At 67.2% G+C, this 55,913-nt stretch carries 54 protein-coding genes and 2 riboswitches (1 of these 56 running past the window's edge); of the genes, 34 read left to right on the top strand and 20 right to left on the bottom strand.

Features of this window, described 5'->3' with window-relative positions; genetic code table 11:
* Positions 1-674, bottom strand: the 5' portion of a protein-coding gene (locus tag G578_RS0100290; protein ID WP_245565530.1) for a CaiB/BaiF CoA transferase family protein. Its footprint begins 580 nt before the window's first position; 674 of the gene's 1,254 nt are visible here — the first part of the coding sequence; its start codon is at positions 672-674; the stop codon falls past the left edge of the window.
* A gap of 155 nt (positions 675-829) precedes the next feature.
* Between G578_RS0100290 and G578_RS0100285 the strand changes: the two genes are divergently transcribed.
* The gene (locus tag G578_RS0100285; RefSeq protein ID WP_038012973.1) at positions 830-1,228 is read left to right on the top strand and encodes an MAPEG family protein; all 399 of its coding nucleotides are present in this window, start codon (positions 830-832) and stop codon (positions 1,226-1,228) included.
* A 6-nt stretch (positions 1,229-1,234) separates the two neighbouring features.
* Here G578_RS0100285 and G578_RS0100280 read toward each other — a convergent pair whose 3' ends face one another.
* The gene (locus tag G578_RS0100280) at positions 1,235-2,134 is read right to left on the bottom strand and encodes an AEC family transporter (RefSeq protein ID WP_038012971.1); all 900 of its coding nucleotides are present in this window, start codon (positions 2,132-2,134) and stop codon (positions 1,235-1,237) included.
* Positions 2,131-2,586 (bottom strand): Holliday junction resolvase RuvX, encoded by a 456-nt coding sequence (gene ruvX, locus G578_RS0100275; RefSeq protein ID WP_028792550.1) that lies wholly within the window; start codon positions 2,584-2,586, stop codon positions 2,131-2,133. The genes G578_RS0100280 and ruvX overlap by 4 nt, the downstream gene beginning before the upstream one ends.
* An 84-nt stretch (positions 2,587-2,670) precedes the next feature.
* Here ruvX and gatC point away from each other — a divergent pair, with 84 nt between their 5' ends.
* The 6 genes from gatC (at position 2,671) to G578_RS0100245 (ending at position 9,347) form a co-directional block, all read left to right on the top strand.
* Positions 2,671-2,958 carry an Asp-tRNA(Asn)/Glu-tRNA(Gln) amidotransferase subunit GatC gene (gene gatC / locus G578_RS0100270; RefSeq protein WP_028792549.1) on the top strand — a complete coding sequence of 96 codons (288 nt, stop codon included), beginning with the start codon at positions 2,671-2,673 and terminating at the stop codon, positions 2,956-2,958.
* Positions 2,958-4,439 carry an Asp-tRNA(Asn)/Glu-tRNA(Gln) amidotransferase subunit GatA gene (gene gatA, locus G578_RS0100265; protein ID WP_028792548.1) on the top strand — a complete coding sequence of 494 codons (1,482 nt, stop codon included), beginning with the start codon at positions 2,958-2,960 and terminating at the stop codon, positions 4,437-4,439. Before gatC ends, gatA begins: the two co-directional genes overlap by 1 nt.
* 3 nt (positions 4,440-4,442) lie before the next feature.
* The gene (gatB, locus tag G578_RS0100260; RefSeq protein ID WP_028792547.1) at positions 4,443-5,903 is read left to right on the top strand and encodes an Asp-tRNA(Asn)/Glu-tRNA(Gln) amidotransferase subunit GatB; all 1,461 of its coding nucleotides are present in this window, start codon (positions 4,443-4,445) and stop codon (positions 5,901-5,903) included.
* A gap of 182 nt (positions 5,904-6,085) precedes the next feature.
* Complete coding sequence (locus G578_RS28870) at positions 6,086-6,430, top strand: cupredoxin domain-containing protein (RefSeq protein ID WP_169400799.1); 345 nt, start codon at positions 6,086-6,088, stop codon at positions 6,428-6,430.
* A 249-nt stretch (positions 6,431-6,679) separates the two neighbouring features.
* Positions 6,680-8,932 carry an ATP-binding protein gene (locus G578_RS27995; protein WP_051243398.1) on the top strand — a complete coding sequence of 751 codons (2,253 nt, stop codon included), beginning with the start codon at positions 6,680-6,682 and terminating at the stop codon, positions 8,930-8,932.
* A gap of 19 nt (positions 8,933-8,951) precedes the next feature.
* On the top strand, positions 8,952-9,347 hold the full coding sequence (locus tag G578_RS0100245; RefSeq protein ID WP_028792545.1) for a response regulator: 396 nt from the start codon (positions 8,952-8,954) through the stop codon (positions 9,345-9,347).
* Positions 9,348-9,659: 312 nt separating this feature from the next.
* On the opposite strand, the gene G578_RS23935 is transcribed toward G578_RS0100245, so the two are convergent.
* The 4 genes from G578_RS23935 to G578_RS0100220 all read right to left on the bottom strand — a co-directional run bounded on the left by G578_RS23935 (position 9,660) and on the right by G578_RS0100220 (position 12,121).
* A complete protein-coding gene (locus G578_RS23935; RefSeq protein ID WP_051243395.1) occupies positions 9,660-10,172 on the bottom strand; it encodes a helix-turn-helix transcriptional regulator in 513 nt (170 codons plus the stop codon).
* Positions 10,173-10,246: 74 nt separating this feature from the next.
* Positions 10,247-10,858: a cytochrome b/b6 domain-containing protein gene (locus G578_RS0100230; protein WP_038012968.1), complete on the bottom strand. Its 612-nt coding sequence runs from the start codon at positions 10,856-10,858 to the stop codon at positions 10,247-10,249.
* Positions 10,858-11,121, bottom strand: a complete 264-nt coding sequence (locus tag G578_RS0100225) for a PepSY domain-containing protein (RefSeq protein WP_038012966.1) — start codon at positions 11,119-11,121, stop codon at positions 10,858-10,860. Before G578_RS0100225 ends, G578_RS0100230 begins: the two co-directional genes overlap by 1 nt.
* Positions 11,122-11,266: 145 nt before the next feature.
* Positions 11,267-12,121, bottom strand: a complete 855-nt coding sequence (locus G578_RS0100220; RefSeq protein WP_028792541.1) for a TauD/TfdA dioxygenase family protein — start codon at positions 12,119-12,121, stop codon at positions 11,267-11,269.
* Between the two features lie 57 nt (positions 12,122-12,178).
* Between G578_RS0100220 and G578_RS0100215 the strand changes: the two genes are divergently transcribed.
* Complete coding sequence (locus tag G578_RS0100215) at positions 12,179-13,144, top strand: 2-hydroxyacid dehydrogenase (RefSeq protein ID WP_028792540.1); 966 nt, start codon at positions 12,179-12,181, stop codon at positions 13,142-13,144.
* A gap of 43 nt (positions 13,145-13,187) precedes the next feature.
* Here G578_RS0100215 and G578_RS0100210 read toward each other — a convergent pair whose 3' ends face one another.
* Both G578_RS0100210 and G578_RS0100205 read right to left on the bottom strand, forming a co-directional pair.
* On the bottom strand, positions 13,188-14,138 hold the full coding sequence (locus G578_RS0100210; RefSeq protein WP_028792539.1) for a CorA family divalent cation transporter: 951 nt from the start codon (positions 14,136-14,138) through the stop codon (positions 13,188-13,190).
* A gap of 10 nt (positions 14,139-14,148) precedes the next feature.
* Positions 14,149-14,643, bottom strand: coding sequence for a CinA family protein (locus G578_RS0100205; RefSeq protein WP_028792538.1), 495 nt, complete (start codon positions 14,641-14,643; stop codon positions 14,149-14,151).
* Between the two features lie 99 nt (positions 14,644-14,742).
* Here G578_RS0100205 and G578_RS23930 point away from each other — a divergent pair, with 99 nt between their 5' ends.
* Complete coding sequence (locus G578_RS23930) at positions 14,743-16,287, top strand: AMP nucleosidase (RefSeq protein ID WP_084618577.1); 1,545 nt, start codon at positions 14,743-14,745, stop codon at positions 16,285-16,287.
* 172 nt (positions 16,288-16,459) lie between these two features.
* On the opposite strand, the gene G578_RS0100195 is transcribed toward G578_RS23930, so the two are convergent.
* Positions 16,460-17,245 carry an SDR family NAD(P)-dependent oxidoreductase gene (locus G578_RS0100195; RefSeq protein WP_028792537.1) on the bottom strand — a complete coding sequence of 262 codons (786 nt, stop codon included), beginning with the start codon at positions 17,243-17,245 and terminating at the stop codon, positions 16,460-16,462.
* A gap of 638 nt (positions 17,246-17,883) precedes the next feature.
* On the opposite strand from G578_RS0100195, the gene G578_RS29290 reads away from it, so the two are divergent.
* Together G578_RS29290 and G578_RS28865 are read left to right on the top strand one after the other, a co-directional pair.
* Positions 17,884-18,345, top strand: a complete 462-nt coding sequence (locus G578_RS29290) for a hypothetical protein (protein ID WP_156907151.1) — start codon at positions 17,884-17,886, stop codon at positions 18,343-18,345.
* The gene (locus tag G578_RS28865; RefSeq protein ID WP_084618576.1) at positions 18,329-18,826 is read left to right on the top strand and encodes an ImmA/IrrE family metallo-endopeptidase; all 498 of its coding nucleotides are present in this window, start codon (positions 18,329-18,331) and stop codon (positions 18,824-18,826) included. Before G578_RS29290 ends, G578_RS28865 begins: the two co-directional genes overlap by 17 nt.
* A gap of 70 nt (positions 18,827-18,896) precedes the next feature.
* On the opposite strand, the gene G578_RS29810 is transcribed toward G578_RS28865, so the two are convergent.
* The 5 genes from G578_RS29810 to G578_RS0100165 all read right to left on the bottom strand — a co-directional run bounded on the left by G578_RS29810 (position 18,897) and on the right by G578_RS0100165 (position 25,908).
* Positions 18,897-19,043, bottom strand: coding sequence for a hypothetical protein (locus G578_RS29810; RefSeq protein ID WP_169400798.1), 147 nt, complete (start codon positions 19,041-19,043; stop codon positions 18,897-18,899).
* Between the two features lie 1,391 nt (positions 19,044-20,434).
* The gene (locus G578_RS0100180) at positions 20,435-21,313 is read right to left on the bottom strand and encodes an IS1595 family transposase (protein WP_028792536.1); all 879 of its coding nucleotides are present in this window, start codon (positions 21,311-21,313) and stop codon (positions 20,435-20,437) included.
* Positions 21,314-21,560: 247 nt separating this feature from the next.
* Positions 21,561-22,061: an acyl-CoA thioesterase gene (locus G578_RS23920; protein ID WP_051243392.1), complete on the bottom strand. Its 501-nt coding sequence runs from the start codon at positions 22,059-22,061 to the stop codon at positions 21,561-21,563.
* A 7-nt stretch (positions 22,062-22,068) separates the two neighbouring features.
* Positions 22,069-23,013, bottom strand: a complete 945-nt coding sequence (locus G578_RS0100170; RefSeq protein WP_028792535.1) for a 3-hydroxyacyl-CoA dehydrogenase — start codon at positions 23,011-23,013, stop codon at positions 22,069-22,071.
* Positions 23,014-23,160: 147 nt separating this feature from the next.
* Positions 23,161-25,908: a chemotaxis protein CheW gene (locus G578_RS0100165; protein ID WP_028792534.1), complete on the bottom strand. Its 2,748-nt coding sequence runs from the start codon at positions 25,906-25,908 to the stop codon at positions 23,161-23,163.
* 235 nt (positions 25,909-26,143) lie between these two features.
* On the opposite strand from G578_RS0100165, the gene G578_RS27990 reads away from it, so the two are divergent.
* Positions 26,144-26,644 carry a PAS domain-containing protein gene (locus G578_RS27990; protein ID WP_156907150.1) on the top strand — a complete coding sequence of 167 codons (501 nt, stop codon included), beginning with the start codon at positions 26,144-26,146 and terminating at the stop codon, positions 26,642-26,644.
* A 10-nt stretch (positions 26,645-26,654) separates the two neighbouring features.
* Here the strand turns inward: G578_RS27990 and G578_RS0100155 are convergent, their stop codons facing one another.
* On the bottom strand, positions 26,655-27,422 hold the full coding sequence (locus tag G578_RS0100155) for a phytanoyl-CoA dioxygenase family protein (protein ID WP_028792533.1): 768 nt from the start codon (positions 27,420-27,422) through the stop codon (positions 26,655-26,657).
* Positions 27,423-27,554: 132 nt separating this feature from the next.
* On the opposite strand from G578_RS0100155, the gene G578_RS0100150 reads away from it, so the two are divergent.
* On the top strand, positions 27,555-28,100 hold the full coding sequence (locus G578_RS0100150) for a PAS domain-containing protein (RefSeq protein WP_084618575.1): 546 nt from the start codon (positions 27,555-27,557) through the stop codon (positions 28,098-28,100).
* A gap of 40 nt (positions 28,101-28,140) precedes the next feature.
* Here G578_RS0100150 and G578_RS0100145 read toward each other — a convergent pair whose 3' ends face one another.
* The gene (locus tag G578_RS0100145) at positions 28,141-28,938 is read right to left on the bottom strand and encodes an SDR family NAD(P)-dependent oxidoreductase (protein ID WP_028792531.1); all 798 of its coding nucleotides are present in this window, start codon (positions 28,936-28,938) and stop codon (positions 28,141-28,143) included.
* Positions 28,939-29,234: 296 nt separating this feature from the next.
* Here G578_RS0100145 and G578_RS0100140 point away from each other — a divergent pair, with 296 nt between their 5' ends.
* The 11 genes from G578_RS0100140 (at position 29,235) to G578_RS0100090 (ending at position 41,260) form a co-directional block, all read left to right on the top strand.
* Positions 29,235-29,789 carry a PAS domain-containing protein gene (locus G578_RS0100140; protein WP_028792530.1) on the top strand — a complete coding sequence of 185 codons (555 nt, stop codon included), beginning with the start codon at positions 29,235-29,237 and terminating at the stop codon, positions 29,787-29,789.
* A 177-nt stretch (positions 29,790-29,966) separates the two neighbouring features.
* Complete coding sequence (locus tag G578_RS0100135) at positions 29,967-31,427, top strand: DegQ family serine endoprotease (protein WP_028792529.1); 1,461 nt, start codon at positions 29,967-29,969, stop codon at positions 31,425-31,427.
* 106 nt (positions 31,428-31,533) lie between these two features.
* Positions 31,534-32,430 (top strand): LysR family transcriptional regulator, encoded by an 897-nt coding sequence (locus tag G578_RS0100130; protein WP_028792528.1) that lies wholly within the window; start codon positions 31,534-31,536, stop codon positions 32,428-32,430.
* A 98-nt stretch (positions 32,431-32,528) separates the two neighbouring features.
* On the top strand, positions 32,529-33,047 hold the full coding sequence (locus tag G578_RS0100125; RefSeq protein ID WP_051243383.1) for a PAS domain-containing protein: 519 nt from the start codon (positions 32,529-32,531) through the stop codon (positions 33,045-33,047).
* A gap of 59 nt (positions 33,048-33,106) precedes the next feature.
* Positions 33,107-33,202, top strand: a riboswitch (TPP riboswitch).
* 42 nt (positions 33,203-33,244) lie between these two features.
* Complete coding sequence (thiM, locus tag G578_RS0100120) at positions 33,245-34,033, top strand: hydroxyethylthiazole kinase (RefSeq protein WP_028792526.1); 789 nt, start codon at positions 33,245-33,247, stop codon at positions 34,031-34,033.
* A gap of 94 nt (positions 34,034-34,127) precedes the next feature.
* Positions 34,128-34,559 (top strand): GNAT family N-acetyltransferase, encoded by a 432-nt coding sequence (locus G578_RS0100115; protein WP_028792525.1) that lies wholly within the window; start codon positions 34,128-34,130, stop codon positions 34,557-34,559.
* A 716-nt stretch (positions 34,560-35,275) separates the two neighbouring features.
* Positions 35,276-35,791 (top strand): NAD(P)H-dependent oxidoreductase subunit E, encoded by a 516-nt coding sequence (locus G578_RS0100110; RefSeq protein ID WP_084618574.1) that lies wholly within the window; start codon positions 35,276-35,278, stop codon positions 35,789-35,791.
* Entirely contained in the window at positions 35,788-37,344 is a 1,557-nt protein-coding gene (locus tag G578_RS0100105) for a formate dehydrogenase beta subunit (protein WP_028792523.1), read from the top strand. The genes G578_RS0100110 and G578_RS0100105 overlap by 4 nt, the downstream gene beginning before the upstream one ends.
* A 10-nt stretch (positions 37,345-37,354) precedes the next feature.
* Positions 37,355-40,201 (top strand): formate dehydrogenase subunit alpha, encoded by a 2,847-nt coding sequence (fdhF, locus tag G578_RS0100100; protein WP_028792522.1) that lies wholly within the window; start codon positions 37,355-37,357, stop codon positions 40,199-40,201.
* Positions 40,202-40,205: 4 nt separating this feature from the next.
* Positions 40,206-41,036 (top strand): formate dehydrogenase accessory sulfurtransferase FdhD, encoded by an 831-nt coding sequence (gene fdhD, locus G578_RS23910; protein ID WP_084618573.1) that lies wholly within the window; start codon positions 40,206-40,208, stop codon positions 41,034-41,036.
* Positions 41,033-41,260 (top strand): formate dehydrogenase subunit delta, encoded by a 228-nt coding sequence (locus G578_RS0100090; RefSeq protein WP_028792521.1) that lies wholly within the window; start codon positions 41,033-41,035, stop codon positions 41,258-41,260. Before fdhD ends, G578_RS0100090 begins: the two co-directional genes overlap by 4 nt.
* 4 nt (positions 41,261-41,264) lie before the next feature.
* Here G578_RS0100090 and G578_RS23905 read toward each other — a convergent pair whose 3' ends face one another.
* The gene (locus G578_RS23905; protein WP_084618572.1) at positions 41,265-41,987 is read right to left on the bottom strand and encodes a GAF domain-containing sensor histidine kinase; all 723 of its coding nucleotides are present in this window, start codon (positions 41,985-41,987) and stop codon (positions 41,265-41,267) included.
* Between the two features lie 195 nt (positions 41,988-42,182).
* Between G578_RS23905 and G578_RS0100080 the strand changes: the two genes are divergently transcribed.
* On the top strand, positions 42,183-42,578 hold the full coding sequence (locus G578_RS0100080; protein ID WP_156907148.1) for a hypothetical protein: 396 nt from the start codon (positions 42,183-42,185) through the stop codon (positions 42,576-42,578).
* A 22-nt stretch (positions 42,579-42,600) separates the two neighbouring features.
* Here the strand turns inward: G578_RS0100080 and mepK are convergent, their stop codons facing one another.
* Both mepK and G578_RS0100070 read right to left on the bottom strand, forming a co-directional pair.
* Positions 42,601-43,170 (bottom strand): peptidoglycan L,D-endopeptidase MepK, encoded by a 570-nt coding sequence (gene mepK / locus G578_RS23900; protein ID WP_038012959.1) that lies wholly within the window; start codon positions 43,168-43,170, stop codon positions 42,601-42,603.
* An 82-nt stretch (positions 43,171-43,252) separates the two neighbouring features.
* A complete protein-coding gene (locus G578_RS0100070) occupies positions 43,253-44,815 on the bottom strand; it encodes a L,D-transpeptidase family protein (protein ID WP_028792519.1) in 1,563 nt (520 codons plus the stop codon).
* Between the two features lie 107 nt (positions 44,816-44,922).
* Positions 44,923-45,132, top strand: a riboswitch (cobalamin riboswitch).
* 122 nt (positions 45,133-45,254) lie between these two features.
* Here G578_RS0100070 and G578_RS0100065 point away from each other — a divergent pair.
* From G578_RS0100065 to G578_RS0100025, 9 genes are all read left to right on the top strand, one after another.
* Positions 45,255-47,195, top strand: coding sequence for a TonB-dependent receptor domain-containing protein (locus G578_RS0100065; protein ID WP_169400797.1), 1,941 nt, complete (start codon positions 45,255-45,257; stop codon positions 47,193-47,195).
* Between the two features lie 15 nt (positions 47,196-47,210).
* Complete coding sequence (locus G578_RS23895; protein WP_211228826.1) at positions 47,211-48,026, top strand: ABC transporter substrate-binding protein; 816 nt, start codon at positions 47,211-47,213, stop codon at positions 48,024-48,026.
* Positions 48,023-49,030 (top strand): FecCD family ABC transporter permease, encoded by a 1,008-nt coding sequence (locus tag G578_RS0100055; protein ID WP_028792517.1) that lies wholly within the window; start codon positions 48,023-48,025, stop codon positions 49,028-49,030. Before G578_RS23895 ends, G578_RS0100055 begins: the two co-directional genes overlap by 4 nt.
* Before the next feature lie 10 nt (positions 49,031-49,040).
* Entirely contained in the window at positions 49,041-50,513 is a 1,473-nt protein-coding gene (locus G578_RS0100050; RefSeq protein WP_028792516.1) for a cobyric acid synthase, read from the top strand.
* On the top strand, positions 50,510-51,463 hold the full coding sequence (cbiB, locus tag G578_RS0100045; protein ID WP_028792515.1) for an adenosylcobinamide-phosphate synthase CbiB: 954 nt from the start codon (positions 50,510-50,512) through the stop codon (positions 51,461-51,463). The genes G578_RS0100050 and cbiB overlap by 4 nt, the downstream gene beginning before the upstream one ends.
* A 14-nt stretch (positions 51,464-51,477) precedes the next feature.
* Positions 51,478-52,113, top strand: coding sequence for a cob(I)yrinic acid a,c-diamide adenosyltransferase (gene cobO / locus G578_RS0100040; protein ID WP_051243371.1), 636 nt, complete (start codon positions 51,478-51,480; stop codon positions 52,111-52,113).
* A gap of 90 nt (positions 52,114-52,203) precedes the next feature.
* The gene (locus G578_RS0100035) at positions 52,204-52,737 is read left to right on the top strand and encodes a hypothetical protein (RefSeq protein WP_139189420.1); all 534 of its coding nucleotides are present in this window, start codon (positions 52,204-52,206) and stop codon (positions 52,735-52,737) included.
* 421 nt (positions 52,738-53,158) lie between these two features.
* On the top strand, positions 53,159-53,821 hold the full coding sequence (locus G578_RS0100030) for an OmpW/AlkL family protein (protein ID WP_028792512.1): 663 nt from the start codon (positions 53,159-53,161) through the stop codon (positions 53,819-53,821).
* A 237-nt stretch (positions 53,822-54,058) separates the two neighbouring features.
* A partial coding sequence (locus tag G578_RS0100025; RefSeq protein WP_028792511.1) for a putative sodium/potassium/calcium exchanger occupies positions 54,059-55,913 on the top strand: 1,855 nt, incomplete at its 3' end.

The following is a 55,913-nucleotide window of genomic DNA, read 5'->3' as shown; positions in this document are numbered from 1 at the left end:
GCGACCTGGGTGTCGAGCAATGCTGCGTCGATCTGCTGGCCCCGGCCGGTCGCATCCCGGTGGCGCAGCGCGGCCAGGATGGCGCTGGTGGTATACATGCCGGTCATCATGTCGGCGATGGCGACGCCCACCTTGGTCGGTTGGCCGGTCGGGTCCCCGGTGACGCTCATGATGCCGCCCATGGCCTGGGCCAGCAGGTCGTAGCCCGGGCGCGGAGCATAGGGGCCGGTCTGTCCGAAGCCGGTGACGCTGGCGTAGATCAGGCGGGGAAAGCGCTCCCGGATCTGGTCGTAGGCGAGGCCGTGGCGGGCGAGGTCGCCGACCTTGTAGTTCTCCACGAAGACGTCGGCGTTCTCCAGGAGCTTGAACAGGATCTCGCGGCCTTCGGGCTGGGTGAAATCCAGGGTGATCGAGCGCTTGTTCCGGTTGGTGCCGAGATAGTAGGCGCTCTCGGTGGTGTCGTTGCCGTCGCTGTCCTTCAGGAAGGGCGGACCCCAGCGCCGGATGTCGTCACCGGTGCCGGGCCGCTCGATCTTGATCACGTCGGCGCCGAGATCGCCCAGGGTCTGGGTCGCGATCGGGGCTGCCAGCACGCGGGAGGCGTCGACGATGCGGATGCCGTCGAGTGCCATGGGGGTGGCGGGCGGCGCCATTGCGGGAGCGGGAGCGGTCATGGTCGGCCTCGGCGGTCAGCGGAGAGCATTGGTTAGATCAGCCTTGCTTGCAGAGCAATGTCGGCTCATTTCATAGAATGAAGCGGTCCACCTCGGTTCGGTGTGGGGACCGGGGTGTCGGGGCCGCTCGTTCCGGGCGAAGACTGGAGGGGAACATGGAGACCATTCCTTTTGAAATCCGGGTTCTCGCTTGGTCGGGCCTCCTGGCGGCCGGGCAGCTCGTGCTGCTGGCCGTCTATGCCAACCTTCAGCTCGGTCCGCAGTATCTCGCGTCGGCGCGGGACGAGCCGCGTCAGATAACCGGAATGGCTGCCCGCCTGCAGCGGGCCTTCCAGAACCAGATCGAGGGATTGGTCCTGTTCTCAGCGGCGGCCGTGGCGGTGACCTTCTCCGGCACGTCCGCTGCGATGACGGAAGCCTGCGCGCTCGCCTATATCGTCGCGCGGGTCGTTTATGTTCCGCTCTACTGGTTCGGCGTTCCGTGGCTTCGCACGGTCGCCTGGGCCGTCGGTTTCTTCGCGACCGTCATCATGCTCGCCTCCGTGGTGCTTTAGGGCGGATCAAACCAGCGCCAGGAACGCCGGCAGCGTGACCGCCGCCATGATCACCTGGGTTGTCAGGATCGCCGCCATCAGCTCGTGGTCGCCGCCCAGCTGCCGGGCGAAGACGTAGGACGACGCGGAACTCGGCAGCGCGTTGAACAGCACCGCGACCGCCAACGGCACGCCGGTCAGTCCGAGCGGCACCGCGAGCGCCAGGGTCAGCGCCGGGATCGCCACCAGCTTCACCGCGTTCGACAGCAGCAGCGCCGGCCAGCCGGTCTTCAGCACCGCGAACCGCAGCCCCGCCCCGACCGCCAGCAGTCCGAGCGCCAGGGCTCCGCCGGCCAGCTTGTCCAGACCCTCGGCGATCATCGGATGAAGGCCGATGCCGCTGGCGTTCAGCGCGATGCCGAGGATGCAGGCGACGAAGATCGGGTTCTTCAGCATCGCCCAGAACACCCGCAGCCCGGTCACCGGCTCGCGCCCGGCCATGCGGGTCAGCACCCAGATGGAGATGGAGTTCACCAGCGGGATCACCGCGGCGATGCCGACGGCGGCCAGCGCCTCGCCGGCAGGTCCGTAGAGCGCGCCGACGCTGGCCACGCCGATATAGGTGTTCTGCCGGATCGCCCCCTGGATGACGCTGGTATAGGCCGGGCCGCCGATGCCGGTTAGCCGGTAGATCGCCAGCAGGAAAGCGGTGGCGATGATCACCGCGCCGGCCATGGCGATCACCATGGGGCCGACGGTGTAGTCGGAGAGATCGGTGCCGCCGAGCTTCAGCAGCAGCAGGGCCGGCAGCAGCAGCCAGTAGGTGAGCTGCTCCACCGCCCGCCAGCCGTCATCCGAAAGCGGCCCGATCCGCGCCAGAACCGCGCCGAGAACGATCAGGCCGAAGACCGGAAGCAGGGCACTCAAAGCGCATCCAGCGCCGATTGCAGGATGTAGGCGGCCGCCGCCGCGTCGATCGATTCGCTGCGCCGCTTGCGGCTCAGGTCCTCGGCGATCATCGCCCGCTCGACCGCCTGGCTGCTCATGCGCTCGTCCTGGAAGATGGTCGGCAGGTCGTGGCGTTTCAGCAGTTCCTCGGTCAGGTCGCGGGTCGACTGACAGCGCGGGCCCTCAGTGCCGTCCATGTTCAGCGGCAGGCCGACGACGAAGCCGCCGACACCTCGGCCTTCGGCGATCTTGATCAGTTCGTCGGCATCGGCCGAGAACTTCTTGCGCCGGATCGTGGTCACCGGGGCGGCCACCCGCAGGGCGGCGTCTGAGATGGCGATACCGATCGTCTTCGAGCCGAAATCGAGGCCGATGAGGCGGGCGCCGGGGGCGAGAAGGCGAACAAGGTCGCCGGGCTTGCAGATGGGCATGGGCGGTGCTAGCTTCCGCGCTTCCAAATGGCGGAAATCCGCCGTTTTTCGCGCTCCTGAGAATAACTGGGACGGTCTTAGCCCATGTCGCTCGACAAGGCCACTGTCGCGTCAATCGCGAACCTCGCACGGATCAAGGTACCTGACGACCGCCTGGAGGCGATGGTCGGCGATCTGAACGCCATTCTCGGTTTCGTCGAGCAGCTCGACGAGGTCGATACCTCCGGGGTCGAGCCGCTCGCCAGCGTGACCGGCCACACCCTGCCGCAACGCGAGGACGCGGTCACCGATGGCGGGTATCAGGCGCGGGTGACCGCCAATGCGCCGGAATCCGCCCATGGTTTCTTTGTCGTGCCGAAGGTTGTCGAATAATGACCGATCTGCTGGACCTGAGCCTGGCGGAAGCCAAGGCCAAGCTCGCCGCCAAGGACATCTCGAGCACCGAGCTGACCAAGGCCTATATCGCTCGCATGGAGGCGACGTCGGCGCTGAACGCCTACATCACCACCACGCCGGACAAGGCGCTGCAGATGGCCGAGCAGGCCGATGCGCGCCTGGCCAAGGGCGAGGGCGGGGCGCTGGAGGGTATTCCGCTCGCCATCAAGGATCTGTTCTGCACCGAGGGCGTGCCGACCACGGCCGCCAGCCACATCCTCGATGGGTTCATCCCGCCCTATGAGTCGACGGTGACCACGAACCTGTGGAACGCCGGCGCGGTGCTGCTGGGCAAGACCAACCTGGACGAGTTCGCCATGGGCTCGTCCAACGTCACCTCTTATTACGGCCCTGTGGAGAACCCCTGGCGCTCGACCGACGAGCCCGACAAGAAGCGGGTGCCGGGCGGGTCGTCCGGCGGCTCGGCCGCGGTCGTCGCCGCGCGCTCGGCTCTGGCCGCGACCGGGACGGATACCGGCGGCTCGATCCGTCAGCCGGCCAGCTTCTCCGGCATCGTCGGGATCAAGCCGACCTACGGCCGCTGCTCGCGCTGGGGCATCGTCGCCTTCGCCTCGTCCCTCGATCAGGCCGGGCCGATGGCCCGCACGGTGGAAGACGCGTCGATCCTGCTGCAGACCATGGCCGGCCACGACCCGAAGGACTCGACCTCGGCGGGCGAGCCGATGGCCGACCTGTCGGCGGCGCTGGACCAGGGCGTGAGGGGCATGCGCATCGGCGTACCGGCCGAATACAAGGTCGAGGGCCTGCCGGAGGAGATCTCCAAGGTCTGGCAGCAGGGTATCGACTGGCTGAAGGCGGAAGGGGCCGAGATCGTCGACATCTCCCTGCCGCACACCAAATACGCGCTGGCGACCTACTACATCATCGCCCCGGCGGAGGCCTCGTCCAATCTGGCGCGCTATGACGGCGTGCGCTACGGGCTGCGGGTCGATGGCGACAGCCTGGCCGAGATGTACGCCAACACCCGGGCCGAGGGCTTCGGCGACGAGGTGCAGCGCCGGGTGCTGATCGGCACCTATGTGCTCTCCGCCGGCTATTACGACGCCTATTACCTGAAGGCCCAGAAGGTCCGCGCCCTGCTGCGCCGCGACTTCGATCAGGCCTTCGAGACGGTCGACGCCATCCTGACGCCGACGGCGCCGTCGGATGCCTTCGCCATCGGCGAGAACGAGGACGATCCGGTCAAGATGTACCTGCAAGACGTGTTCACCGTGCCCGCCAGTCTCGCCGGCCTGCCCGGCATCTCGGTGCCCGCCGGCCTGTCCGCGCGCGGCCTGCCCATGGGGCTGCAGGTGCTGGGACGGATGTTCGACGAGGGTTCCGTGGTCCGGGTCGGCCGGGCGCTGGAGCGGGCGGCGGATTTCTCCGCTGTGCCGGCCATGGTGCGGGAGGGCTGAGCGATGACCGAGCCGTATCGCATCCAGGGTGAGACGGGCGAGTGGGAGGTCGTGCTCGGCCTCGAGGTGCACGCCCAGGTGATCTCCCAGGCCAAGCTGTTCTCCGGATCCTCCACCAAGTTCGGGTCCGAGGCGAACACCCAGGTCAGTCTGGTCGACGCCGCCATGCCGGGCATGCTGCCGGTGATCAACCGCGAATGCGTGGAGCAGGCGGTGCGCACCGGTCTGGCGCTGAAGGCCCAGATCAACCTGCGCAGCGTGTTCGACCGCAAGAACTACTTCTACGCCGATCTGCCGCAGGGCTATCAGATCAGCCAGTACAAGGACCCGATCGTCGGCGAGGGCGTGCTGCTGCTCGATCTGCCGGACGGCTCGACCAAGTCGGTCGGGATCGAACGGCTGCACCTGGAGCAGGACGCCGGCAAGTCGCTGCACGATCAGCATCCGCAGAAGACCTATATCGACCTGAACCGGTCGGGCGTGGCGCTGATGGAGATCGTCTCCAAGCCGGATCTCTCCTCGCCGGAGGAGGCCGGGCTGTACGTGAAGAAGCTGCGCTCGATCCTGCGCTATGTCGGCACCTGCGACGGCAACATGCAGGAAGGCTCGATGCGCGCCGACGTGAACGTGTCGGTGCGCAAGCCGGGCGATCCGCTGGGCACGCGCTGCGAGATCAAGAACATGAACTCGGTGCGCTTCATCCATCAGGCGATCGAGTACGAGGCGCGGCGCCAGATCGAGATCCTGGAGGGCGGCGGCAAGATCGACCAGGAGACCCGGCTGTTCGACACCGGCCGCGGCGAGACCCGCTCGATGCGCTCCAAGGAGGACGCGCACGACTACCGCTATTTCCCGGACCCGGACCTGCTGCCGCTGGTGCTGGACCAGGCCCGCGTCGACGCGCTCGGCGCCGACCTGCCGGAACTGCCGGATGTGAAGAAGGCGCGGTTCATCGCCGATTTCGGCCTGTCGCCCTATGACGCGGCGATCCTGGTGGAGGAGCGGGCGACCGCCGACTGGTACGAGAAGCTGGCCAAGGGCCGCGATCCGAAGATCGCCGCCAACTGGCTGATCTCCGAACTGTTCGGCGCGCTGAACAAGGCCGGCAAGGACCTGGTCGACAGCCCGGTCTCGGCCGATGCGCTCGGCGGGCTGGTCGACCTGATCGGCGACGGCACGATCTCCGGGCGTATCGCTAAGGAGGTGTTCGCCGAGATGTTCGAGACCGGCAAATCGGCCGGCGAGATCGTCGAGGAGAAGGGCCTTCGCCAAGTCTCCGACACCGGTGCCATCGAGGGCATCATCGACGAGGTCCTGGCCGAGAACGCCGACAAGGTCGAGCAGTACCGCGGCGGCAAGGACAAGCTGTTCGGCTTCTTCGTGGGCCAGACCATGAAGAAGAGCCAGGGCAAGGCGAACCCGGGCATGGTCAACGAACTGCTGCGCAAGAAGCTCGACGGCTAGATCGCATCGTGCAGGGCGGGGCTCCGGCCCCGCCTGCATCGGCCCTACCTGCATCGGCCCTGTCCTCGTCGACCTGGTCGCGCCGATCACATTGCCGGAACCGTACCGTCGGTGCCGTTTCGCAGATGCGGGACGTAAGCTACACTGCTGCCTTCAGTTGTAGTGTGGGTAGGACCGATATCATGAGTGGCAGGATCGCTCCGGCCGTTTGCGCCGTTGTTCTCGGGACCGCTATCGGCGCGGGAGTCGGTGCCGGTATCGCCTGGGCCGCGGCGGAACACGAGGTGGTGCAGAAACACCGCTCGTTCCGCCCGGGAGAGATCACCGTGGCGGCGGGCGACAGCATCGCCTTCCTGAACGACGATTTCTACGACCACAACGTCTATTCCGAGACGCCGGGCAGCACCTTCAACACCGGCGTGCAGACCCGCGGCGAAACCACCCGCGTGACCCTCGATCAGCCGGGCACCGTCGAGGTCCTGTGCAAGATCCATCCGAAGATGAAGCTGATCGTGACGGTGGAGTGAAGCCGGGGCGCTGCTTCGATTACCCCCGCACTCCCCGGCTTTGTGCCGGGGCAAGGCTTGGCAATGCTGCGCCGTTCCGAGCATCTCATCCATCGCCCGTCCCGGCTCACCCGCTGCCCCGGCACAGGGCCGGGGGGTGATTGAGGAATGGTGGGGTTTAGTACGGGGGTCTCATGCGGGCCACGCCGGGTGGCTTCGTCCTCCCCCTCCCGTGATATCCTTACTCCGTCCTGCAACAGGTGAGGCGCGATGCTCGATCGGATCTCCATTCGCTGGAAGCTGGTCGGCGCTTTTCTCGGGGCAGTGGTCGCCGCCGCCGCGCTGGCCGCCGTCGCGCTGACCGCCACATGGTCGCTCGGCGACCTCGCCCAGCGGCTCTACGACCAGCCGCTCCAGGCGATCAACCATGCCCGCTCCGCCCAGGTGAACTTCGCCGTCCTGCGCCGGGCCGATGCGGAGACCGACCGCGACACCCGCTGGGACGATCTGCTCTCCGACCTCGCCGTGGTGCAGGAGCGCTCCAGCGACGCGGCCGTGCCGGAACTTCTGGGCATGATCCGCGACGGGCTGGAAGCCTGGCGGACCGAACCGGAGGCGGTACTGGCCGAGGAGATCGCCCTCAACCTGGAGATCCTGGTGGAGGTCGCGGCGTCGGGCGGCTTCAGGTTCTGGTTGGAGGCCGAACGGCTGATCGAGCAGACCAAGCTTTGGACCATGGGCGTGATCGCCGGCGTGCTGGTGCTCGCCGTGGCGATCGCCATCCTGCTGGCCCGCACCATCGTGCGCCCGCTGGGACGCATGGAGCACGCCATGACCCGTCTCGCCGCCGGTGACGGGGAGGTGGCGGTGCCCGATCTCGGCCGCGGCGACGAGATCGGCGCCATGGCCTCCGCACTGGCCGTGTTCAAATCCGCCATGGCCGAGGTGCGCGAGGCCAAGGACCGGGCCGAGGACGCGACCCGGGCGAAGTCCGAGTTCCTGGCGATCATGTCGCACGAGATCCGCACCCCGATGAACGGCGTCATCGGGATGACCCGGCTGCTGATGGACAGCGACCTGGACCCGGCCGCCCGAGACACCGCCCGCACGGTTCTGGAATCGGGTGAGAGCCTGATGACGATCCTCAACGACATCCTCGACCACTCCAAGCTGGAGGCCGGACGGCTCGATCTGGAGGCGGTGGATTTCGACCTGCACCGGGTGATCCGGGGCGCGGTGTCGCTGATGCAGGGCCGCGCGTCGGAGCGCGGGCTGACCCTGTCGGCGGAGATATCCGAGGACGTGCCGCGCTATCTGGTCGGCGACCCTGGCCGGCTGCGGCAGGTGCTGCTGAATCTGGTCGGCAACGCGGTGAAGTTCACCGAGCAAGGCTCCGTGCGGTTGGTCGCGGAGCGCGGGGAAAGCGGCCGTGTCGTCCTGTCGGTGATCGATACCGGCATCGGTATGGACGCGGAGAGCCAGGGCCGGCTGTTCCGCGACTTCGCCCAGGCCGACGCCTCGGTCGCCCGTAAGTTCGGCGGCACCGGCCTCGGCCTGTCGATCGCCAAGCGCATCGTCGACCGCATGGGCGGCAGCCTGACCGTCACCAGCGCCGTGGGTCAGGGCTCCACCTTCCGGGTCGAGATCGACCTTCCGGAAGGCGTGGCCGTGGACGAGACGGTGGCCTACAGCCAGGTCGCCCTGCGCCCGCTGCGGGTTCTGGTGGCCGAGGACAATGTCGTCAACCAGCAGGTCGCCCGCGGTCTGCTCGGCCGCGAGGGGCACAGCGTGACCGTCGTGGAGACCGGTCTGGCGGCGGTGGACGCCGTCCGCGGCGGCAGCTTCGACGTGGTGCTGATGGATCTGCACATGCCGCAGATGGGTGGCCTGGAAGCGACACGGGCGATCCGGGCGCTCGACGGTCCGGCCGCTGCGGTGCCGATCGTCGCGGCGACCGCCGGGGCGATGGATCACGAGATCCGCGCCTGCCTCGAGGCCGGCATGAACGCGGCCGTGCCCAAGCCGATCGACCCGCGCGTCCTGAACCGGACCCTGGCCGCCGTGACCGGTGGTGTGGAGGAGACGGCAGAGACAGACGACCTCTTCGACGATCCCGACGGGGAGGACGAAGACGACGCGGCCACCATCCTGGAGCGCGGCGCGGCGCCGTTCGAGCCGGTCCTGATCGACCGGCTGTGCGACCAGCTCGGCGCCGATTTTGCCGAGGAGATGGCCCGCGACTTCGACGGAACGGCCCTGGACGCGCTGGTGGAGATCGCCGCTGCACGTGCCGCCGGAGACGCCGCCGCCTGGGCCGATGCGGCCCACAAGCTGAAAAGCGGGGCTGGGGTGGTCGGCCTGCGCGCGGTCTGGCGGCTTGCGGAAGGGATTGAACGCGACGCCGAGGCGGGCGATACCGGCAGCGCGGGTGCGGCCAGCGACCGTCTGCCAGCGCTGATCGCGGAGGGGCAGTCACTGCTGGCCGGGCATCTGCGCCGGATCGCCGTCACGGAAGACGCTTAGGACAGATGGACGCAGCCGCATGACGGAACTGGGACGCAATTTTTCGGGCCTGCGGGTTCTCCTCGCCGAGGACGAGGAGATGGCCTCCAAGCTCGCCCGCGGTGCCCTGCGCCTCGCCGGCATCACCGACATCGTCTATTGCCGCGATGGTGCCGAGGCGGTGAAGGCGCTGGACAGCGAGCGCGGCAGCTTCCAGCTCGTGATCTCCGACTGGAACATGCCGACGATCTCCGGCATCGAGCTGCTGCGCTATGTGCGCATGTATCACCAGCCCCTGAAGTTCATCATGCTGACCGGCCGCAAGCAGACCGACGCGGTGCTGCAGGCCCGGGAGCTCGATGTCGACGCCTATGTGGTCAAGCCCTTCTCGCCCGAGGCGCTGAAGAAGAAGGTCGAGGCGCTGTTCCGGATGTAGCCGCCGGGCGGGGTGTGGATAACGTCACGATTTGTCTGTAATGAAATTGCCATGAAGCGCACAAAGTGCGCTTGACGTGCGCACCAGGTGCGCGCACGCTTTTCCACATGTGGCACTTGGCAATGATCGTGGTCTGTTCGCTCAACGGTGACGTCTGCACCTACCGGACGAACGTGGCCACGTTGGAAAACAAGGATGCGTGCGAGCGGCTGGGCTATCTGGTCGCCGGCGGTGCGCTGGAACGGGCTTACGGGTCGTTCGAGCTTGGAGAGATCACCGTCAGATGCGAGCGGATCGAAGAGGTTGCGTCGGCTATGCCGGCCCCCCGTCGGACGCCGAACTGAGGGCTGATCGCCGCTCCAGGCCCGGCAGGGCGCCGGCCAGCAGGTCGTCGGTGAAGATCGCGAGCAGTTGCGTGCGGTTCGACACCCCGGCTTTCGCATAGACGCGGGTGAGCTGAGCGCGCACCGTTCCGGCCGCGGACCCGCGCAGCTCGGCGATCTCCGCCACGTCGAAGCCCTTCAGCGCGAACAGCGCCACGTCGGCTTCCGCCGGGGTGAGCCTCCAGCGCTCGAAATACCCGGCGATCAGCTCAGCGAAGGCGCCCGACGCAACCGACACCGCCGCCTCCGCCCGGCGCGAGCGTTCCAGGGTGCGGCGCATCTCCAGCCCGGCGAAGACCACGCCCACCCCGAGGGCCGCCGCCACTGCCGCCTCGAAGACCACGTGCAGGTCCGGTCCGTCCAGGATCAGGTCGCCGACCACATCGGCGACGAAGAACACCGTGCACAGGGTCTGCAGCACCAGCAGGGCGGCCAGCGCCATGGCCCGCCGCCCCGGGTCTGCCGGGGCGACAGCCGATGTTTCCGGTGGTTGTTGAGGTGCATCCTGGGCTGGCGTCACTCGCGGCTCCGGCTGGTCGGCTGGCCGCGTATCATGCCACGAACCAGGTTCCGGCCCGAGAGCCGCGACTCCACCGCGACACCGGCCACGTGCAGGGCGGCCAGGATCAGCAGCAGGTTGGCGGCGATCTCGTGGGTCTCCTCGACGATCTCCTCCAACTCGTTCTCCTCCCCGTCCTCATGGCTGTCGACCTGGGCCATAGCCTGCTGGCGGTGCTCGACCGGGAAGGGCTCGGTTTCCAGGATCACGCCGGTCGCGGCGGTCAGGGTCAGCATGCCCCACAGCGCATAGACCATGACGCTGCCCGCCGGGTTGTGCGAGCGGTGGGTCTTATGGTGACCGGAGAAGACATTGGTCAGGTGGTCGATGGCGGCTGAGAGGCTGAACGGGAAGGACGTGAAGCGGGCTTCCGCCGGGCCGATGAAGCCCCAGAGCAGCCGCAGGACCAGCATCGCCAGCGCGCCGTAGCCGATCCAGATATGCAGGGTCGATCCGCCCTCGTCGATCAGGCCGTTGACGACGATGGCGGTGGCCACGCTCCAATGGGTGATGCGGACGATCGGGTCCCAACCGGGACCCGATGCCGCGATTGGCTCGGCGACGGCCATCAGTCGTCGAGCTCGATGGCGGTCACGGCGCCGGAGGTGGCGTCGACCTTGATCTCGTAGCGCTTGCCCTCGCGGGTTGCCTTGACCTCGATGCGGCCATGCTCGCGCTCATGCTTCTGGACGGTGTAGCCGGCCTCGGTCAGCGCGGCGGAGACCGCTTCCGGCGTAGTGCCGAGAACGGTGCCGAGGGTGAGGTCGGAGGCGAAGGCGGCGGTCGCCAGCACGGCGGCGAAACTCGCGGCGAGAAGGGTGGTACGGATCATCGTCGGTCTCCAGGTTGGGGGCGGGGCAGGCACGCCGTGTGCCTGTCCCCCAAAGCTGAAGGCCCGATCCCCGGACCGCCATCGCACCGGCGCGTACGGACGCCCGCGTAAGCGCGCGCTTACGCCCCGGTACGAGGGATGTCGGTCAGACCGGGCGGTCGCCGAACACCGTGGTGCGATGCATATAGCGGTCGCCCACGCCGTCGTAATCCGCGACGGCGTAATGCATGGTCGACCGGTTGTCCCAGACCAGCAGGTCGCCCTTGCGCCACTGGTGGCGGTAGACGAATTCCGGCCGCGTGCAGTGCCGGTAGAGGTAGTCGAGGATCGGCTGGCTCTCCTCCACCGACATGCCCTCGATATGGGTCACCACGCCGGCATTGAGGAACAGGCACTTGCGGCCGGTCTCCGGATGGGTGCGCACCAGCGGGTGACTGATCGCCGGCGTGGCGTTCAGGTGGCTGTCGGTGACGGTCTCGTTCTTGAAACTGCCGGACTTGGCCTTCTCGAAATCGTGCACGCAGCGCAGGCCCTCGATCATCTTCTGGAAGGTCGGGGACAGCTCGTCCCAGGCCCGGGTCATCGCCGCGAACTGGGTGTCGCCGCCATAGGGCGGCACCTCGATGCCGTAGAGCAGCGAGCATTTGGCGGCGCGCTCCTTGTGGCTGTTGTCGGAGTGCCAGTAGGTGCCGGCGCGCTGGCGGCCGAGCTTCTGGCCGTCCTTGACCTTGTTGGAGACCCGGTAGATTTCCGGGTGACCCGGCAGCAGGTAGGGTTCCACGGTCTGACCCTTGAGCGGATCCAGCTCGCCGAAGCGTTGCGAGAAGGCGATCTGGTCTTCCGGTTCGAGCTCCTGGTCGCGCAGCACCAGCAGCCCGCCGCTGTCGAGCCAGGCCTGGTACAGCTCGCCGAACGCGTTGTCGCCGAGGTCGCGCGTGACCTGGATCCCGCTGATCTCGGTCCCGATCACCGGGTTCAGGCGCCGCATCGACAAGGTCATGACAATTCTCCCTTTTCCTCGATAGGATCGCGCATCCCCTTACTCCGGAGACGCTTAATGACTTCCCGCATCCTCTACTTCGTGCCCGCCGACGACAAGCTGCGGACTTTGATCGAGGGCGAGAAACCCGAGGGTTTCATCGTGGATTACCTCGACAGCGACGACCCGGCGGAACTGGCGGCGAAGCTGGCGGAGGCGGAGGTGATCATGGTCGGCGCCCGTCGCCTGACCGAGGCGGATGTGGCCGCCGCACCCAAGCTGCGCCTCGTGCTGCACCAGGGGGTCGGTTACCACGACACGGTGGCGACCAAGGCGATCCGCGATCGGCAGATCCCGCTGGCGATCACCCCGGGCGGCACGCCGGAGGGCGTCGCCGAACACGCGCTGATGATGATGCTGGCGACCGGCCGTCGGCTCGCGTTCCAGGACAGCGAGCTGCGGGCCGGGCGCTGGCATTCCAACACCTTCCGGGCGGAGGCGCGCGGTCTCGGCGGCTCGCGGGTCGGCATCGTCGGCCTCGGCCGCATCGGCAAGCAGGTGGCCAAGCGTCTGGTGCCGTTCGACTGCGAGGTGGTCTATCACGACCTGCTCGACATGGATCCGGCGGTGGAGCACGACCTGCGGGTCACCCGGGTGAGCTTCGAGGAGCTGATCGCCACCAGCGACTTCATCACCCTGCACCTGCCGCTGACCGAGCTGTCCCATCACATGATCGACGCGCCGCAGCTTGCGGCGATGAAGCCGGGGGCGATCCTGATCAACTGCGCCCGCGGCCCGGTGGTGGCCGAGCCGGCGCTGCTGGAGGCGCTGGAAAGCGGGCATCTGGGCGGGGCGGGCCTCGACGTGTTCGAGATCGAGCCGGTGACCGGCCCGTCGCCCTTCGCCAAGTTCCGCAACGTGGTGCTGACCCCGCACAATGCGCCCGGCACCCAGGACATCATGCGCCGCAAGTTCCGCGAGATGTTCGCCAACGCCGTCCGCTTCGCCGGCGGGGAGAGCCTGGAGAACAAGATCGATCTGTGACGGTCGCCCGCCGCCCCCGGAGCTTATCCGGGGGTGGCGCCCCTCAGATCCAGCCGCGCCATTTCAGCACGCCGATACCGGCCGCAAAGCTGCCCCCCATCAGCAGCAGCACGAGCAGAAAGGCATACGGCGTGTCCGCGCCCGGAATGCCGGCCACGTTCATGCCCAGCAGCCCGGTGATGAAGCTCAGCGGCACGAACAGGGCGGCCAGGATGGTGATCAGATAGGTGTGGCGCGCCTGGGTCGCGGCCGTCTCCGCCGCCAGATCGTCGCGCAGCAGGGCCGCCTGGCTCTCGATCTCGCGCAGATGCTCGATCTGACGCACGAACTCGTTCTCGCAGTCGGCGATCGCGGCCAGATCCTCCGGCGTGGCCCATCCCTGGGCGAGTTGGCCCAGCCGGCTCAGCGCCTCGCGCTGGGGCGTCATGAAGCGGCCGAGCGGCAGCAGGTCCCGGCGCAGGCCGGCGAGATCGTCCTCCCGGTTGGGCCCGGACGCCTGGTCGATCGCCTCCAGCCGCTGGTCCAGGTCGATGATCCTCGTGTCGAACCGGTTCGACAGGCCCTCGATCAGGTCGGTGACGAAGGCGGCCGGGGAGGGCGGGGCGTTGCCCGCCTCGCAGCGGTTCACCAGATCCTCCAGGGCGCGGAAGCGGAACTTGCGGCAGGTCACGACCTTGCGCTCCGACACGCTCATGCGCAGGGCGATCAGCGGGTGGTCGCCGATCTCCTCGTTCAGGTTCACGCCGCGGAGCACCATCAGGGTGCGCCCGCCCACGTTCCAGGCGCGCGGCCTTGTCTCCTCCACCAGCAGGGCCTCGATCGCCGCCTCGGGCAGGCCGAGGGTGGTCAGGATCTCGGCCGCGTCGGCCTCGGTGCGCAGCAGGTTGACCCAGCGCCAGGCGCCGTCGGGGACGGGTCTGGCCAGATCCTGTCCGGTCAGCACGGCGGCACGGCCGTCGGGCCAGATGTCGTAGGCGCGGAGCAGGGCGGTCATGCTGGACGGCTCAGGCGGTCATCGGCTGGTCGAGGGCTTCCACCAGGGCCTCCAGCGCGGCTTCGGTGAAGCGCCACATGTTCGGCTCCCGGTGCCGGTCGCCGGTCTCCAGGGTGAACACCCGGGTCACCGGCCCGGACAGGGCGATGCAGGTATGGCCGGCCGCGTCGCCATAGCGGTTGCCGAGCGGCCCGGCCGCCCCGGTCTCCGCCAGGCCCCAGGTGGTCTCCATCCGCCGGCGCATGGTCTCGGCCAGCAGCGCCGCGTAGGGCTCGGAGGAGGAGCGCATGCCCGGATGCTGCTCGAACTCGATATCGGTGAAGATCTCGCGCGCCTTGTGGGTGTAGATCACGCCGCCGGCGACGAAATAGGCCGACGCCCCGGGCACCGCCAGCAGGCAGGCGGAGATCAGCCCGCCACTGGAGGACTCGGCCACGGCGATGGTCTCGCCCCGCGCCTTCAACAGCCGGCCCGCCATATCGCCAAGCTTGCCCAAGTCACCCATCCTGTCCTCCCGTCGCGCGCGGAATCGCGCTATCACTATGTCCAAGCAATGCTACCCGCGCGGCAGGAATATGGCGACGGGCAAGCGACGGAGGGAGCCATGACCGCACCCGACCATCCCGAACCGGGCCGCTCCCCGGCGGGCCGCTCCGCAGAGGGCCGCTCCGCAGAGGGCCGCTCCGCAGAGGGCCGCTCTGCAGCGGGCCAAACCGCAGGCTTCGACACCGCCGAGGCGGTGGTCGCGGAGCTCGACCGGCTGTATCGCGGCGAGATCGAGCGGCTGCAGGCGGCGTTTCACGATTTCGAGGCCGGGACCATGACGGGCCGGGCCCGGGCCACCTATCCGATGGTCCGTCTGACGGTGACCGATGACGACAGCGGGCCGCTGTCGACCGGCGCCTTCGGCTTCGCCGACGAGTCCGGGGTGTACGAGGGGACCTTCACCCGCATCGACCTGTTCGCCGCCCATCTGACCAAGCAGTTCGGCGCCATCCTGGAGAACCACCGCCGGCCGCTGGAGGTCGGGCTGTCGGAGCTGCCGATCCCGCTGCCCTTCGCCTTTCCCGACGGCATGACGGTGGGCGACGGCTTCGACGGCGCGGCGATGTCGCGGCTGAAGCGGCATTTCGACATGCCGTCCCTGCGGGTGATGGACGACTGCATCGTCAACGGCGAGGTCGATCACACACCCAGCGACGCCCTGCCGCTGGCGCTGTTCACCGCACCGCGGGTCGACTATTCGCTGCACCGCCTGCGGCACTATTGCGGCACCTCGGCGGAGCATTTTCAGAACTACGTCCTGTTCACCAACTATCAGGTCTATATCGACGGCTTCATCCAGCGCGCCGAGGAGCTGGTGCAGCAGAAGGGCAGCGGCTACACCGCCTTCGTGGAACCGGGCGACCGGGTGTTGCGGCCGGACGGCACGGCGTTGGGCGCGGTGGCCTCCCGCGCGCCGCAGATGCCGGCCTACCACCTTGTGCGAGAGGGGCACCAGGGCATCACCATGGTCAATATCGGCGTCGGCCCGTCCAACGCGAAGACCATCACCGATCACGTGGCCGTGCTGCGCCCGAACGCCTGGCTGATGCTGGGCCACTGCGCCGGATTGCGGAACATGCAGCGGCTCGGCGACTACGTGCTGGCCCATGCCTATCACCGCGACGACCACGTGCTCGACGCCGACCTGCCGGTCTGGGTCCCGATCCCGGCCCTGGCCGAGGTTCAGTTGGCACTCGAGCAGGCGGTGGCCGACATCACCGGGCTCGACACGGTGGGCGTGAAGCGGATCATGCGCACCGGCACGGTGGCGTCGACAGACAACCGGAACTGGGAGCTGCGCGACCAGCGCGAGCCGGACCGGGCTTTAAGTCTTTCGCGGGCGATCGCCCTGGACATGGAGAGTGCGACGGTGGCGGCCAACGGCTTCCGCATGCGGGTGCCCTACGGGACACTGCTCTGCGTGTCCGACAAGCCGCTGCACGGGGAGTTGAAGCTGCCGGGCATGGCTGACGACTTCTACCGCCGCCAGGTCGCCCAGCACCTGGATATCGGCTTCCGCGCGATGGAGATCCTGCGCGGGCTGCCGCCGGAGAAGCTGCACTCCCGCAAGCTGCGGAGTTTCAACGAAGTGCCGCTGCAGTAGGGCGCGTTCCCATAAGCCTTTCACACCCGTCATCCCGGACAGCCCCGGGCTTGATCCGGGGATGGGCCGGGACCGTGCTTCCGGCGCCGGTGCTGGGTCCCGGCCTGCCCCCGGGTCGAGCCCGGGGTCATCCGGGATGACGGGGAAGGGGGCGTCTTGATCCTGACTTGGGTTACGACATCATCCACCCACCGGCCACATCCAGTACCTGGCCGGTCACGAAATGCCCCGCCTCCGAGGTCAGATACAGTGCCGCCGCCGCCACGTCCTGCGGCTGGCCGAGCCGGCGCATCGGCGTGTCCAGCCGGGCCGCCTCGTTCACCGCCGGATCGACGCCCCGCATCAGCGGGGTCTCGATCCGGCCCGGCGCCAGGGCGTTCACGTTGATGTTCGACGGCCCGAGCTCGCCGGCGAGCTGCTTGGTCAGGCCGATCAGCCCGGCCTTGCTCGCCGGGTAGTGCACGCCGACGAAGTCCAGATGCCGCTTGGCCGAGACCGAGGACTGGTTGACGATCGAACCCCAGCCGCGCGCCGCCATGCCCGGCCCGAAGGCGCGCACCCCGTGGAACGCGCCGGTCAGGTTCACCGCCAGAACATGGGCCCATTCCGCCGGGTCCATCTCCAGGGTCGGGGCCGGCTTGCCCGCGTGCTTGGGCGAAATGCCGGCGTTGTTGATGAGAATGTCCGCCACGCCGAGCCCGGCCGTCACCTCGCGGGCGGCGGCTTCCACATCCTCCCAGCGGGCGACGTCGCAGGTCACCGCCATGGCCTTGTGGCCCGCACCGGCCAGGGCGCCCGCCGTTTCCTCCGCCGCGTTGCCGTTGGCGTCGAGCACGGCGACCAGGGCGCCGGCGGCGGCCAGCGCCTCGGCGATCACCCGGCCGATGCCGGATCCGCCGCCGGTGACGACGGCCACCCGGCCGGCATGGGTCTGGAGAAAGTCAGCTGGAGTGTTCATAAGCGCGCCACTTGAATATCGTTTTGATAAGTTTCCTATAGATTCCAGCTTTGTAAGAGTTCCTCCCACATATTCATAACTCTATTCGCTACCGCCTCGAAGGTTCGCTTCGATCCGTCATCTAGAGTGATAATCAGCTCTTCAGGGCTATCCCATCGGGCCTCGTCCCAACAACCTTCATCCCATTTAATAGAATCACTGTCCGTCTGGCTCGAACGCGTAATCCGACGGGAATCTCGATTGAGTTCGACATGCTTATGTGCGTCAGCAATATCTCTAATCAATGCAAAGTCATCACAAATATTCGAAATTACGAAGTCTCGATATTTTCCTTCGGGATTATCCCCTTGAAGCAAGTGCGCGATTGTTGCGTTAATAATTTGGTAGATGCAACAATTTGATCTCACGTGAGATCAATAAACCCGGGTTTAACGCATGGGATGATGTCGTGCCCGTTGTTGGCCCATGCGGCTGCTGATCTGATCAGACTGCTGGGTGTTACGTAATCTCCAAGCGCCCCCATTAGCTGAATTAGGAACGAGAGCGATTGACGGCCCGATGTAACCCACCGTAGCGTTTACACATCTACGGGGGTGGTTTTGCGTGTAGCTCTTCTAAGCCTTCTCTGCGCTTGCGCGGTGGCCGTAGTCATCATGCTGTTTTGGTTGATTCCAGCCATCACAGTCGTTGGCTACTCCAACCAGTCGTATCAATACAAAGATTCGCTTCAGATGGCGTTGCAGCTTGGGCGCTTGGATTTCGCAACAATGCTGTTAACCGTGCTGACAGTGTTTCTGATCATCGTGAGTTTGATCTCGTTCAGTTATTTTCGAAGCATCGCAGAAAAAGAAGCGCGAGAAGTTGCCGCCGAAGTTGCAGAGCAGGCCGCAGCCGAGGCGGCTTCAAAAATGGCTTCGCATGTCGCGAAATTGGTCTCAGCAAGGGTCGCTAGACAGGAAGCGAACCGAATTATCCCGCCACTCGTTCGTCGTTCTGCTGCAGAATGGAATGAATTTGCGTCTGATGGGGCTAGCCAAAACGATGTTGCGGACTTACGTAACGCCTTAGACCAGGGAGAGGACAATGGTTCATCCCGATGAAATGGAAATTGTTCAGCGGTTTGCGTCGGAACATCCTGTAGATGTTATAGCGCTGATTCGCGCACTCGATATCGAATACGAAGAAGCGCAGATGTCAGACGGTGATTCTGGACGCATCACCGTCAATGGAGACGCGTACCACATTGTGGTGAACGAGCTTGAAGGACCACAGCGGCGGCGTTTCACGGCGGCGCATGAATTAGGCCACTACCTAATGCACCGCGACCTAATTAATGAACATGGGCACTTAGATCGACTTTTTGGCCCGGAAGGTCGCCACAATCCATCTGCCCCACTCACCAATGCTCATGAAGTTCAAGCCAATCGGTTTGCCGCCAATCTTTTGATGCCAAGCCGGGAAATCACGAAGCTCTACGACAAGGTCAATGACAACTATCGCGAGCTTGCGGCGATATTCGACGTGTCGCCAGCGGCGATGAAAATCAAGCTGTACACCTTGGGCCTTCGGGCATCGGACTAGCGTCTTCCTGAAACGTAGAAGCCCCGCCATTGCTGACGGGGCTTCGTCTTTTGTTGCTCTAGACGGGGGGCTACTTCTTGCCCTGTCCCTTCTTCTCGTCCTGACTCAGGACGGACGCCGCGAGGCGGCGAGTTTCGGTCGGCGTGGGATTCTTCGCCCCGCTCAGCACCTTAGATGCCAAGGTCGACACCTTCGGGCTGGACTGCTTCTTCGGCATAGGTCGGATCTCCTTTTCTGCCGAATTAATTGGACAGTTTTGAGGGATTCCAGTACCTTGTCCGAAGGGCCGAGGGCTGTGCCCCCGACCCAGCGGACAAGCGGCCTATAACAACCGGGCTGCTTGCCACACAGCTTCCTCCTTTCACCCTACCGACGGGAACGGGGGTTGCGATTTGGAATCGGGAGCGTTGCAGCGCTTCCCATTCCGGCGAATATCGGCAGAGCCGCTGTGGACAGCAGTTCTCGCCGAACTGGTGTTGAGGTAGCGGAAACCCGCTCAGCCTCACCTCCATTGGAACCGCCCGACGAATCATCGTCGGGCGGTTCATTATCAGTATGACTCTCGCACTTTTTGGCGCCAGCTTCAGTCAGCCGGAAGACCCCCTCCGAAACACGCTCCAGCCAGCCGGCGGACGTATAAATGGATACCTGGGATCGGAGCGTATTACGGTTAATCCCAAGGTTGTGCTGTTCGGAGTATCGCATGATCTGATCGAGGGATGTCTTATCACGCCTGCCGATGTATCGAAGGATGCGTCTCCACACGGGCTTTAGCGGCCGGGTTCTTTTTCGAACTCCCCTGACGACATCAGACGTTCCCTCATTGGGCGCCACGTCGCCGACTGCGGAAAGCTCCCTAAAGGCATCCGACTGAGAAGTCTTCTCCCGCGCTTCGATAAGCGCGCGGATCTCGACAGCAAGCTCTTCAGCTGCAGCCAAGTGCTGTGCTCTGCGGGACTGCCGCTCTTCGATCATCTGGCTGAGGACATCGTTGCTCATAGCGTCACGTATACGCCTAGCCCGTCCAGTAGTCAAACACAACGGACCAGATAACATTGACGACTAGGTGAAATTTATCTTGACTCGGGAGGGCCGACTCGAATCGCCATGTTCTCTTGACGTTCCCGGCTCTATATGTAGCAGAGAAACTCAAAACGCAGATTCGCGTGTGCTGAACAGTTTCGGCGATTCTGCGCGATTTTTGGAATCAGTGAATTTCTGGTCCCTTGAGCTCGACAAGCCTTAGTACTGCTCTTCGAGGAATTTCGATGACCCCGGAGATTTGCAGATTTTCGTGATTTTGCACGTCTCCGACGTTCGCGGCGACACACGTAACGTCGTCGTTGTTGCAAATTAACCATCCGACCGACACACAACGGATTGGACGCTTCTCGACAAAGTCTGACAAGAAGCGCCAATTTGGTGTAGGTTGCGCACTATCTTCCCACTCGACAAAGACGAGAGGGCATTGGTTGGTGATGGAACGCGAACAGTTATCCTTACGCGAGGCCTTGGACGCGGGACGCTTGGAGGACTTCATCCGACAGGAGGAAGCCCGAGGCGTTGTTGCCGATGCTGCAGATTTTGATCGCTTGGTTGCCACGGCTGTCAAACAGCCCCAATCAGCAGATCGAACATCGCGTTCTGCATCTGGCGATGATTCGAGCGGAACGTGAACTCGTTCAGATAGCGATCCATGTACTTCCGCGAGACGTGAGTGTGCGTCGAGCGAATGGAGTTCTTGAACAGCTTCCAGAAGCCCTCGACCGTGTTGACGTGATGCACCGCATCCGTCCGGTAGTCGTACAGAGCCCACTCTTTGGCGCCGTGCTTGACCGCAACGTGCTTGAAGCCGTCGCCGTCCAGTAAGCCATACGACATCAGTTCGTCGGTGGAGACGAGCGAACCGCCCTCAACCTTGTCGGCAACGACACCGCGCAGCGTGGCCTTCTTGATGTCCGGGATCACACGGGCATGGACACGACCACCTCGCTCGGCAACGCCCATGACGATGGTCTTACCCGGCGCACCGCGACCGCGCTTACCGCCCGAGCGACGACCGCCAATGTAAGCCTCGTCCAGTTCGACGTGGCCACGGAACAGGTCTTTGACTTCGGCCTGTTCCATCAGCTGGCGGATCTGCTGGCCCATGCGCCAGGCCGTTTTGTACGTGACGCCAAGCTGACGCTCCAGTTCCTTGCCGCTGACGCCGTGGCGCGTCGTGACGAACAGGAAGATGGCATAGAACCACAGCTGCAGAGACGTGCGGCTGTCCTGAAAGATCGTACCGGCGCAGGGGTACAGGTGAGCACCACAGGCGGCGCAGGCATAAGCCTTGCGCTTGGCGATCCGGTGGAACGTGCTGTCTACGCCGCAAGCCTCGCAGGTGTGACGCAGACCGTAGCGGACTTCCATGATGTGGTGCAGGCACGCGTCATCGTCCGGGAACCGCTTGAAGAAATCGCGAACTGTGAACTTCTCGGACATGGGTGCTTCCTATCGACACCCTGTATATAGCAAGTCAGCGTACTTGCTTCAAGGGGATAATCCCGTTTTCCTTCGCTTGAAGTATGGTTAATATTTATGGGGTGTGATTTTTTCCAGTAACTCCATGTCCTTGCCGCCATGTTGTTTAAGTTGCTCGCAAGGTGTTTTGCAAGGCGTTGGTTGGCCTTTTCCGAATTCCATGCCTCAAAGTCGGGTCTTACATGGTCTTCAAAAAAATCCCTTAACATCATATTTCTACCGCGTTATCCAACTCTTTGATTGCGCTGCGGACGTCGTCGGGGATCGCCACCTTCTCTCCGGTTGAATTGACCATCAGCACCAGCAGCGCCTCGCAGGTGCAGGCACAGCCGTCCTTGCCCCAGGCGGCATACTCCATGACGAAGGAGGTGCGCCGCATCGACTTCACCCGGGCGGTGACGAAGACCGGGTCGTGATAGGCCAGCGGCTTCAGGTAGCGGGTGGTGAGGCTCATCATCACCGGCCCCGGCTTGTCGACCGCGTGGCGCGGAATGCCGACCGATTCCAGGTACAGGTTCCTGGCCGCTTCGAACCAGAGCAGGAAAGCCGTGTGGTTTGCATGGGCGAAGGCGTCCACGTCGGACCACTCCACCAGCCGGGCCATGCCCGAGTGCCAGTCCTCGGGGATGCCGTAGGCCGCGCGGTCGGCGTCGGAGATCGTCAGCCGGCGGCGCACCGCCGCCGGTGAGGTGTCCAGGGCGTCGCTCATGGCGCCGTCAGCCGCCGAATTCGTCGGTGGCGGCCTGCTTGTGCTTCAGCAGGGACATCAGCCGGCGGTCGCGCCAGACTTGGCGGGTGGCGAGATCGTCCGCGCCCAGCACCTTGCGCCGCTCACCCTCGATCCTCTTGACCGTGTCGGCGTCCCAGACCCGGACCTCCGCCTGTTCGGCCTGAAGGCGTTCGTAAATGCCGCCGTAGCGCGCGCAGTAATCGGCCACGCCGCCGGGGGCGTTCAGGTCGATGGTCTCGAACGGCCCCATGAAGGACCAGCGCAGGCCGAGCCCGTCCTTCACCGTCTTGTCCAGGTCGTCGGTGGAGATCACCCCGTCGGCGACCAGCTTGAACGCCTCGGCCAGCAGCGCGCCCTGCAGGCGGTTCAGCACGAAGCCTTCCACCTCCTTGTTCACCGCTACCGGCACCATGCCGACCGAATCCATGACCTGACGTGCCCGCTGGATCACCGCCGGGTCGGTCCAGGGGGCGGGGCACAGCTCCACCAGGGGGACGAGATAGGGCGGGTTCACCGGATGGGCGACCAGGCAGCGCAGGCGGCCGGGCAGGGCCTCGGTGTATGTCGAGGCGGTGATGGACGACGACGAGGAGGCGAGGATGGCGTCCGGCTCGGCATAGCGATCGGCCTCCTCGAACAGGCCGCGCTTGGCCTCCACCGTCTCGGCGATGCATTCCTGCATCCAGCGCGCGCCCTCCAGGGCATCGCCGAGCGTGTCCACGGCGGTGACACGAGCGGCCACGTCCTCGGCGCTGTCGATCAGGCCCTGGGCCTCCAGGTCGTCCAGATTGGCGCGCAGCAGCGGCAGCGAGGCGGCCAGCGCCTCGGGATTGCCGTCCCACAGGCGCACGGAATGGCCGGCGCGGGCGAAGACGATGGCCCAGGCCCGGCCGATCAGGCCGGCCCCGGCAACCGTAAAGGTCTCGGGCATGACGTTCCCTCAGGTGAGTTTCTTCGTGGCGTTGGCCGCAGTCTAGCCGCCGGCCGACGGCGGCGGGAAGGTGTGACGACCGGCCCGCAAAACAAAACGGGCGCCACGAGGGCGCCCGAATTGATCGGTTTGGAGAGGGCCGAAGGACTACTCCTTGAGCAGCTCCGGCAGGGCGTCCAGCAGGGCCTCGCGATCCGACTTCGCCACGTAGTCCGCGAAGCCGACCTGATGGCCGCGCTCCAGATCCTGTTCGGAGGTGCGCGACGACAGGGCCACCACCGGGGTATCCGCCCAGGAGGTCTCCTTCAGCTTCTCGGCGAAGGTGAAGCCGTCCATGTCCGGCATCTCGATGTCGGTGACGATCAGGTCGAAATTCGCCCCCTGCTCGCACAGGTCGAGGGCCTTCTGCGCGCTATCGACCGGTACGACCTTGTAGCCGGAGGTAGCGAGCAGCGGGGTCATCAGGTTGCGGAAGAACGCGCTGTCGTCGACCAGCAGCAGACGGCGCTTGCTGGTGCTCTCCTTGCCCTGGCGCGAGTGGCGGAACCAGTCGCCGAAGGCCTCGGTCAGGTAGAAGCCGGCATCGACGATGTCGGTCGCCTTGTCCTTGATGATCGCCGAGCCCATCATGCCGGCGCCGTCCGGCGCGATGGTCACGTTGATCCGGTCCTCGACCACGTCGAGGATCTCGTCCACCACCAGGCCCATGGACTGGCCGTCGTCGGTGAAGACCAGGGCCGGGCGCTGACCCTCGCGCTCCAGCGGAGCGGCGCCCTTGCAGATCACCAGCGGCATCAGCGCGCCGCGATACTGCACCAGCGGGCGGCCTTCGGAATGCTCCACCGTCTTCAGGTCGAGCATCTCGATGCGGGCGACCAGCGACAGCGGCACCGCCTTGGGGCCGTCATTGCCGGACTTGAACAGCAGCAGGGTCTGCTCTTCCAGCGACACGTCGAACTCGTCGCTCTCGTCGTAGTCGGCCTGATCCGGGACGATGACCTCGCCGGTCTCCTGGGCGATGCCGTTGGGATCGAGGATCATGATCACCGAGCCGTCGCCGAGGATGGTGTTGCCGGAGAATACGGTCAGGTCGCGCAGCACCGGGGCCACCGGCTTGACCACGATCTCCTCGGTGTCGAAGACCTTGTCGACCAGCAGGCCGAAGGAATAGGTGCCGACCTGCATGACGACGACGAAGGTCTCCGCCGTGGTTTCCGGCGTTTCCTTGCCCTCGTCCAGGCGCAGCAGGTCGCGCAGCGAGACCAGAGGCAGCAGGCGGTCGCGCAGGCGCATCACCCGGGTGCCCTGCACCGTCTCGATGCGGTTCGGGCCGTCGGTGGTGGTCTTCACCAGCTCCAGCACCGAAAGCTGCGGGATGGCGAAGCGCTCGCTGGAGGAGGCGACGACCAGAGCCGACACGATGGCCAGGGTCAGCGGGATCTTGATCTTGAAGACCGAGCCCTTGCCGACCTGGCTGGTGAGGTCGACGGTGCCGCCGATCTTCTCGATATTGGTCTTCACCACGTCCATGCCGACGCCGCGGCCGGACACGCTGGTGATCTTCTCCGCGGTGGAGAAGCCGGCCTTGAAGATCAGCTGCAGGATCTGCTGATCCGACATGTTGGCTGCATCGGCCGAACTGACCACGTTCTTCTCGATCGCCTTGGCACGGATCTTTTCCGGGTCGATGCCCTTACCGTCATCGGCGATCTCGATGATGATGTGACCGCCCTCGTGATAGGCGTTCAGGCGGACATGGCCGGTCTCCGACTTGCCGAAAGCGAGGCGGGTGGCGGGGTCCTCGACGCCGTGATCGGCGGAGTTGCGCACCATGTGGGTGAGCGGATCCTTGATCATCTCAAGGACCTGACGGTCGAGCTCGGTGTCAGCGCCCTGCATGACCAGTTCGATCTTCTTGTTCAGTTCGTGCGCCAGGTCGCGCACGATCCGCGGCAGCTTCGACCAGGCGTTGCCGATCGGCTGCATGCGGGTCTTCATCACCCCTTCCTGCAGCTCGGACGTCACCTGGCTCAGGCGCTGCAGCGGGACGCTGAAGCCCTCGATCTCGCGGCCGTTGCTGCGGGCGATCTGCAGCAGCTGGTTCCGGGTCAGGACCAGCTCGGAGACCATGGTCATCAGGTTCTCGAGCAGATCCACATTGACGCGGATGTTCTGCGAGGCGGCCTTGCTCTCGGCGATCGGCATCGCCTCGGCCGTGGCGGCGGATTCCGGTGCCTTATCGGCAATGGCCGGGACCGACGGCGGGGCCGCGGGCAGGTCGGGCTCGGGATCGGCGGCGCCTGATGTCTCTTCGGGGCCGGGCGCTTCCATGAAGGCGCGCTCCAGCTCGTCCAGCGGAACTTCGCCCGGGCGGTTGCCGATGACCTCTGCCCCCGGGATCGGGGCGTCCAGTTCGTCGGCGTTCTCAACGCCTGCGTCGGCGGCGGTCTCGGGCTCCGGTGCGGGTTCGGTGGCAGGGGTGGATGTGGCAGGGGTGGCCGCGACGGCGTCCGGGGTGCGACCCTCGGCGAGCTCGTTGAGCTGGGCGATCAGGTCCTCGTCGCTGCCCTCGGGCTCCTGCTCGGTCTGCTCGATATGGGCCAGGATGCTCTTGATCCGGTCGAGCGACGCGAGAATGACGGTCACCGAGGTCGGCGTGACCTCCAGTTCCTTGTCACGGTACTTGCCGAGCACGTTCTCGGCCGCATGGGCCACGGTCTCGAGGCGGGGCAGTCCGATGAAGCCGCAGGTTCCCTTGATCGTGTGCACGATCCGGAAAATGCTGGCGATCAGACCCGCGTCGTTCGGGTTCTGCTCCAGCTTGACGATTTCAACGTCGAGTTCGGCGAGTCCTTCCGCCGTCTCGGTGAGAAATTCGCTCAGCAGCTCGTCCATGGTCCCTGACCCCTGTCGTAATACGCAAACGCAATACCTGTTTGCCACCAGAGTTCAAAGAAAAGGTTAACGCAGGCCCTGCTGCGGGCCAATAATTGAGATGCTCGAATATCCTTGTGTAAAATGACGTCGAAGAGCTGGACGGGGGCTGACGTCAGGCGGCCTGACCAAGGGGGCGACCCTGGCCGGTCGCGCATCCCGTATCGACGTGATTGGCTATTGGCAGCGCGATGTGATGAACAACGGCGATCGTCTCGATAACAAGATCAAACCGGTCGCCGACGCCCAATCGCCGCTCCTGCAGGAGGTGCACGCCTATTGGCGGGCCAAGTGCGGCGACCGGGCGATGCCGGCCCGCGCCGACCTGGATCCGATCGACATCCCCGCGCTGCTGCCGAATCTGATCCTGATCGACGTCATTCCGCCGAGCGGTCGCCTCAGGGTTCGGCTGGTCGGAACCTGGATCGTGAACCAGTTCGGCCGCGATTATACGGGCCGGTATCTGGACGAGATCGATTTTGGCGAGGCCCAGGACGAGATCCTCCGGGAATACAGCGCCGCCGCCGCCGACGCGCGCCCGGTCTGTTCCGATCACCGGTACCGCAACCTCGGCGGTCAGATCTACGATATCGAGCGTCTGATCCTCCCCCTGTCGGAGGACGGGGAGAGGGTGTCGATGCTGCTGATCGTGCTCGACTTCACCGAGCGCTCCGCCTCGCCGCCCAGGCAGTTCTGAGGCGGTCGGGTCAGGCCAGAGGGCGCACCCGGAAGTCGTTGCGGCCGGTCCGATCCTCGCCGCGTAGCAGGAACAGGCTGCGCACCGACTGATCGTAGTCGCCGCGCTCCTCGGCCGCCCGGCGCGCCAGCTCGCGGTCGTAGAACGAGGAGGTGGGCATCAGCCGCAGGGTCATGCCGCGCCGGGGCTTGGGCGACGCGTTCGCCTCCGAGCCGTGATAGAGGTAGACATCGTGCAGCGAGATCTGTCCGGCCTCCAGCGCGACATCGACTGCCTCGGCCTCGTCGAAGGTGCCGGCCGAAAGCTCCTGGCTCAGGGTGGCCGACGAGTCCTTCTTAAGGTCGTGGGGCGCCAGATCCTTCGATTTGTGGGAGCCGGGGATGAAGCGCATGCAGCCGTTCTCGGGCGTGGCGTCGTCGATCGCGATCCAGACGGTGCAGGTGGCCAGAGGGCGGATCGGCCAGTACGCGCCGTCCTGGTGCCACGGCGTGCGTTTGCCGTTGAGCGCCGGCTTGGCGAAGAAGCTCATGTTCCAAAGGGCGATGTCCGGACCGATGAGCTGGGCGACCATGTCGAGGATCGCCGGATCGCGCGCGTAGTTCAGAAAGCCGCTGTCGAAGGTCAGTAGATCCGGGCAGTTGTCGCGGAACTCCGGATGGCGCGCGAGCAGACGGTCATGGTCGTCGCGGATCGCCTGCAGGGTGTCCGGCGGCAGGCGGTATTTAGGAAACACGTAACCTTTGTCGTGGTAGTGAGCGATCTCGGTTTCGGTCAACATAACCGCCTCCTCCTGTGCCGCGGTTTTCCTCGCGGCGGTTTTCTTCGCGGACATCAATGTGTTGAATGCAATGATCTTCCGGACAGTGACCCCGAAGCAATACCCGTCGGTGCTTGCCGGCACGGGGCCGGCATGAGCGATCCGTCATCGAGAATGCGGGCGCGAATTCCCCAAGCCGATCCCAGGATTTTCGAGCTGTTCGACGGTTGGCTCGCCGCCCGCGGCGACCATCCGGTGGCTGATCGTGCCGCCTTCGATCCTGTCACCATCTCCCGAATGCTGGCATTCGTGTGGATCTACCGGATGGCGCCGGATCGCGGCGACTACATCTGCGAGCTGGCGGGCGAAGAGGTGAACGCCGTTTGGGGCAATTCGATCAAGGGCCGGACATTGACCGAAATCGTCGGTCCAGAACACCGCACGACGCTGGCGGGCCGCTGGGCACGGGCGCGCAGCGAACCGGCCATTCTCTACAGCGCGACCGAGAACCTGCCCGACCCGCATTTCGTCCATCGGGTCGAGCGGTTGGTCCTTCCGATGCGGTCGCGCGACGGCGAGGTCGACTCCGTGCTCGGCACCAGCCTGTACGACCGGCGCACGGACCGGATCGCCAGCGGTGTCGATACCTCTGTGGCGATGCCGGCGGCCGTGCTGCGGATACCTGTCGCCGAACTGTAACCTCCGGTCCGCCGTGCCGGGAGCCAGAGCGGGCCGGGCGTCAGAACGGGTTGGTGACGATTCCGCCTTCTACCCGCAGGGCCGCGCCGTTGGTGGCGCTGGACGCCTTGGAGCAGACGTAGCAGATCATGTTCGCCACCTCTTCCGGCGTGGCGTAGCGCTGGATCAGCGAGGCGGGCCGGCGCTCGGTGAACATGGTGGAGGTCAGCGCCTCCAGTGTCGTGCCCTGCGCCTTCGCACGCGCGGTCAGCCGGTCGTGCTGGGCTTCCACCCAGGTCGGGCCGGGCAGGACGGAGTTGACGGTGACGTTGGTGCCCTTGGTCGCCTCGGCCGCGCCGCGGGCGATCACCAGCTGGGCGCTCTTCGACATTCCGTAATGCACCATCTCCTTGGGGATGTAGATGCCGGACTCGCTGGAAACGAAGACCACGCGGCCCCAGTCCTTGGTGTCGAGCATGTCCTTCAGGTAATGCCGGGTCAGCCGCACGCCGCTCATCACATTGACGTCGAACATCTCCTGCCAGTCCGCATCCTCGATCTCGAAGAACGGCTTGGGACCGTAGATCCCCATATTGTTCACCAGGATGTCGACGCCGGGGACCGCCTCGATCAGGGCGGCGCAGCCCTCGGCGGTGCCGAGATCGGCGACTTGGCCGTGGACAACGGCACCCGGGGCGGCGTTCAGCACTGCTTCCACCGCCTCGGCGACCGGTCCCTCGCTGCGGCCGTTGACGACGACTTCCGCCCCCATGGCGGCAAGTCCCTTTGCGGTCGCCAGGCCGATCCCGCGGGTGGAGCCGGTGACGAGGGCGGTCTTGCCTGAAAGGTCGAGGTCCATGCGGTGCTCCCTGTAACGTCTGTTGGTGTTCGGTGCTGTTGGCTCCGGATCGCAGCAGCCTAGCGCAGTCGACCGCTGCGTCACCATCCGATGTCTTTCTTGAAGACCTTTCAATCTTCCATAGTATTCGGGCGGTTTCTGGCAGGTATTTGCTGTAAAGCGCGAGCAGACCCGTGCCCGGTCTGCGGTGGAACAAGAGGAGTCTGCGTAAGGGTTTTGATAACCATTTACATCCATTCTGCGCTAGGACGCCCGGCCCGCGCGGTTTCGGGCGAACTCACCGTGGCAGAATCCAAATGGCAGTCGGCCCCCTTCATTCCACGCTGCGCCGCCACCCGTCGGCGGAGTCGATCGCGGAGAACTCCGGTCACCTGGTGGTCGGTGAGCCCACCCTGGTCTCGCCGATCGTCGCCCGCGGCCATGCCGCCTGGGCAGCGGCCTGCTGCGAGGGCGCGCTCCCGCTGGCCGACGACCTGAAGGCCGAGGCGCTGGCCGGCATCCTGCCTTATGTGTATCTGGTGGATGTGCTGTCGACGGAGGGACCCGGTCCGATGGAGGTCGCCGACTTCCGCTATCGGCTGGTGGGCACCGATGTCGTTTCCCATACCGCGGCGGACAATACCGGCCGCAGGCTCTCCGATATCGCCGGTCAGGGCAGTCAGGCGACACTGATCCGGCTCTATACGCTGGCGAGCAATGCCGCGGTCCCCGCCGTGCAGCGCATCGCCTATCTGACCAAGAGCGGGTCGCGCCACTGGTACGAGACCATTGTCATGCCGATGACGACCAAGCGTGGCGGGCCCGCCGACCGGTTGCTCGGCGTGGCCGAGCATTTCTGTCAGCGGCGCTGATCCGGCCCCCGCTGGCGCGCGATCTGACACCTCGCGGCCACATCTGCCGCGAAATTGCCTCATCTCGGTCCGCGTCCTGAACAGATCGGCCCCTACTTATGCCATCGACGGCGAAGGCGGCGTTGACGCAACGGCCCGACGTCGCCCCGCTCAACAAATCGATGGAGGGTAGTCTTGATGACCCGTTCACGGACGCGCGCAGGGTTGCGCGCCGCACTTCTGGCGACCGCGCTGGTCGCCGCACCGATGATCGCCCAGCCGATATTCGCCCCGAGCGTCGCCCATGCCCATGGCGAGCTTCCGGGCTCCTTCTCCGAGTTGGTGAAGAAGGCCAAGCCGGCCGTCGTGACCGTGCTGACCAAGACCGCCGGCGGCAGTCCCGAGGTCGGCGGCCAGCAGATCCCCGAGCTGCCGCCGGGCCATCCGCTGCACGACTTCTTCGACAAGTTCTTCGGCGGTCAGCCGCCGATGGGCCAGCCGCCGATGGGTCAGCAGCAGGCGCCCCGTCAGGCGCGCGGCCTCGGCTCCGGCTTCATCATCGACGCCGGCGGCACGATCGTCACCAACAACCACGTCATCGACGGGGCGGAGGAGATTACGGTCGTGCTGGACGACGGCACCGAGCTCGACGCCACCCTGGTCGGACGCGACCCGAAGACCGATATCGCCGTGCTGAAGGTTTCCAGCGACACGCCGCTGCCGACGCTCCCCTGGGGCGACAGCGACCAGCTCGAGGTCGGTGACTGGGTGGTCGCCATCGGCAACCCGTTCGGTCTCGGCGGGACGGTGACGTCCGGCATCGTCTCGGCCCGTGGCCGCGACATCAATGCGGGTCCGTATGACGACTTCATCCAGGTCGACGCGGCGATCAACCGCGGCAATTCCGGCGGCCCGCTGTTCAACACCGACGGAAAGGTCGTCGGCATGAACACGGCGATCTTCTCGCCGAACGGCGGCAATATCGGCCTCGGCTTCTCCGTGCCGGCCAATCAGACCCGGGCGATCGTCGCCGAAATCCTGGAGAAGGGCTCGGTGGAGCGCGGCTTCATCGGCGTGCGCATCCAGCCGGTGACGCCGGAGATCGCCGACAGCCTGGGCCTCAACTCCGAGGACGGCGCGCTGGTCGCCGATGTCGACCCCACGGGTCCGGCCGGCCAGGCGGGCCTGAAGGCGGGCGACGTCATCCTGCGCTTCGGCAACACCGCGATCACGGAGGTCCGCGACCTGACCCGCGCGGTGGCCGACGTCGATCCGGGCGAGAGCGCCAACCTGACCGTCTGGCGTGACGGCACGGGCCGCGACCTGGCGGTCGAGGTCGGTTCCTTTCCGAAGGCCGAGCAGATGGCCGAGGCGACCACCGGCGCTCCCGACGCCGAGGGTCTCGAGGTCGCACCGCTCGGTGTGACCCTGGGCGACCAGGAGGAGGGTGCCGTCGTGCTCTCCATCGCGCCGAACGGCGCCGCCGAACTGCGCCCCGGCGATGTGATCGCCGCGGTCGGCCAGTCGCAGGTCGCCAATGCGAAGGAGGCCCGGGCCGCGATCGACGCGGCGAAGTCCGGGCACAAGAAGTCCGTGCTCCTGCTGGTCCGGCGTGACGGCCAGCAGCGCTACGTGGCGGTGCCGTTGCGCGACGCGTAAGTTACCGGCACCTTTAGGGCCGTGCACCGTGTATCCCCAGCGGTGTGCGGCCCTTTCACCCCGAGCGGTGCGCGACCCTTTCGCGTCGTGCCGGAGCGTCGCGTCCATGGATATCAGACAGCTCCAGTACCTCGTGGCGCTCGCCCGCGAGCAGCATTTCACCCGCGCCGCCGAGGCCTGCGGGATCACCCAGCCCACCCTGTCCGGCCGCATCCGCCAGCTCGAGCATGAGCTCGGCGTTCCCATCGTGCTGCGCGGCCAGCGCTATATCGGCCTGACCAACGAGGGCCAGCACATCCTGAAATGGGCGCAGCGCATCCTTGAGGATTGCGACAGCCTGCGCGACGACCTCTCCGCCCTGTCCGGTGCGCCGGAGGGCCGGATGGTGCTCGGCGTCATTCCCTCCGCGCTGGCCGCCGTGCCGCCGCTGACCGAGTTGCTGCGCCGGCGTTTTCCGAAGCTCACCTTCAGCATCCGCTCGCAATCCTCAAAGGACATCGAGCGGCATCTGGCGGAGTTCTCCATCGATGCCGGTATCACCTATCTCGACAGCGAGCCGATCGACATCACCTCCTCGCAGCCGCTGTACCGCGAGCGCTACCGGCTGGTGGTGCGCGAGGACCATCCGCTCGCCGGCCGCGACAGCGTCGCCTGGGCCGAAGCCGCGGAACACGCGCTCTGCGCGCTGACCCCGGACATGCAGAACCGGCGGATCATCGACCGCGCCTTCGCCAAAGCCGGCTGCCATCCGCATCCGGAGATCGAGAGCAATTCGGTGATCAATCTCTGCGCCTATGTGCAGACCGCCGGCCTGGTCAGCGTGCTGCCCGAGGCCCTGACCCGGGTGGTCGGGGAGGGGGCGCGCCTCCGGGCGATTCCGCTGGTGGAGCCGGTGGTGGAGCACATGATCGGCGTCGTCGCGCTGGACCGCGAGCCGATGTCGCCGCTGGTCGAGATGCTGCTGGAAGCGGCGAAGGGCTATCCCGACCCGTTGGCGCCGTAGCGGGAATACGGCGCTCCTGGTCTGGTTGTCGCGCAGGTCGGTTTGCCGTATAGAAAGATCGGACCGGATCGTAATTTTGATCCCAGAAGGGCATATCGATGGTTACCAGATCCGTCCGCCCCGGTGTGCGCGGTATCGCCGACGACGCGGGATCGGCCGTCCCGCCGAAACCGGGAGAGTGGGATTGGACCGTCTCCCTGATCGACCCGATGCTTCAGGGTCTGCTGCAGACCTGGCAATCGAAATGCCGGCACGGAATGCTCCCGGCGCGTCGCGATTTCGATCCGCTGGACATGCGGGACTGCCTTGGCTGGCTTTTCGTGGCGCAGGTCGAGCCGGAGATCGACGACTTCCGCTACACCCTGATCGGCACCGAGATCACCGAGCATGTCGGCCGCGACAATACCGGCCGCCGGATCGGTGAGGTGTTCGGGCCGGCCGGGCTCGACCTCTACAGCCAGGTCCGCGATTCCCAGCGGCCGGTCCGGGTCTGGGGCGTCGTCGATTGGCTCGACAAAGAGCACAAGTCCTACGAGACCCTGCTGCTTCCCCTGGCGGATGACGGCAGGACTGTGGACCGGTTCATTGGTGCAATGGTGTTCGGCTCGGCGAAGTAGGGCCGCGCCCGGCGGAACAACAGCCATCTTGCGAACTCCCGGTTCCGTCGCCACGTTGAGAGCACGCACGGGGGCGTCCGCATCTGCGGGCTGAGAAGTACCCTTCGAACCTGAACCGGATCATGCCGGCGGAGGAAGTTGCGGGTCCGTCGACTGGAGGCGGGCGCCGCTTCGGCCCCGGTGGCGGAAAGGCTCCTATGAAAAGCCCAGGCACGCACCTGAAGACCCTGCGGGACACCGCCCCGCTGGTGCAGAACATCACCAATTTCGTCGCCATGAACGTGGTCGCCAACGCCCAGCTCGCGGTCGGCGCCTCTCCCGCCATGGTGCATGCCATCGAGGAGGCGGCCGAGTTCGCCGGACTCGCCGGTGGGCTGACGGTGAATATCGGCACCGCCGATGCCGGGTGGGAATCCTCCATGGTGGCTGCCGCCCAGGCCGCCTCGGCGGCGGACAAGCCCTGGGTGCTGGACCCTGTGGCGGTGGGCGCGACCGGCTTCCGCAACCGTCTGGCCGCCCGGCTGCTGGCGCTGAATCCGACGGTGCTGCGCGGTAATGCCTCGGAGATCCTGGCGCTGAGCGGCGAGGTCGCCAGCGGCAAGGGGGTGGATTCCGGCGACCCGGTCTCCGCCGCCGAGGATGCGGCCCGGTATCTGGCGCAGCGCACCGGCGGCGTTGTGGCGGTCAGCGGCGCCGTCGATTTCGTCACCGATGGTGACCGCGCCGTGCGGATCGAAGGCGGCGACCCCCTGATGGGCCGGGTGACCGCCATGGGCTGCGCGCTGACCGGCGTGGTGGGCGCCTTCCTGGTCGGCCAGAAGCCGTTCGAGGCCACGGTCGCCGCCCATGCCTGTTTCGGCCTAGCCGGGGCGATTGCCGCCGCGCGTGCCGGCGGGCCGGGCAGCTTCGGCCCCGCGCTGTTGGATACGCTGCATGCGATGACCCCGGAGCAGCTCGACGCCGAGGCCGGGATCGCGGCGGTGTGAGCCTTGGCCCGCTGCGGTCGGGCCCGGTTGGGCCTCGGCCACGCGTCGGGTCATCGGCTAATCACCGGGCGTTGACGAAGCGGGGAGATAAAGAATGGCGATCGACTGGAGCCAGTCGGCGGAGGATGTGGACTGGCGGGAACTGGCGGACCTGGTCCGCGCGGCCCCTCTGGGCGACAAGACGTCCGAGTTTCTGCGCACGGTGTTCACCAACAGCCTGTACCGCGAATTCGCCCGCGAGGACGGCCGTCTGGTCGCCGCCGGGCGGGCGCTGTCGGACGGGGCGGACTGCGCCTATCTCGGCGATATCGTCGTGCTGCCGAGCCACCAGGGCCGGGGGCTGGGCGGTCAGGTGATCCGCCGCCTGCTCGACCGGGTGCGCGATCACCGCAAGATCCTGCTCTACGCCGTGCCCGGCAAGGAGCCGATCTACCGCAAATACGGCTTCCGGCGGATGACGACGGCGATGGCGATCTTCGAGGATCAGCCGGCGGCGTTCGACCGGGGGTATCTGACGGAGGCCTGAGGGACGCGTCGCTCTCCACCCGCACACTCCTCCGTCTTCCCGGGCCTGACCCGGGACCCAGGGCTAGGGCCGCTGGAACTTTGAGGACTTGCAGCCGGCGCTCCGGCAAGCGTCGCCCTCGGTCCCGGCGCGGGGCCGGGAAGACGGGATGAAAAGGTGGGGAGGGGAGATCGTTTGGCTGGGGCATCCTGAGCATGCCCCCACCCGCACACTCCTCCGTCTTCCCGGGCCTGACCCGGGACCCAGGGCTAGGGCCGCTGGAACATTGAGGACTTGCAGCCGGCGCTCCGGCAAGCGTCGCCCTCGGTCCCGGCGCGAGGCCGGGAAGACGGGATGAAAAGGTGGGGAGGGGAGATCGTTTGGCTGGGGCATCCTGAGCATGCCCACGCCCGTACTCCATCGTCTTCCCGGGCCGGACCCGGGACCCAGAGTTGGGGCCGCTGGACCTGTGGGGACGTGCCGCCGGCGCTCCGGCAAGCGTCGCCCTCGGTCCCGGCGCGAGGCCGGGAAGACGGAGGTTTGAAGGCGGGGCGGCACCTTGGCTTCCTCCCGTACCGCGCCGCTTCCGTACCGCCACTCTCCCGCACCGCACCATAGAGCGCGTCTATCAACACATTGAATCGTCCGATTTGACCGCAACTTGCGGCTGAGCCCATCGTCTCCGGAACACTGCGCCGTGTCGGTCGACAGTGCTGGTGAATAGGAGACAGGCACGGATGATCGAGGCTGAGAAATCGCCGCAGAACGGGCTGCCGAATGGGCTGCCGACTGCGCCCGCCGGCGCGGTTGCCGAGGCGACTGCGATCTGCGCCCGCCACCGCAACGATCCGGCGGCCCTGCTGGAGATCCTGCACGACCTTCAGGACCAGACCGGATACGTGCCCGAGGCCGTCCTGCCGACGATCGCGAGTGCGCTGAACCTGTCCCGCGCCGAGGTCCACGGGGTCGTCAGTTTCTATCACGATTACCGCCGCGCCCCCGCCGGACCCGTCGTCGTCAAGCTCTGCCGGGCCGAGGCCTGCCAGTCCATGGGCGCGCTGGCCCTGATCGAGACGGTCTGTGCGGCGCGCGGCATCGCGCTCGGCGGCACCTCCGAGGACGGTGTCACCATCGAGCCGGTCTATTGCCTGGGCAACTGCGGGCTCGCCCCCGCCGCCATGGTGAACGGCAGGCTGATCGGCCGCGCCGATGCCGGGCGCCTCGACACCGCCGTGCGGGAGGCCCGCTCATGACCGTCACGCTGTACGTCCCCCGGGATTCCGCCGCCCGTTCCGTCGGCGCCGAGGCCGTCGCCAAGGCCATCGCCGCCGAGGCCGCCGCGCGTGGCGCCGACGTGACGATCGTGCGCAACGGCTCGCGCGGGATGTTCTGGCTGGAGCCGCTGGTCGAGGTGGAGACCGCCGCCGGCCGGGTCGCCTACGGGCCGGTCGCCGCCGAGGACGTGACCTCTCTGTTCGACGCCGGTCTGCTCGCCGGGGACGGCCACCACGCGCTCGCCCTCGGCCTTACCGAAGAGATCCCGTATCTGAAGCATCAGGAGCGGCTGACCTTCGCCCGGGTCGGCGTCATCGATCCGCTCGACCTCGCCTCGCTCAGCGCCTGGGGCGGCCTCGACGGGCTGAAGGCGGCCCTGGAGATGGACGGCGAGGCGGTCTGCGCCGCCATCACCGAGTCCGGCCTGCGCGGCCGTGGCGGTGCGGGCTTCCCCGCCGGCATCAAGTGGAAGACGGTGCACGACCAGCCGACGGGCCAGAAATACATCTGCTGCAACGCCGACGAGGGCGACAGCGGCACCTTCGCCGACCGCATGATCATGGAGGGCGATCCCTTCACCCTGATCGAGGGCATGGCGATCGCCGGCCTCGCGGTGGGGGCGGAGGACGGCTACATCTACATCCGCTCAGAATATCCCGACGCCATCGCGACCATGACCGCCGCCGCCGCGCTGATGGAGCAGGCCGGCTGGCTCGGCGAGAATATCGGCGGCAGCGGGAAGACCTTCCGTTTGCATGTGCGCCGCGGCGCTGGCGCTTATATCTGCGGCGAGGAATCGTCGATGCTGGAAAGCCTGGAGGGCAAGCGCGGCACCGTGCGGGCAAAGCCGCCGATCCCGGCGATCCACGGTCTGTTCGGCAAGCCCACCGTCGTCAACAACGTGCTGACGCTCGCCACCGTGCCGGTGATCCTGGCCAAGGGGGCCGAGTTCTACAAAGGCTTCGGCATGGGCCGGTCGCGCGGGACCAAGCCGTTCCAGCTCGCCGGCAACATCAAGCATGGTGGTCTGGTGGAGAAGGCGTTCGGCGTCACCCTGCGCCAGCTCGTGGAGGAGTTCGGCGGCGGCACCGCGTCGGGCCGGCCGTTCCGTGCCGCCCAGGTCGGCGGTCCGCTCGGCGCCTATATCGACGACTCCATGCTCGACATCGAGACCGACTACGAGAACTTGGCCGCTGCCCAGGCAATGCTCGGCCATGGCGGCATCGTGGTGTTCGACGACAGTGTCGACATGGCGGCGATGGCCCGCTTCGCCTTCGAGTTCTGCGAGATCGAGAGCTGCGGCAAGTGCACGCCCTGCCGGATCGGCGCGGTGCGCGGCAAGGAGACGGTGGAGAAGATCCAGCGCGGCGAGAACGTGGGCGCCAATCTCGAGCTGGTCGCCGATCTCTGCGAGACCATGCGCGACGGCTCGCTCTGCGCGATGGGCGGGCTGACGCCCATGCCTGTGCTCTCCGCGATGCGTCTGTTTCCCGAAGACTTTCATAATACGCCCTTGATGGCGGCCGAGTAGGAGAGACCGGATGGCCCTTCTCAAAGAGACCGATTTCGGCACGCCGGCCAAGCAGGGCGCCCCCGTCACCCTGACTATCGACGGGGTGGACGTCACCGTGCCCGAGGGCACGTCGATCATGCGCGCCGCCACGCAGATCGACCGGCCGATCCCCAAGCTCTGCGCCACCGACAGTCTGGACCCCTGGGGCTCCTGCCGGATGTGCCTGGTGGAAGTGGAAGGGGTGAAGGGCACACCCGCCTCCTGCACCACCCCGGTGCGCGCCGGCATGGTCGTCACCACCCAGAACGACCGCCTGGCGAAGATCCGCAAGGGGGTGATGGAGCTCTACATCTCCGACCACCCGCTGGACTGTCTGACCTGTGCCGCCAACGGCGACTGCGAGCTGCAGGACATGGCCGGCGCGGTCGGCCTGCGCGAGGTGCGCTACGGCATGGACGGGGCGAACCACTTCGAGGCCGAGAGCCGCAAGCCGGTCGACACCTCCAACCCGTATTTCCAGTTCGATCCGGCCAAGTGCATCGTCTGCTCCCGCTGCGTGCGGGCCTGCGAAGAGGTGCAGGGCACCTTCGCGCTGACCATCGACGGCCGCGGCTTCGCCTCCATGGTCTCGGCCGGCACCCAGATCGACGATTTTTTCTCGTCGGAATGCGTGTCCTGCGGCGCCTGCGTCCAGGCCTGCCCGACCGCCACGCTGATGGAAGCCTCGGTGGTCGCTAAGGGCGTGCCGACCCGCTCGGTGGAGACCACCTGCGCCTATTGCGGCGTCGGCTGCTCGTTCAAGGCGGAGCTGCAGGGCGATCAGGTCGTGCGCATGGTCCCGCAGAAGTCCGGCGGGGCGAACGAGGGCCATTCCTGCGTGAAAGGGCGCTTCGCCTGGGGCTACGCCACCCACAAGGACCGGGTGACCACGCCGATGGTCCGCGACGCCATCACCGATCCCTGGCGCGCCGTCTCCTGGGACGAGGCGATCGGCTTCGCCGCCGACCGGTTCAAGAAGATCCAGGCCGAGCACGGCAAAGGGGCCATCGGCGGCATCACCTCGTCGCGCTGCACCAACGAGGAGGTCTATGTCGTCCAGAAGATGATCCGGGCCGCCTTCGGCAACAACAATGTCGATACCTGCGCCCGGGTCTGCCACTCGCCGACCGGCTACGGGCTGAAGACCACCTTCGGCACCTCGGCCGGCACCCAGAACTTCAAGTCGGTGGAGAAGGCGGACGTCATCCTGCTGATCGGCGCGAACCCGACCGACGGCCACCCGGTCTTCGCGTCGCGCATGAAGAAGCGGCTGCGCGAGGGGGCACAGATCATCGTCCTCGACCCGCGCCGCATCGACCTTGTGAAGTCGCCGCACATCAAGGCGGCCCATCACGTGCAGCTCCGCCCCGGCACCAACGTGGCGGTGATGAACGCGCTGGCCCATACCATCGTCACCGAGGGGCTGGTCGACGAAAAATTCGTCGCCGAGCGCTGCGAGGATGCCGATTTCGACCGCTGGCGGGCCTTCGTCGCCGAGGAGCGCAACTCGCCGGAAACCCTGGCCGAGCGCATCGGCGTCGAGCCGGAGACCCTGCGGGCGGCCGCCCGTCTGTTCGCCACCGCCGGCAACGGCGCGATCTATTACGGCCTCGGCGTGACCGAGCACAGCCAGGGCTCGACCATGGTCATGGCCATGGCCAACCTCGCCATGGCGACCGGGAATATCGGCCGCGAGGGCGTGGGCGTGAACCCGCTGCGCGGCCAGAACAACGTGCAGGGCTCCTGCGACATGGGCAGCTTCCCGCACGAGTTCCCGGGCTACCGCCACGTGTCCGACGCCGCCACGCGGGACCTGTTCGAGAAGGCCTGGGGCCGGCCGCTGCTGGCCGAGCCGGGGCTGCGCATCCCCAACATGCTGGCCGCCGCCATCGACGGCACCTATCGCGGCATCTTCGTCCAGGGCGAGGACATTGCCCAGTCCGACCCCAACACCGTGCATGTGACGGCAGCGCTGGAGGCGATGGACTGCGTGGTGGTGCAGGACCTGTTCCTGAACGAGACCGCCGGCTACGCCCATGTGTTCCTGCCGGGCACCTCGTTCCTGGAGAAGGACGGTACCTTCACCAACGCCGAGCGGCGCATCAACCGGGTGCGCCCGGTGATGAAGGAGGCGACCGGCCTCAGCGAATGGGAGGCGGTGAGCCGTCTCGCTGCGGCCATGGGCTATGACGGCATGACCTACGCCTCGGCGGCGGAGATCATGGATGAGATCGCCGCCCTGACCCCCACCTTCGCCGGCGTGAGCCACGCCCGTCTGGACAGTGGTGCGTCCCTGCAATGGCCGGTGAACGCCGCCGCCCCGGACGGCACGCCGACCATGCACAAGGACGGCTTCGTGCGCGGCAAGGGCCGGTTCATGGTGACGGAATACGTCGCCACGGACGAGCGTACCAACCGCCACTTCCCGCTGATCCTCACCACGGGCCGGATCCTCAGCCAGTACAATGTGGGGGCGCAGACACGGCGGACCGAGAACGGTCGCTGGCATGCCGAGGATGTTCTGGAGGTCCACCCGCACGATGCCGAGGAGCGCGGCATCGGCGAGGGCGACATGGTCAGCATCGGCTCGCGTATCGGCGCCACCGTGCTGCGGGCCACGATCACCGACCGGGTGCCGCAGGGCGTCGTCTACACGACGTTCCACCACCCGGTGAGCGGCGCCAACGTCATCACCACAGAGTTCTCGGACTGGGCGACCAACTGCCCCGAATACAAGGTGACGGCGGTGCAGGTGACGAAGTCGAACCAGCCCTCGGACTGGCAGGAGCACTTCCGCGACGTGCACGAACGCCAGTTCGTGGTCGCGGCGGAGTAGGGCCATGGAGATCCGGCGCCTCGACGGCAAGGCGAGCGAGGTTTCGCCCGAGGTTACCGGTCGTCTGGTGACCGGGGGCGACGCGCGTCCGCAGGCCTGGCAGGTGCCGCAGGAGACGCCCGTCGCCGTGCTGGTCAACGGCGACAGCTTCGCCGTGATGATGGCGACCCCGGCCGATTTGGAGGATTTCGCCGTCGGCTTCGCGCTGACCGAAGGCATCGTGCCGTCGGCCGCCAGGATCGAGAGCCTGCGGATCGGCGAGGCTGGGGACGGCTATCTGCTGAACCTGCGGGTCGCCGCCCGCCATGCCGAAGCCGCCCAGGACCGCAAGCGTACCATCGCCGGCCGTTCGGGCTGCGGCATCTGCGGCGCGCAGACCATCGAGGCGGCGGTGCCGCGCCCGCCCCGGGTGCAGGGCCGTACGCCGGAGGCCGAGGCGCTGACCCGGGCCTACGACGCCCTGCGCGACGTCCAGGTGATGAACCGCACCAACCACTCCACCCACGCCGCCGCGTTCTGCCGGTCGGATGGGAGCATCGAGCGGGTGCGCGAGGATATCGGCCGGCACAACGCGCTGGACAAGCTGATCGGCTCGCTCGCCCGCGACGGCCTGGATGCCCGTGACGGCTTCATCCTGATGTCGAGCCGGATCAGCGTCGAACTGGTTCAGAAGGCCGCGGTCGCCGGCGCGCCGTTCCTGGCCGCGGTGTCGGCGCCCAGCAAGCTGGCGATCGACGTGGCCGGGCGCTGCGGCATGGGGCTGGCGAGCCTTGCCGGCGACGGGATCATGGTTTTCGAGCCGGGAGCGAACACACGCACGGAGCAGGTGGCATGAAACGCCAGGACATCGTCCGCATGACCAATCAGATCGCCGACTTCCACCGGCCCTACCCCCGGGAGGAGGCGGTTGCCGGGGTGGCCCAGCACATCATCGATTTCTGGGACCCCCGCATGCGCGCCGACCTCGCCACCCAGCTCGCCGAGGACGAAGCCGGGTTCGACGAGCTCGCCCTAGCGGGAGCGAAGAGGGCGGCACAGAAACAGGCCGCCCACGCCTGAAAGCCTAAAGCTTGTCGGCGCGGTCGCCCGGTTCGTCGAGCAGCCGCCCCAGGGTCTCGTCGAGGTCGCGGCCCGCGCGGGCGATGATGTCCAGATAGTCGCGGGCGCGCTGGGGATCGGCGTCATAGACCCCGCTGCACAGCGCCTCGGAGAAGCCGACGATGGCGTTCAGCGGCGTGCGGATCTCGTGGCTGACCTGGGACGAGAACATGCCGGTGGCCTGCTGCATGTTGGTGCGCAGCAGCCGGTAGCGCATCAGGTCCATCGTCGTTTCCGCGAGATCCTTCAGGGCCTCCATCTGGTCGTCGGTGAAGTGTCGCGGCCTTGTGTCGACGGCGCAGAGCGAGCCCAGCGCGAACCCGTCCTCCGTGATCAACGGCACGCCGGCATAGGCGCGGATATGGGGCGCTCCGATCACCAGGGGATTCTTCTTGAAGCGCGGGTCTTCCAGAGTGTCCTCCACGACCATCGGCGTGCGCTGCAGAATCGCGTAGGAGCAGAAGGAGACATCACGCTCCGTTTCGCTGATCGACAGCCCACAGGCGGATTTGAACCACTGCCGGTCGCGGTCGACCAGGGAGACCGCTGAGATCGGTGTGTCCATGACCCGTGCGGCCATTCGTGCTATACGGTCGAAGCCTTCTTCGGGCGGCGTATCCAGGATCTGGAACCAGATGAGCTGGGTCAGCCGATTTTTCTCATTGCTGGGGAGAGGGACGCTCAACATGCCTGCGGTACCTGGTTTCAGCGCGAAGCCCTGTCGGCCTGGAACCGACCGGAAAGCCTGCGGAAAAGACGGTCTGTAACTCGGCCATTATACGAATTTGCCGAAAAATTCTGTTAATTTCGAAAGGTATTGAGAGAAATGAGATGCCTGCTCGGATACCCAGCCGCCGGCCGGCGCTTCGGCGCGGTGTCCGCGGTGCTTCTCGCCGCCATCCTGGCGTCCTGCGCCGGAAACGAGCCCCGTTCGGGCGTGCTGAGCGCGGAGCAGATCCGTGAGACCGTGACCGGCAACGCGCTCACCCGCTGCGGTACGCGGCTGCTGGGCCAGTGGCGCTATACCGCCCGCCACGGACGCGACGGCAGCTTGGAGGCGGTGGTCTTGGCCGGGGCGCGGCGCGAGGATGCCGCCGGCGTCTGGCGGGTCACCGAGGACGGTCTGTACTGCCGTACCTGGAACAACGACTGGGCCGGGGGGCGGGAAGGGTGTTTTAGCGTCACCCGGAACGGCGACGCGCTGACCTTTGACCATGTCAGCGGCGCTGCCGGCGAGGCGGCCAGCTACACCTATACCCTGGGGGAGGCCTGCCCCTGAGAGGCGGGCAGGCCGGGGCGGATCACGCCCCCCAGGTCCGTGCCTCGCCGCAGTCGATATGGACGAAATTGGAGCGGGAATAGAGGCCGACGCCGCCGCGGTTCATGGCGATCGCCGCCTTGGCGATGGTGCTCACCCGCAGGCCGGGCACGCGGATGTCCAGCGCCATGCCCTGCATGTGCAGGCTGCGCTTGGCCACGCCCGAACTGTTGGCCCGGAGCGCCTCGTTGGTCTTGGGTGAGCGGTAGCCGCAGACGATGCCGATGCGCTGGGTGATGTCGAGCCGGAACGTCAGGTCGTGCAGGTAGTCCAGCACCCGGGTGTCGATCGCATGGACCGTCCCGTCGCGGTGGTCGCGCAGACAGTAGTTGATCTTGCGCAGCGCCTCGGTGTCGTAGCGGCCGTTGCGGAAATAGGTGATGTCGAGCCGCTCGTCGGTGTGCAGGTGCTCGATCTTCAGCTTGCGGGTGTCGTGCGCCGCGACGATGGCCGAGCGGGCCGGCGTGCCGCCGGTCATCAGCAGTGCCAAAGCGCCCAGGGCAGCCCGTCGCGTAACCCGGCGTCGGGGCGAGGAAGCGAAGTGTTCCGTCATGTCCGATGGTCTCCGAGGCGCCGAGGCGCGAGAAAACCTCTTTCCTTCGGTTCGCGCCGGCGCGCAAGCGTTTTCGTCGCCGTCAGATCAATCCCAGCGCGTTCGCCAGCAGGGAGTCGCGGCCATAGATGTCGTCGCGGAACTCCACGGTGCCGCCCTCGCCGATCCAGGCGGTCAGATAGGTCAGGTGCACCGGCACGGGGGTCTTCAGGTTGACCCGGGTGGTCTTCTTGCCGTCGAGGATCTTTCGGACCTGTGTTGAGTCCTGGCCGTCGGCGGCCAGCATCACCTCGGCCAGGGTGATCGGCTTCTGCAGGCGGATGCAGCCCGAGCTGAAGTTGCGGACCGACTTGGCGAACAGTTCGCGCGCCGGGGTGTCGTGCAGATAGACGTCGAACTGGTTGGGGAACATGAACTTCACCTGACCCAGGGCGTTCTTCTCGCCCGGCGCCTGGCGCAGTCGGTAGGGGAACCGGCCCTTGGGGATGGCGGCCCAGTCGACGCTGGCCGGGTCGACCCGCGGCGCGCCGTCCTGGTAGCCCGCATAGAGCTCGTAGCCGCCAGCGGTCAGGTAGGACGGATCCTTCTTGATCTTCGGCAGCAGGTCCTGGGCCGCGATCTTCGCCGGCACGCTCCAGGTCGGGTTGAACTCCAGGTAGCGGATCGTGTCGCTGAAGATCGGCGTCTCCCGGTAGGGGCGGCCGACGATCACCCGCATGGCCAGCCGGGTCACCCCGCCGACCACATAGTCGAGCTCGAATCCGGCCATATTGACGAACACATGGTCGTCGCCGAATTCGTCCGGCATCCAGCGGAACCGTTCCATGTTGAGCACGATCTGACGGATGCGGTCCCGCACCGGCACGTTCATCGCCGCCACCGTCTTGGCGCCGATGGCGCCGTCGGCATCCAGCCCGTGGCGGCGCTGGAACTGGCGCACGGCGCTTTCCAGGGCCGGGTCGTAGAGGTCCGTCGCTCCGGAGGCCGGCGTCAGGTCGGCGGTGGAGGAGAGGCGGCGCCGCACTTCGGAAACCCGGGGATCGGTCATGCCCGGTTTCAGGGTCGGACCCTCCGGCACCGGGTGCCAGCCGCCGGAGCGGGCCAGCGCGCGGTAGTCCAGCAGCAGCCGGCGCAGGCGGCGGTAGATCGGATTGCCCGGCGCCAGATCGGCCATCGCCTTGGCGGTTTCGGGCGCGGCATGCACCGCGTCCAGCAGCGCCAGCCCGTCGACGTCGCGCGGGAACACGAACAGCTCCGGATCGACCTTCTTCGGTGCCACCCGGCCGGCCTGCAGGTCGGTCAGATAACGCAGCAGCGTCCGGCTGACCGCCTGGTCCAGGCTCTCCGGCGAGTCGGCGGCGGGAAGCGTGTAATCGGCTGGACGCAGACCCTGGCGCTCGGCCCGTTCCAGGACCCGGACGACGGCGGCACCCTTGGCGTTGAGCGTCGGGACCTCATTCTCCTCGACCCAGGCATACCCGTCCGTCCGTGTGGCGAGGAACGCTGCAACGACCGCGTCCGGCGCGAAGTCAGCCGTCGAGTCCGGCGTTGGATCCGAACTCTGGGCGAGCGCCGGCGCCGTCAGCGAAATCAGAAGGGCCAGCGCGGCGGCGAGGATGGCACGGACTGGGGTCGGGCCGGTCATTCGAAGGCTCCCGCGTTCCGGTTGTCTGAAGGGTCGATGGTTCAACGGAACCCTATGACGTTAAAGCGAAGATTGACAGGCCGACCCCTCGACCGTAGCGTCCGGCCGTCAATCGCATGTGGTGTCCCGACCCACGAGACAGGGTCGGGATGAAACGGGAAGCCGGTCAGACTCCGGCACTGCCCCCGCAACGGTAGGCGAGGTTGATCCGTCGCAGAACGCCACTGTGCCGCCATGGCATGGGAAGGCGCGGCAGGATCTGGACCCCCGGGTCCGCCCTCGCGAGTCCGGAGACCGGCCACGGCGTGAAACCTCGATATCGCGGGGCGCGATGATCGGGTTCGGCCGTGGACCCGTGTCCCGGGCCGTCCCCTTCCATCCCTTCCGTCGATGTCGCTTTGCAACGCCGCGCGGGTGTGCGTCGGACGAGGAGGATGGAATGACTTTCGAGAACCGCCTGATCACGGGCCGATCCCTGACAGGAGCAGCGCTGGTCGCCGCTCTGATGGCCGCCGGGGCGCTCCCGGGGCAGGCCCAGCAGATTGGGGGCCAACAGGTCGGGGCCCAGCAGGTGGCGGCCGGCGAGCGGGCCGCCGTGAGCACGTCGGACGAGGTGATCGTCACCGCCTCGCGCATCGCGGAGACCGCCGACGAGACCCTGGCGCCGGTCAGTGTGATCACCCGCGAGGAGATCGAGCGCCGCCAGATCCGCTCCGTGCCGGATGCCCTGCGCCGGGTACCGGGCCTGACCCTGACCAACAACGGCGGGGTGGGCAAGGCGACCTCGGTCTTCCTGCGCGGTGCCGAGAGCGACCACGTGCTGGTGCTGATCAACGGCGTGAAGGTCGGCTCGGCGACGCTCGGCACCTTCAATTTCGAGAGCCTGTCGATCGACGACGTGGAACGGATCGAGGTCGTGCGCGGCCCGCGCTCCCACCTCTACGGCTCCGAGGCGCTGGGCGGCATCATCCAGATCTTCACCCGCAAGCCGACCGAGACGACCCGCGCCCATGCCAGCGTCGGCTATGGCAGCAACGATACGATGGAAGGGACCGCCGGCTTCTCCGGCCGGGCCTCCGGTATCGGCTTTTCGGCCAGCACCAACTACATCCGCACCGACGGCATCAACTCCTGCGGCAACGGCACGACCGTTCCAGGCGGCGGCTGCTTCGCCAACCAGCCGGACAAGGACGGCTTCGAGCGGAGCTCGGTAACTGGCGCGCTCGACTACGCTTTCTCTAATGGTATCAAGATGGAAGCGACCGGTCTTTATGCGACGAGTGAGAACGAGTACGACGGCTCGACCTCCAACGAATCCGAGGCGGTGAATTATGTGCTCGGTCTGCGTGCCCTGGCCTCGCCGACCGACTTCTGGGATGTGACCGTCGCCGCCGGCCACACCGTGGACGACGCCGATAACTTCCTCGATGGAACATACGAATCGACGTTTGAAACAGAGCGCAACTCACTGTCTTTGCAGAATGATCTCTATCTTCTGGAAGATCAGGTGACGACGCTCGGCGCCGACTTCCAGCGCGATCTGGTCGGTGGCTCGACCGACTATGTGGAGGACAGCCGCGACAATACGGGCGTGTTCGCCCAGCACCGGGCCGAGTTCGGCCGCCACACCGTCCAGCTCAGCGGCCGGGTGGACGAGAACGAGCAGTTCGGCGGTCATCTGACCGGCGGTGCCGCCTATGGCTACCGGATCACCGACAACCTGCGGGCGACGGCCTCCTATGGCACCGCGTTCAAGGCGCCGTCCTTCAACGATCTGTATTATCCGGGCTTCGGCAACGAGGACCTGGAGCCGGAGCGCTCGGAGAGCGCCGAGATCGGCCTGGCGGCCAAGGTCGGCGGCTTCGAGTTGGGGGCGAACCTGTTCCACACCGAGATCGACGACCTGATCGCCTATGACAGCTCGATCTTCGCTCCGGCCAATGTCGACAAGGCGCGGATCACCGGCCTGGAGCTGACCGCCTCGGGCGAGGTGGCGGGCTTCCTGCTGTCGGCCGGCGCCACCTTCCTCGACCCGGTGAACGCGTCGGGCGGCGCCAATGACGGCAACCAGTTGCCGCGTCGGGCCGAGCAGGTCTACACCCTGTCCGTCGACCGGGAGCTGGGCGGTCTCGGCTTGGGTCTCGGTGAGTTCGCGGTCGGCGGCGACGTCCATCACGAGAGCGAGCGCTACGACAATCTGGCCAACACCACCAAGCTGGACGCCTATACCACCCTCGACCTGCGCGCGAGCTGGGAGGCGACGGAGAACTGGGGCGTGGACGTCAAGCTCTCCAACCTGTTCGACGAGGACTACAAGACGGCGGCCTATTACAACCAGCAGGGCCGGGCGTTCTTCCTGCGCCTGACCTACCGGCGCTAGGCCATGAGGCGGATGGTGCTCGCGTTGGTCGCCGGCCTGCTCTGGGCGGGTCCGGCCGCCGCGGCGCCATCCACCCCCGCCGTGGTGTCCATTGACTACTGCGCCGACCAGTATGTGCTGGCGCTGGCCGACCGGGGGCAGATCCATGGCGTGTCGCCCCGCGCCCGCCAGGCCTTCTCCTATCACCGGGAGCGGGCCGCCGACGTGCCTGTGGTCGAGCCGGTGGCCGAGGCCATCCTGCATGCCGGGCCGGATCTGGTGGTGCGGTTCTGGGGCGGCAACCAGCGGCTGGTCTCGATGCTGGAGCGCGTCGGCGTCGACACGGTCAACATCCTCTACGGTCACGATACCGAGACCATCTTCGGCAACCTGACCAAGGTGGCGTCGGCGTTGGGTCGCGCGGACGAGGCCTCCGGACTGATCGCCGACCAGCGCGCCCGCATCGCCGCCCTGGAGGCCAGACCACGGCTGAACCTGCGCGCACTCTACCTGACGCCCAGCGGCACCACCGGCGGGGCCGGCACCGATGTGGACGGCATGATCCGGCTCGCCGGGCTGGAGAACATGGCCGCCGAGCTGGGCTATCGCGGCTGGCGCACGGTCTCGCTGGAGGAACTCCTGATGAACCCGCCGGACGTCTTCATCGGCAGCTTCTTCGACGACGCCGACGTGTCCCGCTCCTCCTGGTCGCCGGCGCGCCATCCGCGTCTGGCCCGGATGATGGGGGACGTGCGCACGGTGCCGGTGCCCGGAAGGTTCCTGTCCTGCAGCGGCCTGTTCTCCGTCGATGCGGCCGAATACATCCGCGCGACCCTGGACGGTACGCGATGAGCGGGGCGGTGGAGATCGGCGACCGGGTCCTGCTGCCCGTGCTGGCCGTGGTGCTGCTCGCGGCGGCCCTGGTGTCCCTGTGCATCGGCGCTGCGCCGCTGTCGCCCGCCGACGTGCTGTCGGCCCTGCTCGGCGGCGGCGGAGAGGTGGAGCGGATCATCGTCTTCGAGCTGCGCCTGCCCCGCGTGGCCCTCGGCATATTGCTGGGGGCGGTGCTCGGTTTCTCCGGGGCCGCACTCCAGGGTCTGCTGCGCAATCCTCTGGCCGATCCGGGGGTGATCGGCGTGACGGCGGCCGCAGGGTTCGGCGCGGTGGTGGCGATCGGCTTCGGCCTTGCCGCGATCTCGGTGCTGATGGTGCCGCTGGCGGCCATCGCGGGAGCGGCGGTGGCGACGGTGCTGCTGTTTGCCGTGGCGGCCCGCAACGACAGCCTGCTGGTGCTGATCCTGACCGGCATCGGCATCTCCAGCCTGGCGACGGCACTGACCTCGCTCGCCTTCAACCTCGCGCCCGATCCGATCACCCTGCGCGACATGATCCTGTGGCTGCTCGGCTCGCTGGAGAACCGCACCACCACCGACCTCGCCATCGCCGCGCCCTTCGTGCTGCTCGGCTGGGCCGCCATGGCGACCATCGGGCGCGGCCTCGACGCGCTGAGCCTGGGCGAGGAGACGACCCGGTCGCTCGGCATCGATGTCGGCCGTCTGCGCTGGCGGGTGGTGCTCGGTGTGTCGGCCTCGGTCGGCGCCATGGTCGCGGTGTGCGGCGCCGTCGGTTTCGTCGGACTGGTGGTCCCGCATATGGTCCGGCCCTTCGTCGGCTACCGGCCTGGACGGGTATTGGTGGCGAGCGCGCTGGGCGGCGCTGTGCTGATCACCCTGGCCGACCTGCTCACCCGGATCCCGACCGGCGGCGAGCGGCTCCAGCTCGGCGTGGTCACCGCCCTGATCGGCGCGCCGGTCTTCATCTGGATCGTCCAGCGCTCCTGGATGGCGTCGCGATGAGGCGGGGGCGATGACCGGCCGGGCGCTGATGCTCCAGGGGACGGGCTCCGATGTCGGCAAGTCGGTGCTGACCGCCGGGCTGTGCCGCGCGTTCGTGCGGCGCGGACTGACCGTGCGGCCGTTCAAGCCGCAGAACATGTCCAACAACGCCGCCGTGGCCGACGACGCGGAAGGTGGCGGCGGCGAGATCGGCCGGGCCCAGTGGCTCCAGGCCCTGGCCTGCGGTGTCGCGCCGAGTGTCCACATGAACCCGGTCCTGCTGAAGCCGAACAGCGACACCGGCTCCCAGGTCGTCCTGCGCGGCCGGGCGCTGGAGGTCGCGGAGGCGCGGCAGTACTGGAGCACGCGCGGATCGCTGCTGGCCCCGGTTATCGAGAGCTTCGAGCACCTGAAGGCCCAGGCCGATATCGTCGTGGTGGAAGGGGCCGGCAGTGCGGCCGAGGCCAATCTGCGCCATGGCGACATTGCCAATATGGGTTTCGCCGTGCCGACCCGAACGCCGGTGGTGCTGGTGGGCGACATCAACCGGGGCGGGGTGATCGCCGCCCTGGTGGGGACCCAGGCGGTGCTGGATTCCGCCGATCGGGAGATGGTGGCCGGCTTCATCGTCAACCTGTTCCGCGGCGACCCGCGTCTGTTCGACGACGGGCTCGCCATGATCGCCGAGCGCACCGGCTGGCGCAGCTTCGGCGTCGTGCCCTTCCTGCCGCAGATCAAGGCGCTGCCGGCCGAGGACGCGGTGGTATTGGAGCAGGGGCGGGCCGGGGAGGACGGGCGGATCGTCGTCGCCGTGCCGATGTTTTCCCGCATCGCCAACTTCGACGACCTCGATCCGCTGCGCGCCGACCCGGCCTTCGACGTGCGGTTCTGCCCGCCGGGCACCCCCTTGCCGGGCGATGCCGCCCTCGTGGTGCTGCCGGGGACCAAATCGACCCTGTCGGACCTGCGGTTTCTGAAGGCCCAGGGCTGGGACGTCGACATCCGCGCCCATGTGCGCCGGGGCGGCCGGGTGCTCGGCCTGTGCGGCGGCTACCAAATGCTCGGGACCTGGGTGCGCGACCCGGACGGCATCGAGGGGCCGGCGGGCGAGGAGGCGGGGCTCGGCCTGCTCGACGTCGAGACCGTCATCGAACCGGCCAAGACCGTGCGCAACGCGGTGTGCCGCAGTGCCCTGCTGGACGCGGAGGCCACCGGCTACGAGATCCATGCCGGGTGCACGACCGGGCCGGGGCTGGCCCGCGCCTTCCTGGAGCGTGCCGGCGAGACCATCGGCATCCTGTCCTCCGACGGCCTGGTGGTCGGCACCTATCTGCACGGCATGCTCGGCGACGATGCGTTCCGAGCCAGATATCTGCAGTTCGCCGGTCTGTCCGGCACCCCTGGCCTGGTGTTCGCCGAGCAGGTGGAGACGGCCCTGGATGCCCTGGCCATCGCGCTGGAGGCACATCTGGACGTGGATGCCCTGCTGGAGGCCGCCCGGTGAGCGCGGTCGTGATCGCATGTGCCATGGCGCTGGACGCGGTGACCGGCGATCCCCGGTCGCTCTACGACCGCGTCCCGCATCCGGTCACGCTCATGGCCCGCAGCCTCGTGGCGCTGGAGACCCGACTGAACCGGCCGGAGGATGCCGACAGCCGCCGCCGGACGCTGGGGGTCGTGAGTCTGGTCGTCTATGTCGGCGGCTGGACCGCCCTGGGCGTGGGGTTGGCGCGGCTGCTCGACGGGCCGATGGGCACGCTGCTGCTGATCGCGCTCGCCTCCACCCTGTTGGCCGGGCGCGATCTGCTCGACCAGGTGGGGGCAGTCGCCGAGGCGATGGACGGCCCGGAAGATCTGACAGCGGCCCGCTCGGCCGTCGGCCGGATCGTCGGGCGCGAGACGGCGTCGCTCGACCGCCCCGCCGTCGCCCGCGCCGCCATCGAGAGCCTGGCGGAGAACCTGTCCGACGGGTTCGTGGCTCCCGTGTTCTGGTTCGCGGTCGCCGGGCTCCCGGGACTGGTGGCCTATAAGGCGATCAACACCGCCGACAGCCTGATCGGCCATCGCAACGCGCGCTATCAGGCCTTCGGCTGGGCGGCGGCCCGGCTGGACGATCTGGCCAACTGGGTCCCGGCACGGCTCACCGCCGCGCTGCTGGCCCTGGCCGCGATCCGGGACGGACGGGCAGGCGAGGCCTGGTCCACCGCCCGCCGCGATGCCCGCCGGCACCTGTCGCCCAATGCCGGATGGCCGGAAGCCGCCATGGCCGGGGCGCTGTGCATCCGGCTCGGCGGTCCGCGCCGTTACGGCGCCGAGCGGGTGGATGGCGCCTGGTTCGGCTCCGGCCGCGAGGATGCCGATACCTCCGACCTGTCCCGCGCGCTGCAACTCGCCCGCCGGGTCTGGGTCGCCCTGATCGCGACAGCCCTGACCGTCGCGCTCATCTCCGACTGACCAGGAAGGATACCATGACCGAGACAGAGGATTCCGCCCGCGCCGAGACCCATCGCGCCGAGGCCCATCGCGCCGAGATGAAGCGGGTGCAGGCCGAGCATCGCGCCCGCATGAAGACGAAGCAGAAATCCGAGCGCGGCCTGCTCGCCGTCCACACCGGCGACGGCAAGGGCAAGTCGACCGCCGCCTTCGGCACCATCATCCGCGCGCTCGGCTGGGGCCGGTCCGTGGGCGTGGTGCAGTTCATCAAGGGTACCTGGAAGACCGGCGAGAACGAGTTCTTCAAGCGCTTCCCCGACCTGCTGACCTTCAAGCGCATGGGCGACGGTTTCACCTGGGACACCCAGGACCGCGACCAGGATATCCGGGCCGCCAAGGCGGCGTGGGACGCGGCCCAGGAGATGTTCACCGGCGGCGATTACGACCTGGTGGTGCTCGACGAGCTGAACATCGCCCTGCGCTACGAGTACCTGGAGGTGGCCGACGTGGTGGAGGCCCTGGCCGGCCGGCATCCGCGCACCACCGTGATCGTCACCGGCCGCGACGCGCCGGCGGCGCTGATCGAGTCGGCCGATCTGGTCACCGAGATGACCAAGGTGAAGCATCCCTTCGATGCCGGCATAAAGGCTGCCTCCGGGTTCGATTACTGAGAGCGTCACCGCCCGGGTTTGCAACTTCGGGGCCTTGAGCGCAGACTTTCCTCTGGCTGGTTCGCCTGACGTCTGGCTGGAGGATATCCGATGGCTCGAGACCTGCGCCCGAAGCCGGGAGGGTCCCCGTCTCCGCATCGCGCCGAGGAGGAGGTGGAGGACGATCCCTTCAACCCTGTCGACAACGATCCGAGCGCGCTCGACGACCTGACACATGCGGAGTTCATCGCGATCTATCGCGACGCCTCGGACAACATCCGCTTCGCCAAGGAGCAGATGTGGCGCTCGCTGCTGTACTTCAGCGCCGGCGCCATCGCCGTCACTGGCTACGGCGTGGTCACCAAGTGGAGCGATCCGCAGCTCTCCCAGTATCTGCTGGTGATCATCTGGCTGTGCAGCATTCTCACCGTGCTGATCATCCTCAGTCTGCAGTGGTGGCAGTCGGCGGAGCACCAGAAGATCGCCTTCGTCACCGCGAAGTGGTCGAGCTTCGCCACCGCCGCGCGGCGCCGCAAGTCCAAGGGCATGAGTGACGTCCAGCGCTACGGCATGCTGGCAGCGATGATCCTGTACCTGGAACTCGTCACCATCGCCGTGACGCGGATCTTCACGGTCCAATACTAGCCCCGGCTCGGCCGCGCCCGCCGCCTCCTAGCCCGCCATCGCCTAGCCCACCGTCATCAAGTCCGCCGTCACCGGGCCTATCGCCTGCTCTCGCGATCGCCGCTCCTTCTTCTACACCGTCTTCCCGGCCTCGCGCCGGGACCGAGGGCGACGCTTGTAGGCGCATCTCATGGGTATCTCGACCGATCCAGTCGCTCCCATTCTCGATCCCGGCGCGTGGCCGGGAAGACGAGAGGGGAGAAGGGGGAGTAAGCGGCTGGCGCTCAACGCATCCGCATTTTCCAGCACTTCCGGATTCTCCTGCTCCGGCCCCGAAAAATGTGGGGCTTCGCGGGTGCGGTGTTGATCTGGGTCAAAGCCGGAGGGATCGGACGGGCGCAAGTAGCCCGTATCGACCACCTCACCAGGAAAGAACGGATCCATGAGTATCTCCGGGAAACTGACGGTCATGGCAGCCACCGCGGCGATAGTGGGCGCCCTCACGGCGATCGGCGGCGCGGCCCAGGCGCAGACCGTCGAGTACAAGCCCAAATCGGCGGGCGATTTCGTGATCCGCGCCCGCGGCATCGCCATGGTGCCGGACGAAAGCACCTCCACCAACGACATCGCCACCGGCGGGGGCGAGCTGAGCAACGACTACGCGCCGGAAGTCGATTTCTCCTATTTCATCACCGACAACATCGCCGTCGAACTGATCGCGGCGACGACCAAGCACGATCTCGACTGGAAGAACCCGGATGTGGACCTCGGCTCGGTCTGGCTGCTGCCGCCGACCCTGACGGTGCAGTACCACTTCATGCCGAAGGAGCGCTTCAGCCCCTATATCGGCGCCGGCCTGAACTACACCTTCTTCTACAACGAGAAGTCCGGTGCGGCGCAGTCGATCTCCTACGACAACGGCATCGGCTACGCCCTGCAGGCCGGTTTCGACTACGCGATCTCCGGCCCGTGGTCGCTGAACGTCGACGTCAAGAAGGTGTTCCTCGACACCAAGGTGACCGCCGATCTGGGGGCCGGCCCGGTGGAGGTCGATGCCGATCTCGATCCGTGGGTCTTCGGTGTGGGCGTCGGCTACCGCTTCTGAGTCCGGCCTTTTCGCGGCTCCGTCCCGGGGGCGGGGCCGCTTTCAGTTGAGCCCCGAGGCAGCCGACGGGGCGGTTTCAGGGGTCAATACGGTCGTTTGCATATCTTTATGGCCGAATACTTTCGACGGACCGTGGTTCCGCTTTCCGCAATGCGGGAAATCACGTTCGCCCGGGTAAATAGATTGTATTTGATCTAAAATGTACTATAGTCCTCTCAGGGATAGGGGGGACGTTGCATGGCCGACAATCGACAGGACTTGGATGCCGAGGCGGATATCGGCATCGCGGAAGGCGGTGCGACCGAGACTCCGCAGCGCTCGGAGCGGCCCGGCGCCCCCGAAGGTGAGTCCGCCGATACCTCCGGCCAGGGCGACGATCCGCGGTCGGCCGACGGCAATGTCCATCTCGGCTCCCAGCGAAATCCCGACACCTCCACGGTCGAACAGTCCGACCAGCGCACCGTCCAGAACGAGGATGTGAGCATCCGCGAGGCCGAGGCGCGCCGGACGGGGCAGGGCAGCGAGTCCGAACGTCAGGGCGAGACCGGCGAGGCCCAGGCTCAGGGCGGTGCCGCCCAGAACCGTGGCGGCCGCGAAGCCTCCGAGCGTACGGAGAGCGACCGGGGCGAGGGGCGGATCGGCGGCAATGACCGGTCAACCGCCGGCGAGGGTTCGGCAGAGACCGGTGGGCAGGCCATTGGGTCCGGAACATCCGGGCCGGGCGATACCGGCGGCGTGGCCTCCGGGACGGTCGGGGCCGGGGATCTGGCGGCGACCTCCGCGGGCCGGCCGGGCGGCGGCGATGGAGCGGGCTCCCAGGCGGATGGCGACGACCCGGCCTCCGGCGGAGCGGCGGCCCAGCAGGCCGGCGCATCCGAGGCCGATACCGGCGGCGCGCCAAACGACGCCTCGGCCGGAGCGGCGGCATCCGGCCGCTCGGACGGATCGGTCACCGCCGGAGACGATGGCGGTGCCGTCGGCGGCATGGCGGGCGACGATCTGGGCCCTGGCGAGGGTGCGCCTCTCCCCGGCGCGGTGCAACGTTCCGCTGCGTCTTCGGATCAGGACAGCCGCGACACCCGAAGCGCCGGGCGCGACGGAGGCGGCCGCGACGCGGACAGCGGCGCCGGCCAATCCGGCTCGACCGGCGACGGCCGGATCGGCCGCACTGACGCGACATCCGACGGCACGCAGGTCGGCGCCGGCACGGGCGTCCAGACCCGCACCGGCACGGATACCGGACAGGACACCACCGCTCAGCCCGGCACGTCGGGAACGACCGGCTCGACCGCCGGCCCGACCCAGGACACCCAGCCGACCGCGACCACCCGCGGCAGCAGCACCGACGACGTCGTCGACGAGACTGCCACCAGCCCGCTGTCCGGCACCGCCCCCGAACCGACCCCGCCCCCAACCGTCGAGGACACTGTCTCCGGCGGCGACGATACGGTCGCGTCGGGTGAGGACACCACGACCGGCGGCGACGATACGGTTACCTCGGGCGAGGACACCACGACCGGCGGCGACGATACGGTTACCTCGGGTGAAGACACCACGACCGGCGACGACGACACGGACTCGTCGGGTGAGGACCCCACGAGCGGCGGGGACGATACGGTTGGCTCGGGCGAGGACACCACGACCGGCGGCGACGATTCAGGCACGTCCGGTGAAGACACCACGAGCGGTGGCGACGACACGGACCCGTCGGGTGAGGACACCACGTCTGGCGGCGACGACACCGGGTCCTCCGGTGAAGACACGGGCACCGGCGGTGACGGTTCTCCGGGATCGGGCCAGAACACCCCTGGCGGTGGCTCGGGCAGCGGTTCGCAGGGCGAGACGGTCACCGGCGGCGCCGGTCACGACACGATAGAGACCGGATCGGGGAACGACCGAATCCTGTCGGGTCAGGGCAACAACCGTGTGGACGCCGGTCGCGGGGATAACTATGTCAGCGCCGGCTCCGGGCGCGACACGATCTCGGCCGGCCGTGGCGACGACACGATCCATGGCGGCGACGGCTCGAACCGCGTTTTCGCCGGCGACGGCGACAACCGGGTGACGGCGGGGTCGGGCAGCGACACGATCT

The organism is Thalassobaculum salexigens DSM 19539, assembly GCF_000423805.1.
Taxonomy (GTDB): Bacteria; Pseudomonadota; Alphaproteobacteria; order Thalassobaculales; family Thalassobaculaceae; genus Thalassobaculum; species Thalassobaculum litoreum.
This window is presented reverse-complemented; position numbering and strand designations above follow the sequence as displayed.

Coding starts and splice junctions, on each gene's coding strand:
- G578_RS0100285 (WP_038012973.1), top strand. CDS start 830: ATGGAGACCATTCCTTTTGAAATCCGGGTTCTCGCTTGGTCGGGCCTC.
- ruvX (WP_028792550.1), bottom strand. CDS start 2,586: ATGCCCATCTGCAAGCCCGGCGACCTTGTTCGCCTTCTCGCCCCCGGC.
- gatC (WP_028792549.1), top strand. CDS start 2,671: ATGTCGCTCGACAAGGCCACTGTCGCGTCAATCGCGAACCTCGCACGG.
- gatA (WP_028792548.1), top strand. CDS start 2,958: ATGACCGATCTGCTGGACCTGAGCCTGGCGGAAGCCAAGGCCAAGCTC.
- gatB (WP_028792547.1), top strand. CDS start 4,443: ATGACCGAGCCGTATCGCATCCAGGGTGAGACGGGCGAGTGGGAGGTC.
- G578_RS28870 (WP_169400799.1), top strand. CDS start 6,086: ATGAGTGGCAGGATCGCTCCGGCCGTTTGCGCCGTTGTTCTCGGGACC.
- G578_RS27995 (WP_051243398.1), top strand. CDS start 6,680: ATGCTCGATCGGATCTCCATTCGCTGGAAGCTGGTCGGCGCTTTTCTC.
- G578_RS0100245 (WP_028792545.1), top strand. CDS start 8,952: ATGACGGAACTGGGACGCAATTTTTCGGGCCTGCGGGTTCTCCTCGCC.
- G578_RS23935 (WP_051243395.1), bottom strand. CDS start 10,172: ATGGCGCTGGCCGCCCTGCTGGTGCTGCAGACCCTGTGCACGGTGTTC.
- G578_RS0100230 (WP_038012968.1), bottom strand. CDS start 10,858: ATGGCCGTCGCCGAGCCAATCGCGGCATCGGGTCCCGGTTGGGACCCG.
- G578_RS0100225 (WP_038012966.1), bottom strand. CDS start 11,121: ATGATCCGTACCACCCTTCTCGCCGCGAGTTTCGCCGCCGTGCTGGCG.
- G578_RS0100220 (WP_028792541.1), bottom strand. CDS start 12,121: ATGACCTTGTCGATGCGGCGCCTGAACCCGGTGATCGGGACCGAGATC.
- G578_RS0100215 (WP_028792540.1), top strand. CDS start 12,179: ATGACTTCCCGCATCCTCTACTTCGTGCCCGCCGACGACAAGCTGCGG.
- G578_RS0100210 (WP_028792539.1), bottom strand. CDS start 14,138: ATGACCGCCCTGCTCCGCGCCTACGACATCTGGCCCGACGGCCGTGCC.
- G578_RS0100205 (WP_028792538.1), bottom strand. CDS start 14,643: ATGGGTGACTTGGGCAAGCTTGGCGATATGGCGGGCCGGCTGTTGAAG.
- G578_RS23930 (WP_084618577.1), top strand. CDS start 14,743: ATGACCGCACCCGACCATCCCGAACCGGGCCGCTCCCCGGCGGGCCGC.
- G578_RS0100195 (WP_028792537.1), bottom strand. CDS start 17,245: ATGAACACTCCAGCTGACTTTCTCCAGACCCATGCCGGCCGGGTGGCC.
- G578_RS28865 (WP_084618576.1), top strand. CDS start 18,329: ATGGTTCATCCCGATGAAATGGAAATTGTTCAGCGGTTTGCGTCGGAA.
- G578_RS29810 (WP_169400798.1), bottom strand. CDS start 19,043: ATGCCGAAGAAGCAGTCCAGCCCGAAGGTGTCGACCTTGGCATCTAAG.
- G578_RS0100180 (WP_028792536.1), bottom strand. CDS start 21,313: ATGTCCGAGAAGTTCACAGTTCGCGATTTCTTCAAGCGGTTCCCGGAC.
- G578_RS23920 (WP_051243392.1), bottom strand. CDS start 22,061: ATGAGCGACGCCCTGGACACCTCACCGGCGGCGGTGCGCCGCCGGCTG.
- G578_RS0100170 (WP_028792535.1), bottom strand. CDS start 23,013: ATGCCCGAGACCTTTACGGTTGCCGGGGCCGGCCTGATCGGCCGGGCC.
- G578_RS0100165 (WP_028792534.1), bottom strand. CDS start 25,908: ATGGACGAGCTGCTGAGCGAATTTCTCACCGAGACGGCGGAAGGACTC.
- G578_RS27990 (WP_156907150.1), top strand. CDS start 26,144: ATGAACAACGGCGATCGTCTCGATAACAAGATCAAACCGGTCGCCGAC.
- G578_RS0100155 (WP_028792533.1), bottom strand. CDS start 27,422: ATGTTGACCGAAACCGAGATCGCTCACTACCACGACAAAGGTTACGTG.
- G578_RS0100150 (WP_084618575.1), top strand. CDS start 27,555: ATGAGCGATCCGTCATCGAGAATGCGGGCGCGAATTCCCCAAGCCGAT.
- G578_RS0100145 (WP_028792531.1), bottom strand. CDS start 28,938: ATGGACCTCGACCTTTCAGGCAAGACCGCCCTCGTCACCGGCTCCACC.
- G578_RS0100140 (WP_028792530.1), top strand. CDS start 29,235: ATGGCAGTCGGCCCCCTTCATTCCACGCTGCGCCGCCACCCGTCGGCG.
- G578_RS0100135 (WP_028792529.1), top strand. CDS start 29,967: ATGACCCGTTCACGGACGCGCGCAGGGTTGCGCGCCGCACTTCTGGCG.
- G578_RS0100130 (WP_028792528.1), top strand. CDS start 31,534: ATGGATATCAGACAGCTCCAGTACCTCGTGGCGCTCGCCCGCGAGCAG.
- G578_RS0100125 (WP_051243383.1), top strand. CDS start 32,529: ATGGTTACCAGATCCGTCCGCCCCGGTGTGCGCGGTATCGCCGACGAC.
- thiM (WP_028792526.1), top strand. CDS start 33,245: ATGAAAAGCCCAGGCACGCACCTGAAGACCCTGCGGGACACCGCCCCG.
- G578_RS0100115 (WP_028792525.1), top strand. CDS start 34,128: ATGGCGATCGACTGGAGCCAGTCGGCGGAGGATGTGGACTGGCGGGAA.
- G578_RS0100110 (WP_084618574.1), top strand. CDS start 35,276: ATGATCGAGGCTGAGAAATCGCCGCAGAACGGGCTGCCGAATGGGCTG.
- G578_RS0100105 (WP_028792523.1), top strand. CDS start 35,788: ATGACCGTCACGCTGTACGTCCCCCGGGATTCCGCCGCCCGTTCCGTC.
- fdhF (WP_028792522.1), top strand. CDS start 37,355: ATGGCCCTTCTCAAAGAGACCGATTTCGGCACGCCGGCCAAGCAGGGC.
- fdhD (WP_084618573.1), top strand. CDS start 40,206: ATGGAGATCCGGCGCCTCGACGGCAAGGCGAGCGAGGTTTCGCCCGAG.
- G578_RS0100090 (WP_028792521.1), top strand. CDS start 41,033: ATGAAACGCCAGGACATCGTCCGCATGACCAATCAGATCGCCGACTTC.
- G578_RS23905 (WP_084618572.1), bottom strand. CDS start 41,987: ATGTTGAGCGTCCCTCTCCCCAGCAATGAGAAAAATCGGCTGACCCAG.
- mepK (WP_038012959.1), bottom strand. CDS start 43,170: ATGACGGAACACTTCGCTTCCTCGCCCCGACGCCGGGTTACGCGACGG.
- G578_RS0100070 (WP_028792519.1), bottom strand. CDS start 44,815: ATGACCGGCCCGACCCCAGTCCGTGCCATCCTCGCCGCCGCGCTGGCC.
- G578_RS0100065 (WP_169400797.1), top strand. CDS start 45,255: ATGACTTTCGAGAACCGCCTGATCACGGGCCGATCCCTGACAGGAGCA.
- G578_RS0100055 (WP_028792517.1), top strand. CDS start 48,023: ATGAGCGGGGCGGTGGAGATCGGCGACCGGGTCCTGCTGCCCGTGCTG.
- G578_RS0100050 (WP_028792516.1), top strand. CDS start 49,041: ATGACCGGCCGGGCGCTGATGCTCCAGGGGACGGGCTCCGATGTCGGC.
- cobO (WP_051243371.1), top strand. CDS start 51,478: ATGACCGAGACAGAGGATTCCGCCCGCGCCGAGACCCATCGCGCCGAG.
- G578_RS0100035 (WP_139189420.1), top strand. CDS start 52,204: ATGGCTCGAGACCTGCGCCCGAAGCCGGGAGGGTCCCCGTCTCCGCAT.
- G578_RS0100030 (WP_028792512.1), top strand. CDS start 53,159: ATGAGTATCTCCGGGAAACTGACGGTCATGGCAGCCACCGCGGCGATA.